Annotated in this window: 58 protein-coding genes, 1 tRNA gene and 1 other RNA gene (1 of these 60 cut by a window edge); 41 read left to right on the top strand and 19 right to left on the bottom strand. The window is 71.1% G+C overall.

What is annotated here, in order from left to right:
* Positions 1 to 764, bottom strand: the 5' portion of a protein-coding gene (locus VHU88_01510; protein HEX3610340.1) for a tryptophan 2,3-dioxygenase family protein. It extends 46 nt beyond the left edge of the window; the window shows 764 of its 810 coding nt (coding positions 1-764); the start codon lies at positions 762 to 764; its stop codon lies off the left edge, out of view.
* A 39-nt stretch (positions 765 to 803) separates the two neighbouring features.
* On the opposite strand from VHU88_01510, the gene prfB reads away from it, so the two are divergent.
* From prfB to smpB, 5 genes are all read left to right on the top strand, one after another.
* Positions 804 to 1,907: a peptide chain release factor 2 gene (prfB, locus tag VHU88_01505; protein ID HEX3610339.1), complete on the top strand. Its 1,104-nt coding sequence runs from the start codon at positions 804 to 806 to the stop codon at positions 1,905 to 1,907.
* A 104-nt stretch (positions 1,908 to 2,011) separates the two neighbouring features.
* On the top strand, positions 2,012 to 2,701 hold the full coding sequence (gene ftsE, locus VHU88_01500) for a cell division ATP-binding protein FtsE (protein HEX3610338.1): 690 nt from the start codon (positions 2,012 to 2,014) through the stop codon (positions 2,699 to 2,701).
* Entirely contained in the window at positions 2,698 to 3,606 is a 909-nt protein-coding gene (gene ftsX / locus VHU88_01495; protein HEX3610337.1) for a permease-like cell division protein FtsX, read from the top strand. Before ftsE ends, ftsX begins: the two co-directional genes overlap by 4 nt.
* A gap of 104 nt (positions 3,607 to 3,710) precedes the next feature.
* Entirely contained in the window at positions 3,711 to 4,970 is a 1,260-nt protein-coding gene (locus VHU88_01490) for a M23 family metallopeptidase (GenBank protein HEX3610336.1), read from the top strand.
* Between the two features lie 102 nt (positions 4,971 to 5,072).
* The gene (gene smpB, locus VHU88_01485; protein HEX3610335.1) at positions 5,073 to 5,549 is read left to right on the top strand and encodes an SsrA-binding protein SmpB; all 477 of its coding nucleotides are present in this window, start codon (positions 5,073 to 5,075) and stop codon (positions 5,547 to 5,549) included.
* Here smpB and VHU88_01480 read toward each other — a convergent pair.
* On the bottom strand, positions 5,540 to 6,403 hold the full coding sequence (locus VHU88_01480) for a glycerophosphodiester phosphodiesterase family protein (GenBank protein ID HEX3610334.1): 864 nt from the start codon (positions 6,401 to 6,403) through the stop codon (positions 5,540 to 5,542). The two genes, smpB and VHU88_01480, sit on opposite strands and share 10 nt — an antisense overlap.
* A gap of 187 nt (positions 6,404 to 6,590) precedes the next feature.
* Here VHU88_01480 and ssrA point away from each other — a divergent pair.
* Together ssrA and VHU88_01470 are read left to right on the top strand one after the other, a co-directional pair.
* Positions 6,591 to 6,972, top strand: a transfer-messenger RNA (tmRNA) gene (ssrA, locus tag VHU88_01475).
* A gap of 860 nt (positions 6,973 to 7,832) precedes the next feature.
* The gene (locus VHU88_01470; GenBank protein HEX3610333.1) at positions 7,833 to 8,249 is read left to right on the top strand and encodes a DJ-1/PfpI family protein; all 417 of its coding nucleotides are present in this window, start codon (positions 7,833 to 7,835) and stop codon (positions 8,247 to 8,249) included.
* 89 nt (positions 8,250 to 8,338) lie between these two features.
* Here VHU88_01470 and VHU88_01465 read toward each other — a convergent pair whose 3' ends face one another.
* A complete protein-coding gene (locus VHU88_01465; protein HEX3610332.1) occupies positions 8,339 to 9,229 on the bottom strand; it encodes a cellulose-binding protein in 891 nt (296 codons plus the stop codon).
* Positions 9,230 to 9,531: 302 nt separating this feature from the next.
* On the bottom strand, positions 9,532 to 9,948 hold the full coding sequence (locus tag VHU88_01460; protein ID HEX3610331.1) for a hypothetical protein: 417 nt from the start codon (positions 9,946 to 9,948) through the stop codon (positions 9,532 to 9,534).
* A 192-nt stretch (positions 9,949 to 10,140) separates the two neighbouring features.
* Between VHU88_01460 and VHU88_01455 the strand changes: the two genes are divergently transcribed.
* The 6 genes from VHU88_01455 to VHU88_01430 are packed head-to-tail and all read left to right on the top strand — an operon-like array spanning position 10,141 to position 16,421.
* Positions 10,141 to 10,824, top strand: coding sequence for an alpha/beta fold hydrolase (locus VHU88_01455; protein HEX3610330.1), 684 nt, complete (start codon positions 10,141 to 10,143; stop codon positions 10,822 to 10,824).
* A 40-nt stretch (positions 10,825 to 10,864) separates the two neighbouring features.
* Positions 10,865 to 12,142 carry an FAD-dependent oxidoreductase gene (locus tag VHU88_01450; protein HEX3610329.1) on the top strand — a complete coding sequence of 426 codons (1,278 nt, stop codon included), beginning with the start codon at positions 10,865 to 10,867 and terminating at the stop codon, positions 12,140 to 12,142.
* Between the two features lie 8 nt (positions 12,143 to 12,150).
* Entirely contained in the window at positions 12,151 to 12,954 is an 804-nt protein-coding gene (locus VHU88_01445; GenBank protein ID HEX3610328.1) for a DUF1365 domain-containing protein, read from the top strand.
* Positions 12,955 to 12,956: 2 nt separating this feature from the next.
* Positions 12,957 to 14,237, top strand: a complete 1,281-nt coding sequence (locus tag VHU88_01440) for a cyclopropane-fatty-acyl-phospholipid synthase family protein (protein HEX3610327.1) — start codon at positions 12,957 to 12,959, stop codon at positions 14,235 to 14,237.
* A complete protein-coding gene (locus VHU88_01435; protein ID HEX3610326.1) occupies positions 14,234 to 15,514 on the top strand; it encodes a cyclopropane-fatty-acyl-phospholipid synthase family protein in 1,281 nt (426 codons plus the stop codon). Before VHU88_01440 ends, VHU88_01435 begins: the two co-directional genes overlap by 4 nt.
* Positions 15,515 to 15,518: 4 nt before the next feature.
* The gene (locus tag VHU88_01430; protein HEX3610325.1) at positions 15,519 to 16,421 is read left to right on the top strand and encodes a DUF1295 domain-containing protein; all 903 of its coding nucleotides are present in this window, start codon (positions 15,519 to 15,521) and stop codon (positions 16,419 to 16,421) included.
* Positions 16,422 to 16,428: 7 nt separating this feature from the next.
* Here the strand turns inward: VHU88_01430 and VHU88_01425 are convergent, their stop codons facing one another.
* Genes VHU88_01425 through VHU88_01415 form a run of 3 tightly spaced genes read right to left on the bottom strand, consistent with a single transcriptional unit; the run spans position 16,429 to position 19,567 of the window.
* Positions 16,429 to 17,952, bottom strand: a complete 1,524-nt coding sequence (locus VHU88_01425; GenBank protein HEX3610324.1) for a GMC oxidoreductase — start codon at positions 17,950 to 17,952, stop codon at positions 16,429 to 16,431.
* Positions 17,953 to 18,008: 56 nt separating this feature from the next.
* On the bottom strand, positions 18,009 to 18,761 hold the full coding sequence (locus tag VHU88_01420) for a CoA-transferase (GenBank protein ID HEX3610323.1): 753 nt from the start codon (positions 18,759 to 18,761) through the stop codon (positions 18,009 to 18,011).
* Positions 18,758 to 19,567, bottom strand: a complete 810-nt coding sequence (locus VHU88_01415) for a CoA-transferase (protein HEX3610322.1) — start codon at positions 19,565 to 19,567, stop codon at positions 18,758 to 18,760. Before VHU88_01415 ends, VHU88_01420 begins: the two co-directional genes overlap by 4 nt.
* Positions 19,568 to 19,659: 92 nt before the next feature.
* Between VHU88_01415 and VHU88_01410 the strand changes: the two genes are divergently transcribed.
* The 8 genes from VHU88_01410 to VHU88_01375 all read left to right on the top strand — a co-directional run bounded on the left by VHU88_01410 (position 19,660) and on the right by VHU88_01375 (position 27,571).
* On the top strand, positions 19,660 to 20,247 hold the full coding sequence (locus VHU88_01410; protein ID HEX3610321.1) for an adenylate kinase: 588 nt from the start codon (positions 19,660 to 19,662) through the stop codon (positions 20,245 to 20,247).
* Positions 20,248 to 20,352: 105 nt separating this feature from the next.
* The gene (locus VHU88_01405) at positions 20,353 to 21,228 is read left to right on the top strand and encodes a diguanylate cyclase (GenBank protein HEX3610320.1); all 876 of its coding nucleotides are present in this window, start codon (positions 20,353 to 20,355) and stop codon (positions 21,226 to 21,228) included.
* Positions 21,229 to 21,277: 49 nt separating this feature from the next.
* Positions 21,278 to 21,847 (top strand): YqgE/AlgH family protein, encoded by a 570-nt coding sequence (locus VHU88_01400; protein HEX3610319.1) that lies wholly within the window; start codon positions 21,278 to 21,280, stop codon positions 21,845 to 21,847.
* A gap of 52 nt (positions 21,848 to 21,899) precedes the next feature.
* Positions 21,900 to 22,178 carry a DUF3039 domain-containing protein gene (locus VHU88_01395; protein ID HEX3610318.1) on the top strand — a complete coding sequence of 93 codons (279 nt, stop codon included), beginning with the start codon at positions 21,900 to 21,902 and terminating at the stop codon, positions 22,176 to 22,178.
* A 65-nt stretch (positions 22,179 to 22,243) separates the two neighbouring features.
* Positions 22,244 to 22,978, top strand: coding sequence for an FAD binding domain-containing protein (locus tag VHU88_01390; protein ID HEX3610317.1), 735 nt, complete (start codon positions 22,244 to 22,246; stop codon positions 22,976 to 22,978).
* Positions 22,975 to 23,481, top strand: coding sequence for a 2Fe-2S iron-sulfur cluster-binding protein (locus tag VHU88_01385; protein ID HEX3610316.1), 507 nt, complete (start codon positions 22,975 to 22,977; stop codon positions 23,479 to 23,481). Before VHU88_01390 ends, VHU88_01385 begins: the two co-directional genes overlap by 4 nt.
* Positions 23,482 to 23,546: 65 nt before the next feature.
* A complete protein-coding gene (locus VHU88_01380) occupies positions 23,547 to 25,802 on the top strand; it encodes a molybdopterin cofactor-binding domain-containing protein (GenBank protein ID HEX3610315.1) in 2,256 nt (751 codons plus the stop codon).
* On the top strand, positions 25,799 to 27,571 hold the full coding sequence (locus VHU88_01375; GenBank protein HEX3610314.1) for a DEAD/DEAH box helicase: 1,773 nt from the start codon (positions 25,799 to 25,801) through the stop codon (positions 27,569 to 27,571). The genes VHU88_01380 and VHU88_01375 overlap by 4 nt, the downstream gene beginning before the upstream one ends.
* Before the next feature lie 38 nt (positions 27,572 to 27,609).
* Here VHU88_01375 and VHU88_01370 read toward each other — a convergent pair whose 3' ends face one another.
* A complete protein-coding gene (locus tag VHU88_01370) occupies positions 27,610 to 28,095 on the bottom strand; it encodes an Lrp/AsnC family transcriptional regulator (GenBank protein ID HEX3610313.1) in 486 nt (161 codons plus the stop codon).
* Positions 28,096 to 28,261: 166 nt separating this feature from the next.
* On the opposite strand from VHU88_01370, the gene hppD reads away from it, so the two are divergent.
* Positions 28,262 to 29,413, top strand: a complete 1,152-nt coding sequence (gene hppD, locus VHU88_01365; GenBank protein HEX3610312.1) for a 4-hydroxyphenylpyruvate dioxygenase — start codon at positions 28,262 to 28,264, stop codon at positions 29,411 to 29,413.
* A gap of 84 nt (positions 29,414 to 29,497) precedes the next feature.
* Here hppD and VHU88_01360 read toward each other — a convergent pair whose 3' ends face one another.
* Both VHU88_01360 and VHU88_01355 read right to left on the bottom strand, forming a co-directional pair.
* A complete protein-coding gene (locus VHU88_01360; protein HEX3610311.1) occupies positions 29,498 to 32,470 on the bottom strand; it encodes an AAA family ATPase in 2,973 nt (990 codons plus the stop codon).
* A complete protein-coding gene (locus VHU88_01355; protein ID HEX3610310.1) occupies positions 32,467 to 33,642 on the bottom strand; it encodes an exonuclease SbcCD subunit D in 1,176 nt (391 codons plus the stop codon). The genes VHU88_01360 and VHU88_01355 overlap by 4 nt, the downstream gene beginning before the upstream one ends.
* Before the next feature lie 175 nt (positions 33,643 to 33,817).
* Here VHU88_01355 and clpS point away from each other — a divergent pair, with 175 nt between their 5' ends.
* From clpS to VHU88_01290, 13 genes are all read left to right on the top strand, one after another.
* On the top strand, positions 33,818 to 34,108 hold the full coding sequence (gene clpS, locus VHU88_01350) for an ATP-dependent Clp protease adapter ClpS (GenBank protein ID HEX3610309.1): 291 nt from the start codon (positions 33,818 to 33,820) through the stop codon (positions 34,106 to 34,108).
* A gap of 25 nt (positions 34,109 to 34,133) precedes the next feature.
* On the top strand, positions 34,134 to 34,697 hold the full coding sequence (locus VHU88_01345) for a DUF2017 domain-containing protein (protein ID HEX3610308.1): 564 nt from the start codon (positions 34,134 to 34,136) through the stop codon (positions 34,695 to 34,697).
* Positions 34,698 to 34,799: 102 nt separating this feature from the next.
* On the top strand, positions 34,800 to 35,240 hold the full coding sequence (locus VHU88_01340; GenBank protein ID HEX3610307.1) for a M67 family metallopeptidase: 441 nt from the start codon (positions 34,800 to 34,802) through the stop codon (positions 35,238 to 35,240).
* Between the two features lie 43 nt (positions 35,241 to 35,283).
* Positions 35,284 to 35,619 carry a MoaD/ThiS family protein gene (locus tag VHU88_01335; protein ID HEX3610306.1) on the top strand — a complete coding sequence of 112 codons (336 nt, stop codon included), beginning with the start codon at positions 35,284 to 35,286 and terminating at the stop codon, positions 35,617 to 35,619.
* Positions 35,585 to 36,580 (top strand): cysteine synthase, encoded by a 996-nt coding sequence (locus VHU88_01330; GenBank protein ID HEX3610305.1) that lies wholly within the window; start codon positions 35,585 to 35,587, stop codon positions 36,578 to 36,580. Before VHU88_01335 ends, VHU88_01330 begins: the two co-directional genes overlap by 35 nt.
* A gap of 11 nt (positions 36,581 to 36,591) precedes the next feature.
* Positions 36,592 to 37,473, top strand: coding sequence for an alpha/beta hydrolase (locus VHU88_01325; protein ID HEX3610304.1), 882 nt, complete (start codon positions 36,592 to 36,594; stop codon positions 37,471 to 37,473).
* Positions 37,474 to 37,484: 11 nt separating this feature from the next.
* Entirely contained in the window at positions 37,485 to 37,976 is a 492-nt protein-coding gene (locus VHU88_01320; GenBank protein HEX3610303.1) for a polyketide cyclase, read from the top strand.
* A gap of 43 nt (positions 37,977 to 38,019) precedes the next feature.
* Complete coding sequence (gene murI / locus VHU88_01315; protein HEX3610302.1) at positions 38,020 to 38,862, top strand: glutamate racemase; 843 nt, start codon at positions 38,020 to 38,022, stop codon at positions 38,860 to 38,862.
* A 73-nt stretch (positions 38,863 to 38,935) separates the two neighbouring features.
* Positions 38,936 to 39,682 (top strand): MBL fold metallo-hydrolase, encoded by a 747-nt coding sequence (locus tag VHU88_01310; GenBank protein ID HEX3610301.1) that lies wholly within the window; start codon positions 38,936 to 38,938, stop codon positions 39,680 to 39,682.
* A 96-nt stretch (positions 39,683 to 39,778) separates the two neighbouring features.
* A complete protein-coding gene (rph, locus tag VHU88_01305; GenBank protein ID HEX3610300.1) occupies positions 39,779 to 40,510 on the top strand; it encodes a ribonuclease PH in 732 nt (243 codons plus the stop codon).
* On the top strand, positions 40,507 to 41,118 hold the full coding sequence (gene rdgB / locus VHU88_01300) for an RdgB/HAM1 family non-canonical purine NTP pyrophosphatase (protein HEX3610299.1): 612 nt from the start codon (positions 40,507 to 40,509) through the stop codon (positions 41,116 to 41,118). Before rph ends, rdgB begins: the two co-directional genes overlap by 4 nt.
* A gap of 44 nt (positions 41,119 to 41,162) precedes the next feature.
* Positions 41,163 to 41,870 (top strand): transglycosylase SLT domain-containing protein, encoded by a 708-nt coding sequence (locus VHU88_01295; protein HEX3610298.1) that lies wholly within the window; start codon positions 41,163 to 41,165, stop codon positions 41,868 to 41,870.
* 15 nt (positions 41,871 to 41,885) lie between these two features.
* The gene (locus tag VHU88_01290) at positions 41,886 to 42,599 is read left to right on the top strand and encodes a maleylpyruvate isomerase family mycothiol-dependent enzyme (GenBank protein ID HEX3610297.1); all 714 of its coding nucleotides are present in this window, start codon (positions 41,886 to 41,888) and stop codon (positions 42,597 to 42,599) included.
* 10 nt (positions 42,600 to 42,609) lie between these two features.
* Here VHU88_01290 and VHU88_01285 read toward each other — a convergent pair whose 3' ends face one another.
* The 4 genes from VHU88_01285 to bcp form a co-directional block, all read right to left on the bottom strand.
* A complete protein-coding gene (locus tag VHU88_01285) occupies positions 42,610 to 43,449 on the bottom strand; it encodes an SGNH/GDSL hydrolase family protein (GenBank protein ID HEX3610296.1) in 840 nt (279 codons plus the stop codon).
* 256 nt (positions 43,450 to 43,705) lie between these two features.
* Positions 43,706 to 44,935, bottom strand: coding sequence for an FAD-dependent oxidoreductase (locus VHU88_01280; GenBank protein HEX3610295.1), 1,230 nt, complete (start codon positions 44,933 to 44,935; stop codon positions 43,706 to 43,708).
* A gap of 68 nt (positions 44,936 to 45,003) precedes the next feature.
* Positions 45,004 to 45,085: transfer RNA gene (locus tag VHU88_01275), tRNA-Leu, on the bottom strand.
* Positions 45,086 to 45,214: 129 nt separating this feature from the next.
* Positions 45,215 to 45,688: a thioredoxin-dependent thiol peroxidase gene (gene bcp / locus VHU88_01270; protein HEX3610294.1), complete on the bottom strand. Its 474-nt coding sequence runs from the start codon at positions 45,686 to 45,688 to the stop codon at positions 45,215 to 45,217.
* Between the two features lie 132 nt (positions 45,689 to 45,820).
* Here bcp and VHU88_01265 point away from each other — a divergent pair, with 132 nt between their 5' ends.
* The 6 genes from VHU88_01265 to idi all read left to right on the top strand — a co-directional run bounded on the left by VHU88_01265 (position 45,821) and on the right by idi (position 51,117).
* A complete protein-coding gene (locus tag VHU88_01265; GenBank protein ID HEX3610293.1) occupies positions 45,821 to 46,105 on the top strand; it encodes a DUF3618 domain-containing protein in 285 nt (94 codons plus the stop codon).
* Positions 46,106 to 46,354: 249 nt separating this feature from the next.
* Positions 46,355 to 47,188, top strand: a complete 834-nt coding sequence (locus tag VHU88_01260; GenBank protein ID HEX3610292.1) for a hypothetical protein — start codon at positions 46,355 to 46,357, stop codon at positions 47,186 to 47,188.
* Positions 47,189 to 47,279: 91 nt separating this feature from the next.
* Positions 47,280 to 47,633 (top strand): co-chaperone GroES, encoded by a 354-nt coding sequence (locus tag VHU88_01255; protein HEX3610291.1) that lies wholly within the window; start codon positions 47,280 to 47,282, stop codon positions 47,631 to 47,633.
* A gap of 164 nt (positions 47,634 to 47,797) precedes the next feature.
* Positions 47,798 to 48,805, top strand: a complete 1,008-nt coding sequence (locus VHU88_01250; protein HEX3610290.1) for a sigma-70 family RNA polymerase sigma factor — start codon at positions 47,798 to 47,800, stop codon at positions 48,803 to 48,805.
* 93 nt (positions 48,806 to 48,898) lie between these two features.
* Complete coding sequence (gene pgm, locus VHU88_01245) at positions 48,899 to 50,545, top strand: phosphoglucomutase (alpha-D-glucose-1,6-bisphosphate-dependent) (GenBank protein ID HEX3610289.1); 1,647 nt, start codon at positions 48,899 to 48,901, stop codon at positions 50,543 to 50,545.
* The gene (gene idi, locus VHU88_01240) at positions 50,542 to 51,117 is read left to right on the top strand and encodes an isopentenyl-diphosphate Delta-isomerase (GenBank protein ID HEX3610288.1); all 576 of its coding nucleotides are present in this window, start codon (positions 50,542 to 50,544) and stop codon (positions 51,115 to 51,117) included. The genes pgm and idi overlap by 4 nt, the downstream gene beginning before the upstream one ends.
* 161 nt (positions 51,118 to 51,278) lie before the next feature.
* On the opposite strand, the gene VHU88_01235 is transcribed toward idi, so the two are convergent.
* From VHU88_01235 to VHU88_01215, 5 genes are all read right to left on the bottom strand, one after another.
* Positions 51,279 to 51,956, bottom strand: a complete 678-nt coding sequence (locus VHU88_01235; protein ID HEX3610287.1) for a response regulator — start codon at positions 51,954 to 51,956, stop codon at positions 51,279 to 51,281.
* Positions 51,953 to 52,996: an ATP-binding protein gene (locus VHU88_01230; GenBank protein HEX3610286.1), complete on the bottom strand. Its 1,044-nt coding sequence runs from the start codon at positions 52,994 to 52,996 to the stop codon at positions 51,953 to 51,955. The genes VHU88_01235 and VHU88_01230 overlap by 4 nt, the downstream gene beginning before the upstream one ends.
* A gap of 103 nt (positions 52,997 to 53,099) precedes the next feature.
* Positions 53,100 to 53,795 carry an ABC transporter ATP-binding protein gene (locus VHU88_01225; protein ID HEX3610285.1) on the bottom strand — a complete coding sequence of 232 codons (696 nt, stop codon included), beginning with the start codon at positions 53,793 to 53,795 and terminating at the stop codon, positions 53,100 to 53,102.
* A gap of 12 nt (positions 53,796 to 53,807) precedes the next feature.
* Positions 53,808 to 55,346: an ABC transporter substrate-binding protein gene (locus VHU88_01220; protein HEX3610284.1), complete on the bottom strand. Its 1,539-nt coding sequence runs from the start codon at positions 55,344 to 55,346 to the stop codon at positions 53,808 to 53,810.
* A gap of 20 nt (positions 55,347 to 55,366) precedes the next feature.
* The coding region (locus VHU88_01215) for a branched-chain amino acid ABC transporter permease (GenBank protein ID HEX3610283.1) at positions 55,367 to 56,092 on the bottom strand (726 nt) is incomplete at its 5' end.

The following is a 56,092-nucleotide window of genomic DNA, read 5'->3' as shown; positions in this document are numbered from 1 at the left end:
GGCAGCCGGCTGCGCAGGTACGGCCCACCGGAGGAGCCGCCGGTCCCCGAGCGGGTGCCGATCTGTCGTTCGACCATCACCACATGCCGGGAGCGCCACAGCCAGGCGTTCGCATCGTGCTCGAGCAGGGCCTCGGCCAGGTCCCACTCGGCGCCGTAGGAGTCGCGGTCGCCGGCGACGGTCAGCAGCGACTCGACGATCGCCGCCCGCCCGTCGGGCGTGCTGCCCTCGGTCGCCAGACCGCGGGCGGCGAGCACGTGCCGATAGCCGTCCCAGAGCGTGGGCTCGGCCAGGCGCCGTTCCAGCCGCTGCTTCTCGGCGTCGGTCAGCCCGACGAAGCGTTCCAGGAACTCCGGGTCCTTGGCCCCGGACAGAAACTCGATCTCCCGGAACTGCGCGGACTGGAAGCCGCTGGCCGGTGCGAGCCGGGAGCGGAACACCCCGAAGTCCTGCGGGGTCATCGTCTCCAGCACGTCGACCTGGCCGATCAGCACCTTCTCGATCGTCGCGACCCGGGACAGCAGGTGCCGTGCCCGCCACAGCCGATCACCGAACATGGCCGCCCGGACCGCCTCGAGCTCGTGCAGGACTTCCTGGAACCACAGCTCGTAGACCTGATGAATGGTGATGAACAACAGTTCATCGTGGGCCGGGGGGTCGGCGAGCGTGCGTTGCTGACCCAGCACTTCGGGCAACCGCAGGTACGACCCGTAGGTCAGCCGCGCACCGTCCTCGCCGAACGATGTGGGCGTCGCATCGGGCACACGGCGACCCTACGGGGTGCCGCCGCGTAGGGTCGGACGGTGGCCGGTCCCGATTTCACTGATTCGCTCAAGGCGCTCGAGACGACGCTGTCCTCCGTCGAGCACGTCGTCGACCTCGACAAGCTGCGGCGCGAGCACGCCGACCTGGAGGAGCAGGCCGGGGCGCCGAACCTCTGGGACGATCAGGAGCGGGCGCAGAAGGTGACCAGCCGGATGTCGGTGGTCGCCTCCGAGATCGGTCGAGTCGACTCGGTCCGGCGTCGGCTGGACGATCTGGGCGTGCTCTGGGAGATGGCCGAGGAGGCCGACGACGCCGACACCCGGGCCGAGGCCGAGGTCGAGTTGGCGTCGCTGACCAAGGACATCGGCGATCTCGAGGTCCGCACGCTCTTGTCGGGCGAGTACGACGACCGTGACGCCCTGGTGACGATCCGCTCCGAGGCCGGTGGCGTCGACGCCGCCGACTTCGCCGAGATGCTGATGCGGATGTACCTGCGCTGGGCGGAGCGGCACAACTACAAGACCGAGGTCTACGACACCTCCTACGCCGAGGAGGCCGGCATCAAGTCGGCCACGTTCGTGGTCCACGCCCCGCACGCCTACGGGACGCTGTCGGTCGAGCAGGGCACCCACCGGCTGGTCCGGATCTCGCCGTTCGACAACCAGGGCCGCCGGCAGACCTCGTTCGCCGCGGTCGAGGTCGTCCCGGTCACCGAGCACACCGACCACGTCGAGATCCCCGAGGACGAACTGCGGGTCGACGTCTACCGCTCCTCGGGCCCGGGTGGGCAGGGCGTCAACACCACCGACTCGGCGGTCCGGCTGACGCACATCCCGACCAACATCGTCGTGTCCTGCCAGAACGAGCGCTCGCAGCTGCAGAACAAGGCCCGGGCCATGGAGGTCCTGCAGGCCAAGCTGCTCGAGGTCCGCCGCCGCGAGGAGCAGGCCAAGATCAACGCGCTCAAGGACGACTCGTCCGGGTCCTGGGGGAACCAGATGCGGTCCTACGTCATCCATCCGTACCAGATGGTCAAGGACCTGCGCACCGAGCACGAGGTCGGCAACCCGACGGCCGTGTTCAACGGCGAGATCGACGACTTCATCGAGGCCGGGATCCGCTGGCGACGCTCCGGCGACTGAGCCCCGACACCGGGCGGGATCGGGGGCGCCCGTTTCGTCTCGGCGCCTAATATCGAGGTGTCGGGCACGCCGGCACATCGCCCGGGGAGAGCGATACCAGTCCCATGATCCGTCTGGAGAACGTCACCAAGATCTACCCGAGCCAGGATCAGCCTGCGCTGCGGGAGGTCTCCCTCGAGGTGGCCAAGGGCGAGTTCGTGTTCCTGGTCGGGGCTTCCGGATCGGGCAAGTCGACGATGTTGCGGCTGATCCTCAAGGAGGAGCGGCCCTCGCAGGGTGCCATCCACGTGCTCGGCAAGGACCTGTCCCGGCTGTCGAACTGGAAGGTCCCGGCGCTGCGGCGCCAGATCGGGGCGGTGTTCCAGGACTTCCGGTTGCTGCCGAACAAGACCGTGCAGGAGAACGTCGCGTTCGCCCTGGAGGTGCTGGGCAAGTCGCGCGGGCTGACCCGCAAGGTCGTCCCCGAGGTGCTCGATCTGGTCGGCCTGGCAGACAAGGCCGACCGCATGCCCGACGAGCTGTCCGGCGGCGAGCAGCAGCGGGTGGCGATCGCCCGGGCCTTCGTCAACCGGCCCCTGATCCTGATCGCCGACGAGCCGACCGGGAACCTCGACCCCAACACCTCGGTCGGGATCATGAAGCTGCTGGACCGGATCAACCGGACCGGCACCACGGTGGTGATGGCCACCCACGACCAGGCGATCGTCGATCAGATGCGCAAGCGGGTCGTCGAGCTCGACAACGGGCGCATGGTCCGCGACCAGGACCGCGGCGTGTACGGGTACACGGCGTGAGGTTCTCGTTCGTCACCGCGGAGATCATCGCGGGGCTGCGACGCAACCTGACGATGACGATCGCCGTGGTGATCACAACCGCGGTGGCGTTGTCGCTGTTCGGGCTGGCGTTGTTGACCGGCAAGCAGGTCAACACGATGAAGGGCTACTGGTACGACAAGGTCGAGGTCTCGCTGTTCCTCTGCCTGCCCGACTCGACGACCGCGAGTTGCCACGGCGGGGCGGTCACCGACGCCCAGAAGGCGGAGATCCAGTCCGACCTGACCAAGCTCAAGCCGCTGGTCTCGCAGGTGTACTACGAGTCCAAGACCGAGGCCTATCAGCGATTCAAGACGCAGTTCTCCGGCTCGGCGATCGCCGACAACATCACCCCGGACCAGATGCCGGAGTCGTTCCGGGTCAGGCTGTCCGACCCCACCAAGTACGACATCATCTACAGCGCCTTCAACGGCCGCCCGGGCATCGAGCAGGTGCAGGACGAGCGCAAGGTGCTCGAGCCGTTCTTCCGGGTGCTGCGCGCGGTGTCGGTCGGGGCACTCCTGCTGGCCGGGATCATCCTGGCCGCCGCTCTGCTGCTGATCATCAACACGATCCGCATCTCGGCATTCAGCCGACGGCGGGAGACCGGGATCAAACGCCTGGTCGGCGCCTCGAACTTCTCGATCCGGCTGCCGTTCATCCTGGAGGGCGCGGTCGCCGGGGGAGTCGGGGCGTGCCTGGCCACCGTGCTGGTCTCGTTGGCCAAGTGGGGCGGGGTCGACCACTACCTGAGGCCGAACTTCCAGTTCACGAACTTCATCGGCTGGGGCGCCGTCGCGGCGACCGTGCCGTGGCTGTTCCTGCTCGGCGTCGGGGTCTCCTCGCTGGTCTCGGCCGTCACGCTGCGGCGCTACCTGCGCGTCTGAGCGCTGGGGTGGATGACCCGTTGGGTCCGGCGTGGCCCGCCCGCCTCTTCACGGCTGACCCTGATACTGGTGATACAGGTGGGGTCTTTGGGGTGGTGGTTGTCGTGCGTCTGGGGCGGGTTGTCACTACGGCGCTCGCGGTCACGACCCTGGTCGGGGCAGTCGTTCCGGCAGCGGTCGCGGGCGACGACCCCCGGACCAAGAAGAAGGCAGTCGACGCCAAGGTCGCGGCGCTGAAGAGCGCGGTGCAGGTCAGCGCCGCGCAGGTGGTGGCCGCGACCACTGCCCTGGACTCGGCGAACGCCAAACTGCCGGTCGCCCAGGCCCGACTGGCCTCCGCCCGCCAGGCGCTGGCCGGGGCGAAGGACGCCGAAGCCGCCGCCACTACGCGGCTGGCCCAGACGTCGATCGAGGGCGTGCGGACCGCGATGACCGCCGATCACGTCACCGAGGACATGCTCGCCCACCGCTCCGCCGTCGGGGCGCTGGCGCGGCAGGTCTACATCGGCGGTGACCTGGCCCGGTTGGGGGTGGCGTTGGGGGCCCGCAGCCCGCAGGACTTCATTTCGGCGCTGCAGTTCGCCCGGGTGGTCACCCGCTCCGAGCGCGCGACCCTCGACAACCTCGACGCGGAACGGCGCTCGCTGGCCTTTCAGCAGGCCCGTCTGGTCGCGCTGCGGGAGCAGCAGCGCATCGACACGCAGGCCGCGCACGACGCCGTCGAGCGCGGTGGGCAGGCTGCGGCCGACGCCGACGACGCCAACACCGACGTCGAGAACCTGATCGCCCTACGCGGCAAGGCACTGGGCGACGCGGAGAAACTGAAGGCCGCGGTCGAGGCGACGTTCGCCGCCGAGGAGGCCGAGTCCAATCGGCTGGCCAAGGAGATCGCCGAACGGGCCGCCGCCGCCCGGCGCGCGCACCGCGGTCTGCCCGTCCCGCTCGGCGACGGCATCCTGAGCTTCCCGGTGATCGGCCCGATCACCTCACCGTTCGGCATGCGGTACCACCCGATCCTGCACCGCTGGAAGCTGCACACCGGTACCGACTTCGGGGTGCCCTCCGGAACCGCGGTCCGCGCCGCGGCCGACGGGGTCGTGCTCGAGGACCTGCACAACGTCGCCTACGGAAATCGGGTCATCATCGACCACGGCCTGGTCGGCGGCGTCTACCTGGTGACCACCTACAACCACCTCAGTCGATGGGTGGTCCACAAGGGCCAGCAGGTCAAGCGCGGTCAGGTGGTTGCCTACTCCGGGAACACCGGCTGGACGACCGGACCGCACCTGCATTTCGAGGTGCTGGTCGACGGGAAGTTCGTCAACCCGATGAGCTGGCTGCGCGCGCTGCGGGACGCCTCATGATCCCTGCGGACAACAGACTTCAATCGGCTCGGGAGCCCGAACAGGCTCGCAAGCTCGCTTGTTCGGCTCCGCTCGCCTCAATCGTTTGTAAGCTCTCCCGCCATGGGCAAGGAGCCGGGCCGCAAGTTCGTGGCGCAGAACAAGAAGGCGCGGCACGACTACTTCATCGAGGACACCTACGAGGCCGGGCTGGTGCTGACCGGTACCGAGGTGAAATCGCTGCGCGCCGGTCGGGCGTCGTTGGTCGACGGGTTCGCGACATTCCGTGACGGGGAGATGTACCTGCACGCGGTCCACATCCCCGAGTACACCCAGGGCACCTGGACCAACCACGAACCGCGGCGGATCCGCAAGCTGCTGCTGCACCGGGCCGAGATCGAGCGCTGGGCCCAGAAGACCCGGGAGTCCGGGCTGACGATCGTCCCGCTCTCGATGTACTTCTCCGACGGCCGGGCCAAGGTGGAGCTGGCGCTGGCCCGCGGAAAGAAGCAGCACGACAAGCGGGAGGCGCTGGCCGAACGGCAGGCAACCCGGGAGATGGCCCGGGAGATGAGCCGCCGCAACCGTCGCTACGGATGAGCCGCGGCGGCCGCCAACGCCCGTAGGGCGGCCCGGACCTTGTCGGCCAGGAACGCGTTCGGGTGCAGGCGGGCCACCTGCGCCAGCGTCGTGGGGTGGTCCTCGACGACGATCACGAAGTGTCCGCGCCGTTGCGCGTCGGTCACCGCAGCGGGGTCGAGCTTCGCGGCCGAGACCACCAGCACCCGGTACGGGGCCTTCCAGCCGGCAGCGTCGGCGAAGACCAGCCCGAGGTCTCGGGCGCCGGTGACGCGCATCTGCGCCAGGACTTGCGCGTCGGAGCTGAGCACTGTGAGCCGCCAGGGGTCGGCCATCCCGTGCACGGTGACGACGTCCATGATCCGGTGCGCCTGGGCCAGGGTGGTGGACGATGCGACGTTCAGGTAGACGTGGGTCGGCGTGGGCGCGATCCGGGCCAGCACCGCGTCCAGCGTCGGGACCGTGCCGCCGCTCCTGAGCCGGCACCTCGTCAGCGCAGCCGCAGTCAGGTGTGCGACGGCGCCGCGGCAGTCGGTGGCCTTCCCGAGGTACTCGTCGGCGAACACCACCGGACGATCGTCGGAGCTCATCCGGACGTCGAACTCGACACCGTCGACCCCGGCCGCGGCAGCCTTGCCGATCGCGCCGACGGTGTCGGCCGCACCCCAGTCCGAGCCGCCACGTTGCCCGATCACCTGGATCCGCGGCGCAGGCGCCGCTGCGGCGACGGTTCGCGCCGCCGGACGTGCGATGGCGTGACTGGTCAACGTTCCCGGGCCCAACGACAGGATGAAGATCGTGGCCGCCGCGCAGGCCACGGTCATCAGCACGGGGCCGCGTTCGCGGGCACCGCGGACAATCGCGTCGAGTTTCATCTTCGGCCCCCGAAAGTGCGCCGATCCCAGTGCAGATGCTCGACCCGGAGCGCCGCCCTCGAATACGTCGTGGGCCGTTCGGGTGAACCCGCCCCCTGGCGATCGGCCCAGCCAACCGTCGGTCCCAGGCGCTATCCTGGAGACGTCCCGGCAGGCCACGAGCCGACCCGGGGCGCACAACTCAACAGGGGGTGATCGGTTTCGACTGCGGATGTCGGTGCAGGAGAAGCGGGCCGAGGATGCGGGGACGATCTCGTTAACCATGCCTCGCAAAAAAAATAAGCGCCAAGGTTAATAACCAGCGCGACCTCGCTCTCGCCGCCTGACGGTAGAGCACTAGGAGGTCTGTCAGCCCGGGGAGTGCCTTCGACCCGGTGTCTGGCATCAGCTAGAGGGCTTACCCTCCGACCCGGTCACGGGGACGGTTGGGACATCAAACAGTGACTGAGCCTGTCGGGGAGCTTGCCTGTGTGACTCCTCGGGGCTGAGAAAATCAACAGCAGGCTGCGCCCGGAGAAGACCTGGATCGGTGCCGTAGGACGCGGGTTCAATTCCCGCCACCTCCACGAGTCGAGAGGTGAGGTGTGCCCGCGGAAAGCGCGGGCCACCTCGCCTCGTCATTTCATTGCGTCGCGTCGCGTCGCGCTTCGCCGTGCTCGCTGCGCTCGCCGGCTCCGCCCCTGGGTGGGGCGTCCGCGCCGTGCTCGCTATCGCTCGCCGGCTCCAGCCACTTGGTGGGGGCGGGTTCAGCCGTGCTCGCTGCGCTCGCCGGCTCCGCCCCTGGGTGGGGCGTCCGCGCCGTGCCGTATCGCTCGCCGGCTCCAGCCACTTGGTGGGGGCGCGTTCAGCTCTGCACACCTTTCGCGGGCGCGAGGCCCTTTCGGGCTGGGCCCCCTGGGCATGTTTCGGATTGCCGGTGGCAGGTTGCCGAACCTGGGGGAAGCTTGCGATCGCTTGCCGCGACCCGGTGATAACTGGGCCCCCGTTCGGTGGAGTGGGCTTTCCGGAGCCGGGGTGAAAGGCGCCAATTGGCACCACCTCGGAAACGGACACAGAGGACCAATCCCGGCGAATTGAATCCGGGAGAACGACCTGGCCGACTTCACCAAGTCCGGCGAATGCTCGGACTGGGCGCCGGTTCTGCCCGGTCTGTGCAACGTCGGATTCGGGTGGCGCACGCCGCCGCCCTACAACGTGACGATCCAGGTCCGCATCCAGCGGAGGCACCACGAGTTCTACAAGGTGTTCAACCGCGAGGGCGTCGTCAGCACCTGGGTCGCTCCCGGCGAGAAGGCCTTGGTGCTTCTTCGCCCGGGCCTGACGCCTCGTCATTTCCCTCGGTCGACCCGGTGCCGGTCGATCGCGGGTAGCCTGCGACTTCCGTTGGACGGGAGGAACGCGGGCGTCGTCGTTCACCATCGGTCTGCTGGTGTTCCGCGATGTCGAGGAGCTGGACTTCGTCGGGCCCTGGGAGGTGTTCACCGCCTCGGCGGCGCTGCGGGAACAGCCCGGCGAAGCGCCGGACCGGGCAGTGCTCGTGGCCGCCGGCTCGCAGCCGATTCGGTGCAGCAAGGGCCTGCGGATCATCCCGGAGACGACTTTCGACAGCCATCCGCCGTTGGACTTCGTCCTGGTGCCCGGTGGCCTGGGCATCCGCCGTGAGGCGGAGAACCCGCAATTGCTCGCGTGGCTGGCGAAGGTGGCCGAGCCGGCGGACTGGGTGACGAGCGTGTGCACCGGCATCGACAGGAGGGCCACTGTTGGGCAACGTTGCAACGGGAGCGGTTGGGAGGCGGCGGGAAACGCCTCCCGAGTTGCAACTCTGCCCAGCAGTGGTGGGGCCTGAAGAGTGGTGGGGCCTGAGGAGATAGGCCTGGGAAAACACGAGGGGGCGGCACCCGAGTGGGTGCCGCCCCCTGGTGGGGTTCGCAGGGACTACTTGCCGTTGGCCCGGGTCAGGGCGGCCAGGGCGGCGGAGCCGGACAGGCTGGCCAGGGTCTCCCGGACGGTCGAGAGCTGGGCCTGGATGCTGTCGCGACGGTGGGTCAGGGCGGCAACCTCGCGCTCGGCCTCCTGGCCCAGGCGGGCGGCGCGCTCGGAGGTCTCCTCGACCAGCTCGCGGGCGGCGGCACGGGCGGCCTCGATGAGGGCCTGGGCGGCGCGCTGCGAGTCCTCGGTCATCTGGGTGGACTCGGCCTTCATCTGGGCGGCCAGCTGAGCGGTCTCGGAAAGACGACGCTCCGCGGTCTCCTGCCGGGCAACGACGTCGCGCTCGAACTGCTCGCGCTGGGTGGTCATCCGGGTCTCGGTGTCGGTGGCGAGCTGGGCGCCGTGGGCGCGGGCAGCCTCGACGACCTCACCGGCACCGCCGGCAATGCGGGCGGCCTTGTCGTCGCCCTGCTGGCGGATCATCTGCGCTTCCTGCTGGGCCTGCGCGATCATCTGCATCTGCGCCTCGCGGGCGGCGGCCTCGGCGTTGCCGGCCTCCTCGTTCATCCGTGCGCGCATCGAGTCCGCGGCAGCCTGAGCCATCTCACGGTCGCGGCGACCGACGGCGGCGGCTTCCTGGGTGATGCGGTTGCCGTCGTCGTCGGCGGACTTCAGGATGCTCTCGAGCTGGCGGGAAACGGTCACGTAGTAGGGCGAGTTGTCGTCGGGGCGGCCCATCGTGCCGTTCATCCGGGAGATCTCGCGCTGGAGCTCGGCAGCCCGACGCTCGAAGGCAGCCCGCTCGGCGGAAAGAGCGGAGACCTTGGCGTCGACGGCGGTCCGGTCGTAACCGCGCATCGCGGTGTCGAAGGACGGCGCGGTGGGGTTCATGGTCATGGGTGTCACAGATCCTTCGTCAGCACGGACGTGAAGTTTTGTCTTGTGCGGTGGCGTCGGTGGGCGGGCCCCCGGTCTTTCGCCTTGATCCAAAGAGTTGCAGGGTTGTGGCCGTTCCGCCGGACAAGACGAAATTTGCCGGGCGGAGACGGCAATTTTTTACATTCGAAGAGGGCGGAAGATCACCGATGGTCCATATCGGAAATTGCTCCGAATTGCGGGGATCACGACTTTCCACCGGAAATGTCCGAATTGCGCCCACGCGCCGTGTTCGAACGCCCACCGGCCGCGCTCGTCCATGATCACCGCAACCAGATCCGCAGGCCGAGGTAGGCAAGCGCCCCGACCACCCAGAGCAGCCACCAGTTGCAGGCCCGCCGGAACCCCGCGGCCACCGGTCCGCGGGGGTCGGCCCGCCAGGTGACGGTGGCCACCAGATCAGTGGTCGGCTGCGGCCCGCGTGCGGCGAGCAGAGCAGTGCGTTGGGCCCGCGCGCGCAGGCCGCCGCGGACAGCGAGCACCGCTCCGACAACCGCCAGCACTGGGCTCAGCGCCGGTGGCATCACCCGCGGAATCGCGCTCAGCGCCACCAAGGCCGTCAGCACGACCCACTGGACCTGATGCACGTGCAGGCGGCGGCGGGCGGCCCGGGCGTGCTCCTGCGCCCCCGGGGCCACCGGCCCCGGGTCGGGCAACGGGAGCGTCCTGTTCTCGGACACGGTCGATCCGTTCGGGCTGCCTGGTACGGCCGGTGACTGCTTCCAGCAAAACACGTCCGCTGTCCGCGCGTGAGCGTTCTCCGCGACCGGTCCGGCCGGTTGTTCCGGACCGATCGCGGTTCGCCGCCAACCCGGCTCGGGTCGCTCACCGAATAACTGGGCAGAAGAACCGATCGCGGGGAGCGGCAGCACATGGGGCGAACACCGGGGCTGTCGGTCCGCCCGGCCCGGGACACGACGCGACTGGTTGTCCTTGTGCTGCCCGGTGGCCGGGCGCAGAGCAGTTCGCCGGTCCGCCCGTGGAACCTCTCCTACCTGCGGATGGTGCCGTTCTGCCGGACGGCACGGCACGGCCCGGTCGGTCGGTCGGTGGCCACCGCCCTGCTCCGGTACCGGGTCCGCGGCTGGAACGGAGCGCAGCCGGCCCCGGTGCGCGACGCCCGCTGGGCGCTGGACGAGCTGCGTCGGCAGTTCCCCGGCGTGCCCGTCGTGCTGCTGGGCCATTCGATGGGCGGCCGCACCGCCTTGGCACTGCTCGCCGAGCCGGACGTGGTCGCCACCATCGCCCTGGCCCCGTGGCTGCCGCCGGGCGAGTCCCAGGTCCCGCTGGGTACCGGTCGCCTGCTGGTGATGCACGGCACCGCCGACCGCTGGACCGACCCCGCCGCCTCACGGGAGTACATCGAGCGGGTCGCTGCCGCGCGTGGGGACGCGACCTGGGTGCCGGTCCCCGGGGTCGGGCACTTCATGCTGCGGCGCCGGCGGCGCCGGCGTCGGGCGGTGACCGCGTTCCTGGCGCAGGTGCTCGCCGCCGACGGGCAAGCCGCCGGCACCGTCGCGTCGAACCTGGCAGGTGACGATGCCGACCTCGGGTGAGCCGACGTCGGTCGATCCGGAAGCCGGGAGGGTCGAAGCGGTGCAGGTCAGTTCGGGGGCGCCGCGTCGCCGGATCGCGGTCGTGGGCGCGGGGGTCTCCGGCCTGACCGCCGCCTGGGTCCTGCAGCGCAGCGCCGACGTCACCCTCTACGAGGCGGACAACCGCCTGGGCGGTCACGCCCACACCCATGACGTCATCCACCGCGCTGCCACGATCGGGGTGGACAGCGGGTTCATCGTCCACAACGAGAGGACGTATCCGACGCTGTTGCGCCTGTTCGCCGCGCTCGGGGTGGCCACCCGCGACTCGGACATGTCGATGTCGGTCCGGTGCGACGGGTGCGGTCTGGAGTACGCCGGGGCCCGCGGGGTACGCGGCCTGTTCCCGCAGCGCAGCAACCTGCGCCCGGCCTACCTGCGGATGCTGACCGAGGTGCCGCGGTTCCACCGCGACGCACGCGCGCTGCTGCGTCGCCCGGCCGTCGGCGCCGAGCCGACCCTGGGCGAGTTCGTCGCCGCTCGCGGCTACTCGACCTATTTCCGGTCGCACTTCCTCGTCCCGGTCGTCGCCGCGGTCTGGTCATGCGCCCCGGGCAGCGTGCTGGACTACCCGGCGCGCTACCTGTTCGAGTTCCTGGAGAACCACGGGATGCTCCGGGTCACCGGTGCGCCGCGCTGGCGGACCGTGGTCGGCGGGTCGCGCAGCTACGTCGAGGCGGTCGCGAAGGAACTGTCCGCCGTCGCCACCGCCACCCCGGTGCGGGTGCTGAGCCGGACGGCCGACGGGGTCGAGATCCGCGACGACGCCGACTCACTCGCCTGCTTCGACGCCGCCGTCGTGGCCACCCACCCGGACCAGGCATTGCGTCTGCTGGCCGCGCCCACCACCGCGGAGCGCGACGTGCTCGGCGCGTTCCCCTACTCGGCGAACCACACCGTCCTGCACACCGACCCCGAGCCGCTGCCGCGGTCGGCCGGCGCGCAGGCGTCCTGGAACTACCGGCTGGCCGACTGCACGGCCGCCCCGGACCGGGTGCGGGTCAGCTACGACATGAACCGCCTGCAGGGCCTTCCCGGCCCGGACCGCTATGTGGTCACCCTCAACGACCCGGACAGCGTCGACCCCGCTCGGGTCATCGCCCGGATGCTCTACGAGCACCCCGTCTACACGCCGAAGTCGGTGGCCGCTCAGCGCCGGCTGCCGGACCTGGCCGACGACCGGGTCGCGTTCGCCGGGGCCTACCACGGCTGGGGCTTCCACGAGGACGGCGCGGCCTCCGGGTTGCGCGCCGCGCTCCGATTGGGCGGCCGGTGGTGACCGCGGACGTGACGGAGCGTCAGAAGGCCTCGGTGGCGACAGATCCCACCGATCGGTGGGGTGGCGCGGCGATCTACGACACCGTGGTCGCGCACGCCCGGCGGACGCCGGTCGAGAACTCGTTCCGCTACCGCAGCTACAGCTGGCTGGTCGACCTGGACCGGTTGCCGCGCCTGCCTCGCCCGGTGCGCAAGCTCGCGGAGTTCCGGGCTGCCGACCACCTCGGCCGGCCGGACCGGTCGCTGCGCGCCAACCTCGACGCCTACCTGGCGACCGAGGGCGTCGAGCTGGCCGGCGGCCGGATCCTCATGCTGGCCAACGCCCGCGTCCTCGGACACGTGTTCAACCCGTTGTCCGTCTACTGGTGCCACGACCCGGACGGTGGACTGGTGTGCGTGGTCGCCGAGGTCCACAACACCTACGGCCAACGGCACCGTTACCTGCTGCGCCCGGACCTCGACGGCTGCGCCGAATTCGCGAAGGAGTTCTACGTCTCGCCGTTCTACCCGGTCGACGGGAACTACCGGATGCGGCTGCCGATCCCGGGGGAGCGGTTGGCGCTGAGCATCGAACTGCTGCGCGGGCAGGACCGGCCGTTCGTGGCCGCGCTGCGCGGCTGTCGGCGCCCGGCCGGTACCGCGAACCTGCTGCGCGCGGTGGCCCGGGTGCCGCTGGTCACCCTGACCGTCGCCGCCCAGATCCGTTACCAGGGCGTGCGTTTGTGGCTGCGTCGCCTGCCTGTCGCCCCACGTCCGCCGCACGCCGCACAGCAGGAGGTCGCCATGAACGAGCGCAGCGAGGTCGAAGCGTGAGCATGACGACGCCCCGGCGCGGTTCTTACCGCACGGAGGTCGACGCGGCGCGATGGCCCGACGTCGCGACGCTGCCGCCCGGCGGCCTGCGTACCCGCGTCGCGCAGGGGTTGTTCGAACGCGTTGCCGCGCGCCTCCCGCTGCGGATCCTGCTGCCGGACGGCCGCAACATCGGCGCCGGGGACGCGGCCGATCCGGTGATGTTGCTGATCCGGCCGTGGGCGCTCTACCGCCGCCTCGGCGCCGGCGGGCTGATCGGCTTCGGCGAGGCCTACCTGGCCGAGGACTGGACCGCCACCGACCTGCCCGCGGTGCTCACCGTGTTCTGCCGGCGCATGGCCAGCCTGATCCCGCCGCCGCTGCAGCGCCTGCGCGACATCGCCGTGCACCGGCACCCGCGCGGCGACCGCGGCACGATCAGCAACGCCCGCAACAACATCTCCCGGCACTACGACCTGTCCAACGATCTTTTCACGCTCTTCCTCGACGAGTCGATGACCTACTCCTCGGCGCTGTTCGGCCCAGGCGACGGGTCGGTGGAGATCGCGGCTCGCGCCGGGTTCGGCGACCTCCCGGAGGCACAACGGCACAAGATCGACCGACTGCTCGACGCCGCCGGGGTCGGGCCGGGCTCGCGAGTACTGGAGATCGGCACCGGCTGGGGCGAGCTCGCGCTGCGCGCTGGTGCCCGCGGCGCCACCGTCCGCTCCATCACCTTGTCCGAGGAGCAGCGCACGCTGGCGTTGCGGCGGATCGCCGCCGCCGGGCTGTCCGACCGGGTCGACGTCGAGCTGTGCGACTACCGCGCCGTGCAGGGCAGCTACGACGCCGTGGTCTCGGTGGAGATGATCGAGGCGGTCGGCTTCGAGTTCTGGCCGCAGTACTTCGCGACGCTGGACCGGGTGCTCGCCCCCGGCGGCCGGGTCGGGCTGCAGGCAATCACCATGCCCCACGACCGGATGCTCGCCTCCCGGGACACCTACACCTGGATCCACAAGTACGTGTTCCCCGGCGGTCTGATCCCCTCGGTCACCTCGGTGGAGGAGTCGTCGTCCGCGGCCGGCTTGCGGGTCGTTTCCCGGCACGGCTTCGGTCTGCACTACGCCGAGACGCTACGGATCTGGCGCGAGGGGTTCACCGAGCGGGCCGGTCAGGTCGACGCGCTCGGCTTCGACGACACGTTCCGTCGGATGTGGACCTTCTATCTGGCCTACTCGGAGGCCGGCTTCCGGTCGCGGTATCTCGACGTCTACCAATTCGTGCTGGCCAAGGGGGAACTGTGAAGCAAAGCGTGGCGCACCGACTCGCCGCGTTGCTCGAGCCGCTGTTCGGGGGGAGCCTGCCGATCCGGATTCGGGCCTGGGACGGCAGTGAGGTCGGTCCGGTCGACGCGCCCGGGGTGCTGGTGCGTTCGCGCCGAGCCTTGCGTCGCTTGCTCTGGCAGCCGGGCGAGCTCGGGCTCGCGCAGGCGTACATCACTGGCGAGATCGACGCCGAGGGTGACCTCACCGAGGGTCTCCAGCTGATCTGGGCGGCCATCCGGGAGCGTGAGCTGGTCGCTCCGAAGCTGACAGCACGTCAGATCGCTGCCGCGGCAGGGACTGCGGCCCGCCTGGGCGCGATCGGCCCGCGGCCGAAGGCGCCGGCCTCGCAGGCCAAGCTGACCGGCGTCCTGCACTCGCGGCTGCGCGACCGGGCCGCGATCTCCCACCACTACGACCTGTCCAACGACTTCTACGCCCTGCTGCTGGACGAACACATGGCCTACTCCTGCGCGTACTTCACTTCGACGGACCCGGGCTACACGCTGGCCGACGCGCAACGGGACAAGCTCGACCTGATCTGCCGCAAACTCGATGTGGCGCCGGGATCTCGGCTGTTGGACATCGGCTGCGGTTGGGGTTCGCTGTCCCTGCACGCTGCCGAGCACTACGGGGCGCAGGTCATCGGCGTCACACTGTCGCGGGAGCAGCAGGACTTCGTGCTGGCCCGGGTCGCGGAGCGTGGCCTGGCCGACCGGGTCGAGATCCGCCTGCAGGACTACCGCGAGATCCCGGAGTCGGGGTTCGATGCGGTCACCTCGATCGAGATGGGGGAACACGTCGGCGCCGCGAACTACCCGGCCTTCGCCGGCGTTCTGCACCGCTGCGTCCGGGAGGGGGGCCGGGTTCTGGTTCAGCAGATGTCGCGGCGCGACCGACCCGGCGGCGGCGCGTTCATCGAGTGCTACATCGCTCCGGACATGCACATGCGTCCGGTTGGCGAGGCGGTCGGTCTGCTCGAGGACGCGGGCCTGGAGGTCCGCGACGTCCACGCCTTGCGCGAGCACTACGTGTGGACCGTGCGAGCCTGGCTGGAGACGCTGGAGAAGAATTGGGTGGCCGTCGTCGACCTGGTCGGCGAGGAGGTCGCCCGGGTCTGGCGGCTCTACCTGGTCGGCGGGGCACTGGTGTTCGAGGAGGGCCGTATGGGCGTGGACCAGATCCTGTGCGTCAAGCGCTCCGCCGCCGGGGTGTCCGGCATGCCGCCGGTGCGCGACGACGGGTTCGGGACAAGCTGAGGTCGTGCGCCGCTACGACTGCTTCGACTTCTCCGGGGCCCGCTTCGCTGCCGGACTAGGCGCATCCGCGGTCGCGCTGGTGGTCCTGTTCGGGCTGACGTTCGTACTGGCTCGGAAACTGGGCAAGCACAGCGTGGTCGACGTGGCTTGGGGTCTTGGTTTCGTGACGGTCGCGGCAGTCACATTCCTGGTCTCGCACGACGCGGGCAACGCGTCGCGGCGGTGGCTGATCACCTTGATGGTTCTCCTCTGGGGCGGTCGGCTGGCCTGGCACATCGGCCGCCGCAACGCCGGGCACGGCGAGGATCCGCGATACGAGGCGTTGCTCAGCAAGGTCCCGCAGGCGACGCGGAATTCCTACGCGCTGCGGATGATCTACGGCTCGCAGGCGTTGCTGATCCTGTTCATCTCGCTGCCGGTGCAGGTTGCGCAGTACTACCGGCATTTCGAGTCGGGCCCGATCTACCCCTGCCTGGGCCCGCCCGGCTCACGCTGCAACGGCTTCGGCGTTTCGTCTTACGAGCAAGGCCTGGGACGAATCGCCCTTCTCGGGCTGGTGATCTGGGCAATCGGTCTGTTCTTCGAGGCCGTCGGCGACTGGCAGTTGAAGCAGTTCAAGGCCGACCCGCCGAACCAGGGCAGGATCATGGACCGCGGCCTGTGGCGGTACACGCGGCACCCGAACTACTTCGGCGACGCGTGCGTGTGGTGGGGGATCTGGCTGGTCGCTGCCGATTCGGGGAAATGGGGGGCACTCACGGTGCTGTCCCCGGTGGTGATGACGCTGTTCCTCACCAAGGGCAGCGGCGCCGCGTTGACCGAGAAGCGAATGGCGGGCAGGCCCGGATTCGCCGAGTACGTCGCCCGCACCTCTGCCTTCGTCCCCTTGCCGCCCCGCCGCAAGTGACACCGGGTCAGAAGTCTCGCGGGACGATCTCGTCCATTGCGCGCTCCACCACGGCGGCGATCGTCAGCGACGGGTTGCATGCCGCGGTGCTGCCCGGGATCAACGCGCCGTCCAGCACGTAGAGCCCGGGGTGGCCGTGGACCCGGCCGGCCAGGTCGCACACCGAGCCCATCGGTGCCCCGCCCAACGGGTGCCAGGTCGTGGTGTCCAACGCCGTGGTGTCGACCAGCACGCCGGTCGCCCCGGCGATCGCGCGGACGCGACGGTCGATGTGCCGTTGCACCGTCGCGTCGTTCTCGTGCGGCCACCGTAGGACCGCCTCGTCCCTCCCGTCGTCCCACACGAAATGCCCGCGGCCGGCGCTGACTCCGTAGCCGACGAGGATCGTCGAGCGCCGGTTGACCGGCAGCGGCGGCAACGACGCCTGGATCACGGTGTTCGCGGTCGCCGGGTCGACCCAGGCCTTGCTGTCGTAGATCACCGGACCGCCCTGCGGGTAACCGAATTCCTCGCCGAGGTCGGTCCACAGGTAGATCCGGTCGGCGTTCGAGCCCCACTCGGTGCCCAGTCCGTCCGGCAGATTCGGGACCGTGCGGTGCGCCGCCGCGCGCATCAGCAACCGGGTGGTGTTCGCGCTGCCCGCGGCCAGCAGCACGGCGTCGGCGGTGATCAGCTTGACCTGCCGCACGGCGCCGGAGGTGTCGATCACCTCGACACGTAGCTCCCACTCGCGGTTCTGACCAAGCGTCAGATCGGTGACGTTGTGCAGTGTCGCGACCTCGACCCGACCGGTCCGTTCGGCAGCGGCCAGGTAGGTGACGTCCACGGTGTGCTTGCCACCGTTGTTCACGCCCAGCGTGCAGTCGCCGTTGGTGTAGGACGGCGCCATCTCTCCGCGCAGCTCCCGAAGTGCGAAGCTCCAGTCGATCGGCATCGGGCACTTCTCCGTCGCGTACCCGGCGGCCTGGGCCTTGCTCGCGAACAACCGGGAGGCGCGGTAGTTCGGGCTCGCGATCAGTTCGTCCGGTGCGGTGGCCAGTTGCAGCATCCGCGTCACGCGCGGGTAGTGGACGCGGTCCAGCCGGGCGTAGTCCAGTTGTTCGGGCAGCACCTGGTGGAACACCTCAGCGCTCGGCTGCAGGCTCATGCCCTGGTACACCAACGAGCCGCCGCCGACCCCGGCCGCGCACATGATGTCCATGCCGGACCCGGCGACGCGTTGCAGCAGGCCGGTGAAGCGCGGCCCGTCGGGCAGGGCGACCGGCAGGAACGTCGGCGACCCCAGCCACGAGGTGCGCTGGTCGAGGTGCGCGACGTCGGGGAAGGTGTGCGCGTTCGGCCCGGTGGGCCAGCGGATGCCGCGTTCGAGCACCAGCACCGGGACGCCGGCCTGGGCCAGTCGCAGCGCGCTGACGCCGCCGCCGAACCCGGACCCGACCACCACGACCCGACGGCGTTCCCGGGTGACCCGCACCCTGGTGCCGAGGCCGACGACCAGCGCACCGGCCAGGAACGAGCGCCTGCTCAACATGACTTACATCGTAAGTCGCGGCTGAGGGTCTGTGAACCGGTACCGGAAATCCCCGGTCAGCCTCTGGCGAAGCCGCGCAGGGTCTCCAGCTCCACGGCCGTCGGGGGAGCACTGGTCACCAGGTCGGCGGCGAAGCGGATGTCCCACCCGGTGGCCGCCCGCACCTGATCCCGCGTGGCGCCCGGGTGCAGTGCGGTCATCGTCAGCTCGCAGGTGTCCGGGTCCGGTTCGAGGATGCCGAGATCGGTGATCACCTGACGCGGTCCGCGGCCGCGCAGCCCCAGGCGTTCCCGGCAGCCCGGGCCGTCGCCGAAGCCGAACGAGGTCACGAAGTCGACCCTTTCCACGAACGCGCGCGCCGCGTGCTCGACGATCACCAGCACCTCACCGCAGGCGGCCGCGATCTCCGGGGCCCCGCCCGGTCCCGGCAGTCGGGTGACGGGGGAGTCGTAGTCGCCGATCACGGTGGTGTTGATGTTGGCGAAGCGGTCGATCTGCGCGGCGCCGAGGAAACCCACCTCGAAGCGCCCGGGCTGCAGCCACTGGTTGAACATCTCCGCGACCGGCACGACGAAGTCCGCCGTGGTGGCCAGTTCCCCGTCGCCGATCGAGAGCGGGATCCGGGTCGGCTTGGCCCCGATCGGGCCGGACTCGTAGATCAGCACCAGGTCCGGGGCGTGCAGCCGGCGGGCCAGGTTCGCGGCCAGCGAGGGCTTACCGATGCCGACGAAGCACGTCCCACCGCGCAGCGCCCGCGCGGCGGCCACCGTCATCATCTCCGCCGCGGACCACTGCAACATTTCAATCATCGATGATCGCAGAGCAGCTCGTCGAGCCAGCGCGTGAAGGCCTCACGGGTGCGGCTGTGTTCCGGCCAGGCGCGGTAGGCCTCGTTGTCGCGTTCGTAGTAACCGGCGGCGTAGGACGGCGCGGCCCCGCCCGGGACCTCGGCCACGGCGGTCACCACCCAGCTCGGCAGGATCAGGTCGCCGGGCCGGCGGTCCAGGTGCTCGACCACCTCCTCGACGGTCACGATCGAGCGCCGCGAGGCCAGCACCACCTCCTTCTGGGCGCCGACGATTCCCCAGAACTGGACGTTGCCGGCGCGGTCGGCGCGTTGCGCGTGGATGATCCCGACGTCCGGGTTCAACGCGGCGACCGCCGTCAACGTCTCGCCGGTGAACGGGCACACCACGTCGGCGATCGAGTCGGAGTGGGCCGGGATGTCGGTGCCCCGGTAGCCACGCAGCACCCCGAACGGCAGCCCGCAGGAGCCCGCCAGGAACCGGTTCACCAGCCCGGCGTGGCTGTTCTCGTCGATCTCCAGCGGGCGCGGCCAGTCGTTGAGGAACGCGTCGCGGAACCGGTGGAGCGCCCCGACGCCGGCGTTGCCGGCCCAGCCGAACGTCAGCTTCCGGACGCACCCGGCGCCGATCAACCGGTCGGCCACGATGTCCGGGGTCATCTTGATCAGGTGCAGTTCCCGACGACCGGCCCGGATGATCGCGTCGCCGGCCGCGGTGGGGATCAGGTGTGTGAACCCCTCGAGAGCGACCTGGTCGCCGTCCTGCACGAACGTCGACACCGCCTCGGCGATGCTCATCAACGTGGCCACCGGCCAAGCGTGCCGGCCTGCGCCGCTGCCCGTTACGGTGTCCGGGTCGGACCCGGCATCAGGCCGATCCCCGAAGTGGAGGATGCGTGGGCATGCGGCTGCTGATGATCGGCGCACCCGGGGCCGGAAAGGGCACCCAGGCCGTCCGGATCGCGCAGCACTTCCGCGTCACCCACATCTCCTCCGGCGACCTCCTGCGCAAGCACGTCACCGAGCAGACCTCGATCGGGAAGCAAATCAGCCGCTACATGGAGGCCGGCGACCTGGTCCCGGACTCGGTGGTCATGGACCTGCTGCGCAAGCCGATTGTCTCGGCCAACGCCGCCGGCGGCTACGTGCTCGACGGGTTCCCGCGCACCCTGGAGCAGGCCCAGGCCGCGTACAAGGTGGCCGTCGATCTCGGGGTCGCGGTGCAGGTCGTGGTGCACCTGGTCGTGCCGCACGACGAACTGGTCCGGCGCCTGCTCGAGCGCGGGGCGGACAGCGGCCGCAGCGACGACAACCTCGAGACCATCGAGCACCGGTTGCAGGTCTACGACGCCAAGACGCTGCCGATGCTGGACTACTACGCGGAGCGCGAACAGTTGATCACCGTCGACGGTGCGCGGGCGGTCGACGAGGTCAGCCAGGGGGTCACCACCGCGCTGGAGGACCTCCGCGGGATGACCGCCGAGAGCTGAGCCGAGCCGGCCGCGAGCCACGGGAACGGCTCTACGGACTCGACGCCGCGGGCCGCGCGATTCACAATCTCTGCGGCGACCGGTGCGGCTAGGCGGGAGGTGGGTGTGTCCGACGTCCCGCCCGCGTTCTACGAGACCGCGTTCGAGACCGCGCCGGTCGGGATGGCGCTGCTCGACCTGTTCGGCCGCTGGTTCCGGGTGAACCCGGCGCTGGCCCGGACACTCGGGCGGACCGTCCCGGACCTGCTGGTCACGGACCCGTCGGCGCTGCGCGACCCCGACGACCTCGCGATCGACGCCGCCGCGTTCGCGGAGGTCGCGGCCGGTGCGGAGGCGGCCACCGTCGACCAGCGTTACCGGCACCGGGCCGGGCACGTTGTCTGGCTGCGGCGCCGGACCAGTCTGGTCCGCGGCGCCGCCGGGCTGCCCGAGTACGTGGTCGCCGTCTACGAGGACGTCGGCGCCCGCCGGGAGGAGGACGCCCGGCTGATTCACCTCGCCCTGCACGACCCACTGACCGGGCTGGCCAACCGGGCCCTGCTCGACGACCGACTGGCGCAGGCCGTCGCCGCCCGCGACCGCGACGGTGGGGCGGTGGTGGTGCTCTTCTGCGACGTCGACGGGCTGAAGTCGCTCAACGACCGGCACGGGCACACTTTCGGCGACCAGGTGCTGATCGCGGTCGCCGAACGGCTGGTCAGTCAGGTCCGGTCCGGCGACACCGTGGCCCGCTTCGGCGGCGACGAATTCGTGGTCGTGTGCCACCTGCGGGCCGGGCTCGACGAGTCGCGGATGGCCGAGCGGCTGACCGTGGGCGTGGAGGGTGGTCCGCCGCTGATCGCCCCGGACGGTTCCTCGGTGCCCGTCCGGATCAGCGTCGGGCAGGAAGTTGCCCGGGTCGGCGAGCTCGACGTGCACCAGCTGCTGCGCGACGCCGACCGGTCCATGTACACGGCCAAGCGCAGCCGCGACACCGGGTGATCGGCGGGTCCGGCAGCGAGCGATGCCCTCGGCTGCGAGAATCCCGCGCATGCGTGCACCGCCCGCGGCCGGGCGACTGTTGGTTGCCTCGGCCGTGCTGACCGATCCGAACTTCAGCCGGACCGTCGTCCTGCTGCTCGACCACGGCACGGACGGCACCCTCGGCGTGGTCCTCAACCGGCCCACCGACCTGACCGTGGCCCAGGCACTGCCCGCCTGGTCCGATGTGGCCGGCGACCCGGGCCTGATCTTCCGCGGCGGTCCGGTCAGCACCGAGGCGGCGCTGGCGCTGGGCGTGGCCGTCGAGCCGGCCGACGAGAAGCGCGCGTCGGCGGGCTGGCGGGCGGTCATCGGTCGGATCGGCCTGGTCGACCTCGACGCGCTGCCGGATGCGATGGACCCGGCGCTGTCGAGCCTGCGGGTCTATGCCGGGCATGCCGGCTGGGCCTCGGGGCAGTTGGACTGCGAGTTGGCGGCCGGGGCCTGGATGGTCGTCGAGTCGAGGCCGGGCGACCTGTTCAGTACGGCACCGGAGCGATTGTGGTCCGACGTGGTCCGCCGGTTGCCCGGCGAGGCGGCGTTCCTGGCCACCCGTCCGGACGACCCGAACCTCAACTGAGCTTCGTTAGACTCGGGGTTCACGTCTGTCGCACCCGGTGAGGAGAGGAACCATGTCGCTCACTCCGGAGGAGCCTGTCGGCGGCCTGAGCACGCTCGTCGAGGAGCGCACCGCGACCTCCACCGGCGACGGGGACCACGATCGCTTCTCGCACTATGTGGTTCGCAACAAGCTCACCGAGGCGATGGTCGAGGGCACGCCGCTGCGGGCGTTGTGCGGCAAGGTCTGGGTGCCCAGCCGCGACCCGAAGAAGTACCCGGTGTGCCCGGAGTGCAAGGAGATCTACGAGGGGATCCCGAAGGGCGACGACGGCCCCGAAGGCAACTCCTGACGTCTCCCTCGCCCGACCGGTAAACGCGCGCCGACGGCGGCACCCGCACCAGAACAGGACGACCGTTGACGCTCGCCATCGAGGCGCCGAACTCGGTCGCCGAGGCTCTCGCGCTGCTCGCGCGGGAACCCGACCGCCTGGTCGTGGCCGGCGGCACCGACGTCGTCCCCGCACTGACCGCCGGCCGGCTCGCGCCGCGGCCGATCCTGGCTCTGGGCCGGCTCGCCGAACTCGACACCGCCGGGCACACCGGTGAGGGCGGTCTGTTCCTCGGCGCCCGGCTGACCTTGACCCGGCTCGCCCAGCTGAGCGGCCTGGTACCGGTGCTGAGCGCGGCGGCCGGGTTCGGCCCGCCCGGGGTGCTCACCGCGGCGACCGTCGCGGGCAATGTGCTGACCGACGGGGACCTCGCCGTCGTGCTCGCTGCCCTCGACGCGACCGTGGAGATCGACTCGACCGCCGCGCGTCGCTCGATCCCGATCGGGGACTTCCTGGCCGACCGTTCCGGTTCGCGCCTGCTGCCCGGCGAGTTGGTCGTCGGGGTGGTGATCCCGGATCTGAGCGGCGCCGCCGAACTCGAACGGGTGGTGCTGCCCGGTCACGGCACCCGGTCCGTCCTGACGATCGCGATGGCTCGAGGATCGACGGGTCAGCGCGTGGCGCTGCGCGCTGCCGACAGCATCCCGTGTCCGGTCCCGACGGCGGATGCCGTTGCCGAGTACTGCGGAACGGACGACTACCTGCGGCACGCCGCCGGGGTGTGTGCTCGCCGACTGCTCAACCGGCTGGGGCAGCGATGACCGGCGATCTGACCCTTCCTGCCTACCGCCTCGACGTCGACGGGCGTGGGCAGGACGTCGCCGGGGCCGGCGTGGCGGAGAACCTCGCTTTTGTGCTGCGCGAACGGCTCGGGATCACCTCGGTCAAGGACGGCTGCGGCACCGGCGAGTGCGGCGCGTGCGCGGTCCTGCTGGACGGCACTTTGCGGCTGTCCTGCCTGACGCTCGCGATCGAGGCCAGCGGCCGAACCGTGCTCACCGCGGCAGGGGTCGGGCGCGGCGGCACCTCGGAGATCACCGAGGCCTTCGCCCGCATCGGCGCGGTCCAGTGCGGGTTCTGCATCCCGGGCGCCGTGGTCGCCGCGCACGCCCTGCTCGACGTCGACCCGGACCCGTCCGACTCGGCCATCCGCGAGGGGCTGTCCGGGGTGGTCTGTCGGTGCGGTGCATACGGCCGCCTTTACGCAGGTGTCCGGGCGGCTGCCCGGGCCCGCGCGGAGGCCGCCAACGGCGGGGCGCCATGAGCGAGCTCATCAAAGGGCACAGCGGGACCGAGCCTCATCGGCGTGCCGAGGAACGAGGCACGTCGATGAGCGGGGGCATCGTCCCCGGCGGGGTCGGCGACACGGTCATGCGGCCGGACGGGTTGGCCAAGGCGCTCGGCGTCCTGCCCTACGCCGCCGATCTCGGCACCGAGGGCCTGCTGCACGCGGTGCTGATCCGCTCGCCGCACCCGCACGCCGAACTGCTCTCGCTGGATGTGTCCGCGGTGGTCGGGATGCCTGGGGTGCTGGCCGTTCTCGGTGCCGACGACCTGCCCGGGGTGCCCACCTACGGCCCGGCGTTGGCCGACCGTCCGGTGCTGGCGGCCGGGGTGGTGCGGCACATCGGTGAACCCGTCGCCGTGGTCGTGGCAACCGATCGGCGGACCGCGCTGCGGGCGGCGGCGGCCGTGGTCGTCGGGTACCGGCCGCTGCCCGCGATCCGCGACCTCGACCACGTACGCGAGGGTTCGGACATCCACCTGGACAGCGATGTCATAAGGGAACTGACGGTGCATCAGGGTGAGCCGGAGCCCGCCGACTGGGCCGGTCCTGCGGTGCCGGTCGCCGGTGCCGCGGTGGTCGTCGAGGGGGACTACTCGATCGGCCGGCGGGCAGCCCGGGCCGGGGAGGTGGCCGCGTTCGCGCGTCCGGCCGGCTCCGGCGTCGAGGTGACGACGTCCTCCGGGTGGTGGCAGGCCGACCGCGACCTGATCGCCCAGTGCCTGGATCTGACGCCGGATCAGTTGCGTCTGGTGCCTGCGACCGCGGCCGGTCCGCCGGACGGCGAGTTGACCGTCCCGGTGCTGGCCGCCGCGGCCGCGATGCGGTTGCGGCGTCCGGTGCGGCTGGTCGACCCCGGCCTGCGGACCGCGCCCGGCGCGGGCCCGGCGGTGCGGTTGCGGTACCGGCACCATGCCGACCCCGAAGGCAATCTGGTCTGCGTGCAGGCGCGGATCCGGCTCGACGCCGGGGCCTACGCCACGACCGCCGGCTCCGACCTGGCCCGCCTGTGCGCGAGTGCCGTCGGTCCGTACCGGGTCGGCACGGTCGAGGTGGCCGCCCGGGCGGTGCGCACGAACAACCCGCCGGTCTTCGAGACCCGCGGGGCCGGCAGCGCCCCGACGTGCGTCGCCGTGGAGGCCCAACTCGACCGCCTGGCCGCCGAACTCGGCCTGGACCCGGTGGAGCTCCGCGAGCGCAACCACCTCGGCCCGGCCGACCCGCTGCCCACCGGGCAACTGGTCGAGGGCGGTTCCCCGGGTGCTGCGCTGCTGGCGGCTGTCGCGGCCGCGCCGATGCCCGGGCGGCGGCGGGCCGGTGCCGACCGGCCGGGCAGCCTGCCGGTGCGCCGCGGCGTCGGGTACGGGTTGGGGATGACTCCGCTGCTGACCGGGGAGGGCGTCGACCACCCGGCCACCGCGACTGTCCGCTACCGCGCCGGGCAGGCCGTGATCTCCTGCCCGGGCGCGGAATTCGGGCAGGGATTCGTGACCGTCGCGATGCAGATCGTGCGCGAGGTGCTCGGCGCCGAGCAGCTCGAACTGGTCGCCGCCGACGCGGACGCCCCGTCGGCCGGCCCGGCCGAGGCCTCCCGGCTGACCTGGGTGGCCGGTGGCGCGGTGCATGCCGCAGCCAAGGCCATCGCCGACGAGTTGTGCGCCGAGGCCGGCATTGCCCAGGGCATCTCGGCGGGGCTGCTGACCGCTCGCGGCGGACGGATCCGCTCCTACGACGGGCTGCTCGACCTCGCCCTGGCCGACGTGGCCGGCGACCGCACTTTCGAGCAGACGGTGACTTTCCAGCCCCCGGCCACCGAGACGCTGGACCCGGCCGGGCAGGGCGCGGCCTACGCCGGCTTCGGCTTCGCCGCCCACCGGGCGATCGTCGAGGTGGACCTGGAGCTGGGCCTGGTCCGGTTGGTCGAACTGGTCACGGCCGCCGACGTCGGCCGGGTCGTGAACCTGACCCAGTTGCTCGGAGTGCTGGACGGCGGATCCACCGACGGCGTGCGGTTGGCGATCGGCGTGGACCTGTCCGAGCTGCCGGCCGGGGCGCACCCGGTCGTCGCCCACCTTCGTCCCACCGACGTCCCGGGCACCGCCGTGGCCGACCTGCTGGAGATCCCGCAACCGGGTTCGTGGGCCGGGGTCAAGGGCGTGTGGGACACCCCGGTCGGCCCGGCCGCCGCGGCGGTGCTGGCCGCCGTACGTCAGGCGAGCGGGGCGCAGCTGACCGCCGTGCCGGTGCGGCCCGCCGAACTCGCGAATCTGACTGGACGTCAGTCCGGCGGTGGGGCTTGAGTTTCCGCTCCACGAACCACAATCTCTCGCCGGCTTTCCCGGGCCGGGCCCCGTGGGGGACGGCCGAGAAGCTCCGGGCCTGGCAGACCGAGGCCTTGGCCTTGTACCAGGAGAAAAGTGCCCGCGACTTCCTCGCCGTCGCCACCCCCGGCGCCGGGAAGACGACCTTCGCGCTACGCGTCGCTCGCGACCTGCTCGACGCACACATCGTGCGCGCGGTGACCATCGTCGCCCCGACCGAGCATCTGAAGGTGCAGTGGGCGCAGGCGGCGCAACGGGTCGGCATCCACATCGACCCGGAGTTCCGCAACGCCGACGGCAAGACCGCCCGGGGGTTCGGTGGGGTCGCCGTCACCTACGCCGGCGTCTCCGCGCACCCGATCCTGCACCGCAACCGGACGCAGGCCCGTCCGACGCTGGTGATCCTCGACGAGGTGCACCACGCCGGCGACAGCCGCAGTTGGGGTGAGGCGCTGGTCGAGGCGTTCGAGCCTGCCCGGCGTCGGCTCTCGCTGACCGGGACCCCGTTCCGGTCAGATGTGAACCCGATCCCGTTCGTCACCTACGCACCCGGCCCCGACGGGATTCCGCGCAGCGTGGCCGACCACACCTATGGCTATGGCGAGGCACTGGCCGACGCCGTGGTGCGCCCGGTGGTCTTCCTCGCCTACGCCGGGCAGATGCGCTGGCGCACCCGGGCCGGCGACGAACTGGCGGCGACCCTCGGCGAGCCGTTGACCAACGACCTGACAAACCAGGCGTGGCGCACCGCGTTGGACGCGGGCGGCGATTGGATCCCGGCGGTTCTGCAGGCCGCGGATCGCCGGCTCACCGAGGTGCGTCGGCACATCCCGGACGCCGGCGCGATGGTGATCGCCACGGACCAGAACGCGGCCCGCGCATACGCGCGGTTGCTGCACGAGCAGACCGGCAGCCCGCCGACCGTCGTGCTGTCCGACGACGCCGGGGCCGGCGCGCGCATCACCGCGTTCGCGGAGGGCGATCAACGGTGGCTGGTCGCGGTACGGATGGTGTCCGAGGGCGTGGACATCCCGCGCCTCGCGGTCGGGGTCTACGCCACCAACGCGTCCACGCCGCTGTTCTTCGCGCAGGCCGTCGGCCGGTTCGTCCGTGCCCGCCGGCGTGGTGAGATCGCGTCGGTGTTCGTGCCGACGGTCGCGCCGTTGTTGTCGCTGGCGGCCGAGTTGGAACGGACGCGCGACCACGTGCTGGGCAAGCCGGCCGCGGCCGAGGGCGAGGATCTGTTCGCCCCGGAGGAGGCGTTGCTGGCCGAGGCGAACGCGGCGAAGGACTCCGCGGACCTGATGGGGGAGTTCACCGCCCTGGGGTCGGCGGCGACCTTCGACCGGGTGATGTACGGCGGCGCCGAGTTCGGGCTGCCGGCCGAGGTTGGCAGCCGCGAGGAGCAGGACTACCTGGGGCTGCCCGGGTTGCTGGACGCCGACCAGATCACCGAGCTGCTCCGGCGGCGGCAGGCGAGCCAGTTGCGCTCGGCCTCCCGTCGGGCCAAGGGGGCACCGGTGCCCGAGCCTGCCGAGCGGCGGCCGGTGGCCACCCACGCCCAACGCTCCGCGCTGCGCCGCGAGCTGCACACGCTGGTGGGGGCGCTGGCGCACAAGTCGGGCGCCTCGCACGCGACGATCCACATGGAGCTGCGCCGCGAGACCGGCGGGCCGGCCACCGCCGCCGCCGGCGTCGACGACCTGAGGCGCCGCGTCGACTCCCTGCGCCGCAGGCTGAGCTCCTGAGGGCCCGCCCCTCCGACGATGAGCCTTGGGGCCCGGCGTCAGGGGACGGGGGCCTTCGTGGTGGCCGCGGCGTGCAGCAACGGCAGGACCCGGTGCGGGATGCGCCGCGACAGCGCGATGGTGGTCGAGCTGCGTCGGATCGAGCGGTCGGCCACGACGAGGTCCAGCACCCGTTGCAGGTCGGCGTTGGAGCGGGCGACGACGCGGCACATCATGTCGGCCTCGCCGGAGATCGTCAGCGCCTCGAGGACCTCCGGGATCCGGGCCAGGTGCTCGGCCACCGCGTCGTGCCCGGCGCCCTGGACGATCTGCAGGGTCACGAACGCCGTCACCGGGTAGCCGAGGGCGACCGGGTCGAGATCCGGGCCGAACCCGGTGACCACGCCGTCGCGGCTGAGCCGGTCGAGGCGGGCCTGCACCGTGCCGCGGGCGACGCGCAGCCGCCGCGAGCACTCCAGGACCCCCATCCGCGGATTCGATGCGAGCAGATCGAGCAGACGCGCGTCCAGGAGGTCGACCGACATGGTTCGACACCTCCGACTACGGACCGGACAGGCTGTACAGAAGCCGAGCGGGATGCCCGAGTTGATCGTACAAGGTGACCAGCCAACCCGGAATCTATTGACCGGATAGCCAGGCCGTTCGATGCTTTGGTGATCGATCCGTGCAAGTTCACGAAGGTCGGTCGCGATGACCACGAGCAGCACCCGCCCCCGTGCGATCGGTGCGCCCCGTCCCGCCGCCGAGCGGGCCACGTTCGCGCTGCTCGGCCTCGACCACCTGCGCTTCGAGGTGGGCAACGCCAGGCAGGCCGCGCACTACTACTCGACCGCCTTCGGCATGAAGGTCGTGGCCTACCGAGGGCCCGAGCAGGGCCACCGCGACGCCGCAGAGTACGTGCTCGAGTCGGGCACCGCTCGCTTCGTGATCGCCGGTGCCACCCGTCCGGGCACCGACCTGGCTCGTCACGTCGCCGCGCACGGAGACGGGGTGCGGGACATCGCCCTGGCGGTTCCGGACGTCGCGCGCGCCTACTCGCTGGCCTGCAGCCGGGGCGCGGTCGGACTGCGTGGGCCGCGCGCCTTCTCCGACCAGCGTGGCGAAATCGTCAGCGCGGTGATCGGGACGTACGGCGAGACCCGGCACACCCTCATCGACCGGTCGCACTACGACGGCCCGTTCCTGCCCGGCTTCGTGGAGCGCCACCTGACGGGCGAGGCCGGTCCGGCAGTCTTCGACGGCATCGACCATGTCGTCGGCAACGTCGAACTCGGCCGCATGGACGAGTGGGTCGGCTTCTACCAGCGGGTCATGGGCTTCACGAACATGGCGGAGTTCGTCGGTGAGGACATCGCCACCGAGTACTCCGCGCTGATGTCGAAGGTGGTCGCCGACGGCAGTCGCAAGGTCAAGTTCCCGCTGAACGAGCCCGCGCTGGGCAAGCGGCGCTCCCAGATCGACGAGTTCCTCGACTTCTACGGCGGCCCGGGCGTGCAGCACATCGCGCTGAGCACTTCCGACATTCTCGGCTCCGTCGACGCGATGCGAGCCCGGGGCGTCGAGTTCCTGTCAACCCCGGACAGCTACTACGACGACCCGGCGCTGCGCGCCCGGATCGGCGAGGTGCGGGTGCCGGTGGAGGAGCTGAAGTCGCGCGGGATTCTGGTCGACCGCGACGAGGACGGCTACCTGCTGCAGATCTTCACCCGGCCGGCCCAGGACCGCCCGACCGTGTTCTTCGAGATGATCGAACGCCACGGTTCGGCCGGGTTCGGCAAGGGCAACTTCCGGGCGCTGTTCGAGGCCATCGAGCGCGAGCAGGAGTTGCGCGGCAACCTCTGAGGCGACGTCGCTCTGCGTATGAGAGAACAACGCTCCAATCATCGATGATCGGACGCATCTGCACCTGACGGTGCGTCAGACCGCTCAGGCGGTCAGGTCGAGGGTGCTTCCGCTCTCGTGCTTGCGGACGTGGATCCGGGTCGGGATGCGCTGGCGCAGCTCTGCCACGTGGCTGACGATCCCGACCACGCGCCCGCCCTCGCGCAGGCTGTCCAGGACGTCCATCACCTCGTCCAGGGTCGACTCGTCGAGGCTGCCGAAGCCCTCGTCGACGAACAGCGACTCCAGGCGGGTCCCGCCGGCGTCGGAGCAGACGACGTCGGCCAGCGCGAGCGCCAATGCCAGGCTCGCCAGGAAGGTCTCGCCACCGGACAGGGTCGCTGTGTCGCGGTCGATCCCCGTCCAGTTGTCGCGCGCCAGCAGCCCGAGCCCGGACCGGCGCCCGCCCCGACCCGCGTCGGTGTGCACCAGGGAGTAGCGGCCTCCGCTCATCCGCAGCAACCGCTGCCCGGCCACCGCCGCGATCTCCTCCAGCCGGGCAGCGAGCACGAACGCCGACAGGGTCATCCGGCGCGAGTTCGCCCCCTGACCGGCAGTCAGATCGGCCAGGCCGCGAATGGTGGCCGCGCGCTCCTCCAGCTCCGGCAGCCGCTCCAGCAGGGCGGTGAGAACCGGCACCCGGCGGTCGAGTTCGGTGACCTGCTTACGCGCATGGGCCAGCAGGCCGACCGTCCGCTCGTGCTCCCGCGCGGCCGACTCGGCGGCCGCCTCGGCTGCCGCGACGTCGACCACGGGCTCGTCCGCGGCGACCGGGTCGAGTTCGGCCAGCAGCGCAGCGGTCCCGGCCACGGCCTCGCGGTGCACCCGGATCCGGGCCTCGGTCGCAACTCGCCACGACTCGGCACGGACGGCTTCGGCCGCAACGACCATGTCGGCGAAGCCCGCCGACGCCGCGGCCGCGGCCGCCCCGGACGCAGTCCGATCCCGGTCCGCCACGGCTCGCAGGAGATCGGCCCGGGCGTCGGCGGCCGCGGTGCAGGCCGCCGCGAGTCCTTCGGCCGCCGCCAGGGCGGCGTCGAGATCGGGCGCTCCACCGAGTTGCGCCACCAACTTCCCCCGCGCGGCGGCCGCGCGCGCCGCGCAACCCTCCGCCTCCCTGATCAGCGCGGCGGCGACCTGCTCGGCCGCCGACCGGGCAGACCCCGCAGCAACCAGTGCCTCGTCCAACTCGGCGAGCGCGGCTTCCAGACCGCTCAACCGGTCGGCCCGGGAGAGCAACTCGTCGCATTCGGCGGAGGCGGAGGTTGCCGCCTCGGGCAGCTTGTCGCCGACGGGCAGCGGTGCCGCCAGAACGGTCTCTACGTCGGCCAGCTGCGCCTGCAAGGCGGTCGAGGTCGCTGTGGCCGCAGCCGATTCGTTGCCGACCTGCTCGGCCCGCGCGCGCGCCGACTCGGCCGACTGCAGCGCGCGCTCCTCGTCCTCGACCCCGACCCGCCGGATCGAGAGCTGCGCCGGATCGGGATGCTCAGTGGCCCCGCAGACGGGACAGGGCGCGTCGTCGGTGAGGCGGGCCGACAGCTCGGCGACCATCGAGTCGAACCGCGCCCGGCGGATCTCGTGATGAGCGCCGGCCAGGTCCTGGGCATGTTCGCGGGCTTCGAGGTGGGAAACCCGGAGCCGTGCCGCCGCCGCATCTGCCGCAACGGACTGCCGGTGGATCGCGATCGCGCCGGTGAACAACTCGGCCCGACGCTGCGCCCCAGCGAGTGCGGATGCCGCCGCGGCGGCATCCGTGCGCTCTACGGCACGCGCCGCGCGCTGCTCGGTCAGCCCGGCGATGCGGCGCACCTCGGCCTGAGCCAGCCCGGACTCCGTCGCGGCTCGGTCGGCGGCGTCGCGGCCGGCCGCCTCGTCGGCGAGCGCAGTGTCCAGCAGGTCGCGAAGTTCCAGCAGGCTCCCGTGGCGGCGTTCTTGCGCTCCGGCGGCCGCACGCAACGCGTCGAGGGACTCCGACACCTCACCGCCGCACGCGGTCACGGCGGCATCGGCGGCGTCCACCGCCGTGCATGCCCGCTGCGCTGCCACCTCGGCCTGGCCGCACGCGTGCAGCAAAGGTGCGACCCCGACCGCCGCCGCGGCGCGCTGCGACTCCAGCGCCAACGCCTCGATCGTCGGCGCCTCGGTCGCCAGTACGTCGGCCTGGGCCTGCGCCTCGGTCCGTCGCTCCCTCCTGGCCGCCCGGGCCCGGGCAACCTCGGCGACTTCCCGCGTACCGGTCGCGGCGGTTGCCGCAGCCGCCAGGATCCGTTCCGCGTTCTCCACCCCGGCCCGGTGCTGGCAGAGCAGGTCGGTGGCCCAGATCAGCTCGGGCACCTGATCGGGCGGTTCGATCTCGGCGATCTGCGCGACCCGGGCCGCCTCGACCGCGACCTCGTCGCGGTGCCGGTCGAGCGAGTGATTGGCCTCCCGTCGCCGGCCCGCCAGCCAGTCCTCGACCGCCCCGAACCGCCCGGCGCCGAACAGCCGCTCCAAGAGGTCGGCGCGCTCCTCGGAGGGCGCCCGCAGGAACCGGGCGAACTCCCCCTGAGGGAGCAGGATCACCTGGAAGAACTGATCCGCGGACATTCCCATCAGGTCGGCGATCTCCTGGTCGGCCTCACCGGCCCGGGTCGACAGGGCGGTCCAACCCGTCGGGTCCCACTGCTCGAGCAGCACCTTGGCCTGTTCCTTGGTCTCGCCGGCGCCGCGCTTCTTGGCCCGGGTCTGCTCCGGCGAGCGGGTCACCCGGATCCGGCGTCCGCCGACGGTCGCCTCCAACGCGACCTCGGTACGTGCCCCGGCCGACGCATGGTCCGACCGCAACCGGCGCGCGGTTCCGCGCTCACCGGGCACGCGGCCGTAGAGCGCGAAGCCGATCGCGTCGAGCAGCGTCGACTTGCCTGCCCCGGTCTGCCCGTGCAGCAGGAACAGGCCGCTGCCGGCCAGGGCGTCGAAGTCGACCTCGACCGTCGCGGCGAACGCCCCGAAAGCGCTGACCCGCAGCAGATGCGGCCTCATGCCACGGCTCCGCGCACCTCGGGACGACGCTCATCGGCGGCGGCCGCGGCCAACCGCACGGCCTCGAAGGCCTGCTCCAGCAGGTGGGCCTCGGCCGGCTGGGCCGGTGTCCCGCGGGTGTGCGAGACGAACTCGACCGCCAGGTCCAGATCGCTGCGGCCGGACAGCCGCTCCCGGTACGAACGCGGATCGGCCGCGACGTCGGCAGGCTCCCAGGCCAGCACCAACGTGTACGGGAAACGGGTTCGCAGCCGGTCCATCGCCGCCTCCGGCCGCGCCGGGTCGGTCAGTGACACCGAGACGAAGTCGTCCTCGTGCGCACCGTGGCGCGGGTCGGTCAGCAGTTCGCTGAGCGTGCCCTGCAGACGGGTCAGCCGGCGATGCACCGGCGCCGGGACGGCCTCGACCCGACGCGCGCCGCGGGCGCCGAGCTCGACCAGCCAACTGCTCTTGACCTGCCGCGCCTCGGTGAACGAGTACGGCAACGGCGAACCGCTGTAGCGCAGGTGCTCGGCCAGGGTCTGCGGGCCGTGCAGGTGGCCGAGCGCCACGTAGTCGAAACCGTCGAACAACCCGGCCGGGACCACCCCCACCCCACCGATCGAGATGTCGCGCTCGGACTCGCAGCCCTGACCGCCCGCGACCCAGGCGTGGGCCAGCACCACTGAACGCACCCCCGCCCGGCAGGCCAGATCGGCGCGGGCGGCCCCGAGCGCGGCCGTGAGCACGGCCTGGTGGCTGCGTCCCGCCGGCTCCGCGGCGACCGCGGCGGGCTCCAGGTACGGCACCGGGTACAGCGCCACGGGGCCGTGCTCGTCGTCGAGCAGCACCGGCGGGACCGCCGCGTCGGGCCGGGTGCGCAGGAACACTCCCGCGCGGTCCAGCAGCCGGGACGCCACGCCCAGGCGCCGCGCAGAATCGTGGTTTCCGCTGATCAGCATCACCCGGGCCCCGGCCGCGGTGATCCGGTGCAACGCCTCGTCGAAGAGCTCCACGGCCTCCACGGGCGGCAGCGCGCGGTCGTACACGTCGCCGGAGACCAGCACGACGTCGACCCGCTCGGCGCGCACGGTCTCGACCAGGTGGTCGACGAAAGCGGCCTGGGCGCCGGACAAATCGGCCCGGTGCAGCATCCGGCCCAGGTGCCAGTCGGAGGTGTGCAGCAATCGCATGTCCGCGACGTTAGGCGCCGGGTCCGACAGTTCTTCCCCGCCGCGCCGCCGAGCGGCCGCGGCGCCCGGCCGGATTCGGAAGACCCGCAACGCCCGCCTCAGCCGCCCCGTCGGTCCCGGCTGTCCGGCCTGCCTGCCCGCACCTCGTGCGCAGCTTGATGAAACGATGGGAGCCATGTCCGTGGCACCCGTCGAGGTCGAGCGTCCCGAGGGCGAACTCCTCCTGCAGCCCGACTTCCCGTGGGTGACCATCGTCTGGAACGACCCGGTCAACCTGATGTCCTACGTGACCTACGTATTCCAGAGCTACTTCGGGTACAGCAAGGAGCACGCGACCAAATTGATGCTGGACGTGCACAACGCAGGCCGGGCCGTGGTCTCCAACGGCAGTCGCGAGGAGATGGAGCGAGACGTCGGGGCGATGCACAACTACGGTCTGTGGGCCACGCTCCAGCAGGACAAGTGACGACGCGTCGGACGGGACGGCTCAATTGAGTTCCCGCATCAAACGCGAGCGCGACGGGGTGGTCGTCCTGACGCTCGGCGCGACCGAGATCGAGGTCGTCCGCGGTGCCTTCAGCGACCTGCTCGAGCTGTTCGACTCCCACCAGGCGGAGTCCGGCCCGGTCGCGGAGATCGCCCCGGGCATCCCCGACCCGTTCGGTTCGCCCGGCACGGGCAGGCTCCCGGACGACCCGGCGCTGGCCCGACTGCTGCCCGACGCCTACGCCTCCGACGCCGACGCGGCGACCGAGTACCGGCGGTTCACCGAGAACGACCTGTTGGCTGCCAAGCGCGCGAACGCCGGAGTGGTGCTGGCCGGGCTGGCCGAGGCCGAGCGCCACGGCGCGATCCGGCTCGACGGCGAGACCGTCAACTTCTGGCTGATGGCGCTCAACGACCTGCGGCTGGTGCTGGGCAACCGGCTGGACGTCCAGGAGGACTACGAGGCGCTGATCGAGCAGCTGGAGCCGGACGACCCCCGGCTGCCCGGGTTCGCGCTCTACGAGTGGCTGACGGCGTTGCAGGAGACCCTGCTTCAGCACGCGCTCTGAGCGCGCCGGAGAATCGAAGCTCGCGCACCGATGATCGCCGCCCTGGTGAGAGGCGTTTCACGCCGGCCGGGAACCGCGCCACGCATTGGTAACCTGGCGCCCGTGCTGCGCATCGACCCCGCAATCCGGGACGCCATCGTCGCGCACGCCCGTGCCGACCATCCGGACGAGGCGTGCGGCGTCGTCGCGGGCCCCGTCGGCTCCGACCACCCGACGCGGTTCATCCCGATGGCGAACGCGGCCCGCTCGACGACGTTCTACGAGTTCGACTCGATGGACCTGCTGAAGCTCTATCGCGAGCTGGACGACCGCGACGAGGTCCCGGTGATCGTCTACCACTCGCACACCGCGACCGAGGCGTATCCCTCGCGCACCGACGTCTCGTACGCCTCGGAGCCGCAGGCCCACTACGTGCTGGTCTCGACCCGCGACCCGGACACCGTGGAGTTCCGGTCCTTCCGGATCGTCGACGGGATGATCAGCGAGGAACCGGTGAGCGTGGAGCCCGAGCGAAATGCGCAGGGAATGTCCGTACTTTCGTAGCGGTTGACCGCTAAAACCGTCCGAGCACAGGAGCCCCAACGACATGGCCATCGAGGTCCGCATCCCGACGATCCTGCGTCAGTACACCGACGGCGCGAAAGCAGTCGACGGTGCCGGCGGCACGCTGGACGAACTCTTCGACGACCTGGAGAGCCGTCATGCCGGCCTGCGCGCCCGGTTGGTCGACGACAACGGCCTGCGCCGCTTCGTCAACGTCTACCTGAACGACGAGGACGTGCGCTTCCTCGGGGGCCTGAAGACCGAGCTGAAGGACGGGGACAGTGTCACTGTCCTGCCGGCCGTGGCGGGTGGCAGTGGTGCCCTGCCGAAGGGCGGCAGGCCGGATGTCACTGTCCTGCCGGCAGTCGCCGGCGGCTGACCTCCCGACGACTGTGCGCTTCGACAACCTCCTGGACTCCGTGGGCAGGACCCCGTTGGTCGGTCTGCCGCGGCTGTCGCCGTCCGACGACGTCCGGTTGTGGGCGAAGCTCGAGGACCACAACCCGACCGGTTCGATCAAGGACCGGGCGGCGTTGCGCATGGTGGTCGAGGCGGAGAAGGACGGTTGGCTGCGGCCGGGCTGCACGATCCTGGAACCGACCAGTGGCAACACCGGTATCTCCTTGGCGATGGCCGCGAAGCTGCGGGGCTACCGCATCGTGTGTGTGATGCCGGAGAACACCTCCGAGGAACGCCGGCAGATCCTCGGCATGTGGGGTGCCGAGATCGTGTCCTCGCCGGCCGCGGGTGGCTCCAACGAGGCGGTGCGGGTGGCCAAGCGCTTGGCCGAGGAACACCCGGACTGGGTGATGCTCTACCAGTACGGCAACCCGGCCAACGCCCAGGCGCACTTCGAGGGCACCGGGCCGGAGCTGCTCGAGGACCTGCCTTCGATCACCCACTTCGTCGCCGGGCTGGGCACCACGGGCACCTTGATGGGCGTCGGGCGATTCTTCCGTCAGCACAAGCCTGACGTGGCCATCGTCGCCGCGGAGCCCCGTTACGGTGAGTTGGTCTACGGCCTGCGCAACATGGACGAGGGCTTCGTCCCGGAGCTCTACGACCCCTCACTCATCGATGCCCGGTTCTCCGTCGGCCCGCGGGACGCGGTGCGCCGCACGCGGCAGCTGATCGAGGAGGAGGGCATCTTCGCGGGCATCTCCACCGGCGCGATCCTGCACGCCGCGCTCGGTCAGGCTGCCAAGTCGGTGGCTGCCGGGGAGAGCGCGGACATCGCGTTCGTGGTTGCCGACGGCGGCTGGAAGTACCTCTCGACCGGCGCCTACACCGGCACCGTCGCCGAGGCCGAGGAACGTCTCGAAGGCCAACTCTGGGCGTAGCGAGGTAACAAGTGACGGACTGGGCCAACTTCAAGTCGACGCGGATCGCGGTGCCCGGCGTCGAGATCGCGGTGCGCACGGCCGGCGCCGGCCCGCCGCTGCTGCTGCTCCACGGCTACCCGCAGACCTCGGCGATGTGGTCCCGGATCGCGCCCGCCTTGGCCCGTCGGTACACCGTGGTCGCCCCGGATCTGCGCGGCTACGGGGCCAGCGGCAAGCCGCCCGGCAGCGCCTCGCACATCGAGTACGCCAAGCGCACGATGGCCGCCGATCAGGTCGCCGTGATGGGAGCGCTCGGCTTCGAGGAGTTCGCCGTGGTCGGCCACGACCGCGGCGGGCGGGTCGGGCACCGCATGGCGTTGGACCATCCCGAGCGGGTGCAGCGACTGGCGGTGCTCGACATCGTCCCGACCCACGAGGTCTTCCGGACCACCGACGAGATGCTGGCCCGGGTCTACTGGCACTGGTTTTTCCTGTCCCAGCCCTACGACCTCCCGGAGCGGCTGATAGGCGCCGACCCGGAGTACCTCCTGCGCTTTGCGTTGCGGGCCTGGAGCTCCGACGGGACGGTGTTCGACGAGGCCGCCGTCGCCGAGTACGCCGCGGCGTTCCGCGACCCGGCCACCGTCCACGCGACCTGTGAGGACTACCGCGCCGCGGCGAGCATCGACCTGGAGCACGACGAGGCCGACCTGGACCGTCGCGTCACCTGTCCGGTGCTGGTGCTGTGGGGTGCCCGCGGATTCGTCGGACGCCGCTACGACGTGCTCGAGTGCTGGGGCCGTCGGGCGCAGCAGGTGTCCGGGACCGCCGTGGACAGCGGCCACTTCCTGCCCGAGGAGGCGCCGGCGGAGACCCTGGCGGCTCTGGAGGAATTCCTGGCCGCAGTGTAGATATTCGGGGCATGACTGATCGTCACGAGGTGACCCGCACGATCCCGGCCGACCCGACCACGATCTTCGCCGTGCTGTGCGACCCGCAGGGCCACGTCTCGATCGACTCCTCGGGGATGTTGATGTCGGCCTCCGGCAAGCCCGCCGGGGCCGTCGGCGACACCTTCGACATCAAGATGCACCGCGAGGCTCTCAACGACTTCCCGCTGGGCGCCTACGAGGTGACGATCCGCATCACCGAGTTCGTGCCGGACGCCGAGATTGCCTGGACCGTGCTCAGCCCGATCGCGGACCCGCCGATCGGGCACGTGTACGGCTACTCGCTGCGGTCGGTCGACGGCGGAACCGCGGTCACCTCGTACTGCGACTGGTCAGCCATCGACCCGATCTGGCGCGATCGGGAGATTCCTGGGATCGGCACGGTCACCTGGCCGGTCGTCCCGGTCACGGCCCTGCGGGCGACTCTCGGGATTCTGGAACGCACCGTCACCCGAGCCGGCTGACTGCCGCCCACCTGAGTCTTGCGGGCGCTAACGTCGGTTCGACATGTCTGAGGAAACAGCGCGCTCGCTCGACGCGCCCATCGGGATCTTCGACAGCGGCGTCGGCGGGTTGACCGTCGCGCGCGCCGTGCTGGACCTGCTGCCCGCCGAACCGGTTCTCTACGTCGGCGACACCCGCAACGCCCCCTACGGGCCGCGGCCGATCGCGCAGGTCCGCGCGCTGGCGCTGAACGTGCTCGACCACCTCGTCGACGAGGGCGTCAAGACGTTGGTGATCGCCTGCAACACCGCCTCGGCCGCGGTTCTGCGTGACGCCCGGGAGCGGTACCAGGTGCCGGTCGTCGAGGTGATCCGACCGGCCGTGCGGCGGGCCGTGGCGGCCACCCGCAACAACCGGGTCGGTGTGATCTGCACCCAGGCGACGAAGACCTCGCAGGCCTACGAGGATGCGTTCGCCGCCGCCCACGATCTGACCCTGACTGTCGCGGCCTGCCCCCGGTTCGTCGAGTTCGCCGAGCGCGGGCAGACCTCCGGGCCCGAGGTGCTCGCGGTCGCCAAGGATTACCTGGCGCCGATGATCGAGGCGGGCGTCGACACGGTCGTGCTCGGCTGCACCCACTACCCGCTGCTGGCCGGCCCGATCGCCCACGTGCTCGGCGAGGAAGTCACGCTGGTCTCCAGCGCGGAGGAGACGGCCAAGGACGTGTACAAGGTCCTCGTCGACTCGGGCCTGGCCCGCCCGGAAGACCGGCCTGCGCCGCGGCACCGGTTCCTGGCCACCGGCGACCGCCAACCGTTCGCGGCCGTCGGCCGTCGATTCCTGGGGCCCGACCTCGGCGTGGTCGAGGCCCTGGGCGCCGTCGAGGTCATGGGAGCAATTGCGTGAGCGAGCTTGCGAACGAACCAGTGTCACAGTGCACGGCATCTCCTGGCCCGCGCGGGCGGGCAGAGGCACGCCGGTGAGATTGACCGTTGTCGGCTGCTCCGGCTCGTTCCCCGGTCCGACCTCGCCGGCGTCGTGCTATCTGGTGGAGGCCGACGGGTTCCGCGTTCTGCTCGACCTCGGCGCCGGCGCACTCGGCGCGTTGGCCACCCACGTCGACGTCGGCAGTATCGACGCGGTCGTGCTCTCCCACCTGCACCCGGACCACTGCATCGACATGTGCGGCTACTACGTGGCCCGCAAGTACCGCCCGGACGGCGCCCTGCCGCGGATCCCGGTCCACGGGCCGGCGGATACCCCGAGCCGGATGGCCGCGGCCTACGGGTTGCCCGAGGACCCCGGGATGACCGAGCAGTTCGACTTCCGCAAGCTGACCGCCGGGGAGCCGTTCGAGATCGGGCCGTTCCGCTTCCACACCGACCGCACCGTGCACCCGATCGAGGCCTACGCGATCCGGGTGGAGCACGGCGGCAAGGCGCTGGTGTACTCCGGGGACTCCGGGGTCTGCGACGAGTTGGTGCGGCTGGCCACCGGCGCGGACCTGTTCCTGTGCGAGGCCTCGTTCCACGACGGCCGCGACGTGGCCCCGGACGTCCATCTGACCGGCAGCCAGGCCGCCGAGCACGCCACCCGGGCCGGGGTGCCCCGGCTGCTGCTCACGCACATCCCGCCGTGGAACGACCCGGCCCGCACGCTGTCCGAGGCCGCTGACTTCGAGGGCCGCGTCGACCTGGCCTGCCCCGGCGCCACCTACGAGATCTGAACGCGCGTGCCCGTAGGCTCGCTGGCATGTTGCGGTCGGGTCGGGTGGCGCACGCGCCCCCCCAGCCCCGACCGGCGTACCCATAGGCTCGCGGGCATGTCGCGACCAGGGGGGCGCAAGCCCGACGAACTTCGCCCGGTGACCATCACCCGCCGCTGGCTGGACCACGCCGAGGGGTCGGTGCTGGTCGAGTTCGGCAAGACCCGCGTGCTCTGCGCGGCCAGCGTCACCGAAGGTGTGCCGCGCTGGCGCCGGGGCAGCGGCCAGGGCTGGGTGACCGCCGAGTACGCCATGCTGCCGCGCGCCACCCACACCCGCGGCGACCGCGAGTCGGTCAGGGGACGTATCGGCGGCCGCACCCACGAGATCTCCCGGCTCGTCGGCCGCAGCCTGCGGGCGGTGATCGACTACAAGGCGCTGGGGGAGAACACGATCGTGCTCGACTGCGACGTGCTCCAGGCCGACGGCGGTACCCGCACCGCGGCGATCACCGGGGCCTACGTCGCCCTGGCCGATGCCGTCGAATACCTGCGCGGGCGGAACGCGCTGGCCGGCGAGCCCTTGACCGGCAGCGTCGCCGCGGTCAGCGTCGGCATCTGCGGCGGGCAGCCGTGCCTGGACCTGGAGTACGTCGAGGACGTCGCGGCGGCCACCGACATGAACGTGGTGTGCACCGGCGACGGGCGGTTCGTCGAGGTGCAGGGCACGGCCGAGGGCGCACCGTTCGACCGGGCGCTGCTCGACTCGCTCCTCGACCTCGCGGTCGGTGGCTGCGCGGATCTGACGCTCATTCAGAAGGCTGCCCTGGCAGTGAATCCGGGCGTATGACCGGCACCCTCGTGCTGGCGACGCGCAACGCCGCGAAGCTCGTCGAGCTCAACCGCATTCTCGCCGAGGCAGCGTTGTCGCCGCGGCTGTGCGGTGTGGACGAGTTCACCGGCGTGCCCGAGGTCGCCGAGACCGGCGCCACGTTCGCGCAGAACGCGGCGCTGAAGGCGGTGGCCGTGGCCGCGGCCACCGGTCTCCCGGCGGTCGCCGACGACTCCGGGCTGTGCGTCGACGCGCTGAACGGGATGCCCGGGATCTTCTCGGCCCGGTGGGCGGGCAAGCACGGCGCCGACGACGCGAATCTCGACCTGGTGCTGGCCCAGATCAGCGACATCCCGGACGAGCGTCGGGGCGCGCACTTCGCGTGCGCCGCCGCGCTGGCCCTGCCCGGTGGGGTGGTCGAGGTGGTCGAGGGCCGCATCTTCGGGCGCCTGCTGCGTGCCCGACGCGGCGAGCAGGGATTCGGCTACGACCCGATCTTCCTGCCCGGCGGCCACGACCGGACGACCGCCGAGATGTCCGCGGTCGAGAAGGACGCCATCAGCCACCGAGGCCAGGCGCTGCGGGCGCTGTTGCCCGCGCTGCGGAGGACCTTGACCGGAACGTGACGACGATTCCGGCCGGGGTACGCGGTTTGCGCGACAATTGGCTCGTGCGGTGGCGACTCGTGTCGGGGGCGGTGGTGCTGCTCGGCCTGACGCTGGCCGGGTGCGCGCCGGTCGCGCAGTCGCGCGTGGCTGCGGCTCCGGTCTCGCCATCCCCGGACACCTTGTCCCCGGACACCCCGATCCAGCCGCAGGACAACGCCGACGTCCCCGAGGCCGACGTTTCCGCGCAGTACGCGGCGGCTGTGGTCCGCGAGGCCAAGCCCGCCGGCATCAATCCGCAACTGCTGATGGCGATCGTCTACAACGAGTCGTACAAGCCGCACGACGCGGCCAGCCAGCGGCTGTGGCAGGCGCTGAACCCGGGCGCGTCATTCGGCATCGTGAACATGCACCAGGCCGCGTTCGACCAGGCCCGGCGTGGGCGCCCGTTCGCCGGCCGCAGCTTCCAGGAGTTGCCCGACGACCCGGAGCTCGCACTGCAGGCCGCGGCCTGGTACCTGCACGACCTCTCGCACTCGCTGCCCGCGCACCCGGCCACCACGTTGACCCACGACCAACTGCTCGCCTTGGGCTACAACACCGGCCCCGGCAACATGCGGCTGTTCGCCCGCGGGGTCGCCCCCGGCCCGATGGCGGAGACGTACCTGAGCGAGCTGAAGTCCAACTGGGACAAGGCCGCCGCCGCGCTGACCAAGGCCGGCGACCCGACCCCGGGCACACCGCGAGCGCAGCCGACGCCTCCCCTGGCCTGAGTTAGCCTCGCGCGTATGGATTCCCTGGAGCAGCAGGCCACGGTCGTGGACCTCGGCGCGGTCTACGCCGAGCAGCGGCGCCGCATCGCGGAACTGGTCCGGGCGCTGCCCGCGGCCGACCTGCTGGTCCGGTGCCCGACCTGCCCGGACTGGACGGTGCGCGACGTTGTCGGCCACCTGACCGGCCTGATGTCCGACGTCCGGACGCGGAACCTGGCCGGACTGGGCACCACGGAATGGACCCAGGCCCAGGTGGACGCGTTCGCGGCGTACAGCCTCGAGGCGGTGCTCGAGGCCTGGACCGCGCTCGCCGAGCCCGCCGAGCGCGATTTCGCCGGAGTCGTCGGGGCGCCCGGGATGCGGTTGATCTCCGACGCGTTCACCCACGAGCACGACATCCGCGGTGCGGTGCGGCGCCCCGGCGGCCGGGAGTCCGCCGCGATGGCGGTCGCGCTGCGCGTGCAGCTGGACGCGCTGGCGACCCGGTTGGGCGACGCCGCTCTGCCCGGGCTGGAGCTGCGGTGCGCCGACGGCGGCTCGTTCCTCGTCGGCCCGGGAGAGCCTGCCGGGGTCGTGGAGTTCCCCACCACCTGGGACATGCTCCGCACGATGTGTGCCCGGCGCAGCCAGGCCCAGTTGCGGGCCTGCTCCTGGCAGGGCGTCGCCGCCGAGGACTACCTGGACGCGTTCTTCCGCTTCGCCCCGCCGGTGGCCGACGTCGCCGAGTGACCCGCTCGGGTCACGGGGACTGCGTGAGCCCCGGGTCGAGCGGCGAGGACGAACCCTGCTCGGCCGGGTGCATCATGTCGGCCAGCGCCTGGGCGATGACCGCGTGGCCCTTGGCCGAGAGGTGGTCGCCGTCGGCGGCGAGCAGCTCCGTCGTGTCGCCCCGGCCCTGGAACAGCCGCAGCGTCGACAAGTACTGGACGTGGCCGTTCTCGGCCGCGTGCCACAAGGCCTCGTTGGTGAGCCTCGTGGCCTCGGCGGCGGCGCGGCGCTTGTTCGCCGAGTACTTGCGCTGGGCGACCGCGCCGTCCTTGAAGTCGTTCCAGTAGCCGCAGACCACGACCTTGGCGTCGCTGTTCAGCCGGTGGATCTCGTCGATCGCGTTCGAGATGTTGTGCTGGAGGCGGGCGGCGATCGGGCCGTACTGCTTCTGCGGCGAGGCCCCGTCGGTGACCCGCTGGAACGCGTTGCTGAAGTCGTTGGCGCCGGCGAAGATGACCACGAGGTCGACGTTGCGGATCTCGCTCTGGACGGTTCCGTCGTGCAGCACCTTCATCAGGTCGCCGCTGGTCGAGGAACCGTGGGCCTCGTTCTGGACGCGGATGCGCTCCTGGACGCGGTCGGCGACCAGGCCTGCGTAGTCGACCAGCAGGCCGGGGCAGTGACAGCGATCCAACGCCGTCAGCACCGAGTCGCCGAGGCCGATCACGCGCAGCCCGACGTCGGAGGCCGAATCCGGCTTGCTCGGTGCGCTGTGGGCGCCGGCCGCCGATGCGCCGCTGAAAGCGACGGAAACTCCCAGGAGACTCGCGAGCGCGACCGATGCGGTGCGCTTCCAACGGCTGCGGTTCACCGCTGCCCCTTTCCCCCAACGCCCACACGCCGACGGCTCAGATCCACTGCCCACCGGGCGGTCAGTCAATCACCGCCCACGCGTCGAAAAGGTGGCCATCGGACGGCACTTCACCTGTTCGGCGCATCCCGTGGGGGAGCCTACGACGGCTGATTTGGGCGGGGAGTGGTCTTTGTCGGGTTGAGTACAGGAGTTGAAGTTGATTGCAGAGTGCACCTAGAGACGAGTGTTTCTCACGATTCGTGAGGTTCGGAATTCACGTCCCGTCGCGCGGGACGAGATCGGCCAACGGCACCTCGGGATCGACCAGTCGCGCCGGGTCGATCGGTTGCGCAGACCGCACCATCGCCTCGAGTGGGTCCCCGACGTCGCAGACGTTGACGTTCATGGCTGCCAGCACCCGGCTCTCGGCGTCGAGCCAGAACGCGATGAACTCGCGCTTGCCGCGGTCGCCGCGGTAGACCACGTCGGAGAAGCTGCCGGGTTCCAGCCACCCCCAGCACTCCAGGTCCAGGTCGTACTGCGTGGAGAAGAAGTACGGCACGCGGTCGTAGGGCTCACCCAGGCCGAGCATGGACAGTGCGGCGGCCGCGCCGCCGACCAGGGCGGTGTCCCAGTGCTCGACGCGGATCGGCCGGGCGTAGAGCGGGTGGTCGGCCCGGACGCAGGTCCCGGCGGCGTAGATGTCGGGGTCGGAGGTCTGCATCCGGGTGGTGATGCGGATGCCGTCGTCGACCTCCAGCCCGGCGGCCTCGGCCAGCGCGGTCGCGGGGCGGTGGCCGACGCCGATCACGACCGCGTCCCCGCTGATCTCCTCCCCGGTGCTGGTCACCACCACCGGTCCGGGGCGGACCTCCGGCAGGCCCAGGCCGATGCGGACGTCAACCCCGTGGTCGCGGTGCAGCTGGACGAACATGTCACCGATTCCCGGCCCGAACCGCCGACTGAGCGGCGCCGCGTCCGGTTCGACCATCACGACCTCGCAGCCGTGGTGCCGGGCCGCGGCGGCGACCTCCAGTCCGATCCAACCGCCGCCGACCACGATCACTCGGGCCTGTCCGGACAGGCTCTCCCGCAGCTGGTCGAAGTCGCCGAGTCGGCGCAGGTAGAAGACGCCGGGGTGATCGGTGTTCGGGATCCGGCGGGCTGTCGATCCGGTGGCGAGCAGGAGCTTGTCGTAGTGCTGCCGGGAACCGTCGGCCAGCCCGACCTCGTGCGAATTCCGATGGATCACGGCGACCGGAGTGCCCAGTCGCAGCTCGACGTCGTGTTCCGCGTACCAGTCCACGGTGTGGACGTAGATCTGCTCCAGGGTCTCGATGCCCTTCAGGTACCCCTTCGACAACGGCAGCCGCACGTAGGGCCGGTGGGCCTCCTCGCCGATCAGGACGACCCGGCCCTCGAAGCCGGCCTCGCGCAGCGCCTCCGCGGCCTTCGCGCCGGCCAACGAGGCGCCGACGATGACGAAGGTCCGCGGATCAGGCACACGCGAACGTTAGCTGCCCGGACGCCCGGGTGATTGTCCGCACCGATGCGGCCCGGCGTTGTCGCCGGTGCGCGAGGGGGGACTTGAACCCCCACGTCCGAGGACACCAGATCCTAAGTCTGGCGCGTCTGCCAATTCCGCCACTCGCGCTGGTGGGGGTCGCGACCCCCGGGTCAGAAGGTACCTGGGCTCACCTCGGGACGGACGGGACGAGTTGCAACCGGCGAGGTGATTTCCGGCCCGCGGTCGTCACTCCGGTTGCGACTCTGCCCGTGCGCGTCAGACTTCGAGCGCCCGCAACAACCGGTCGACGTGCCCGGTGGCCTTGACCCCGTACTGCGCCAGCTCGATGTTGCCCTCGGCGTCGATCACGAAGGTCGAGCGGATCACGCCCTCGACGATCCGGCCGTACATCGACTTCTGGCCGTAGGCACCGTAGGCGCGCAGCACGCTCTTGTCCGGGTCGGACAAGAGCGGGAAGGGCACCGAGTCGCGGTCGCGGAACTTCGCCAGTTTCGCCGGGGAGTCCGGCGACAGCCCGAGCACCGTGTAGCCGGCACCGGTGACCCGGGCGATGTTGTCGCGGAAGTCGCAGGCCTGCTTGGTGCAGCCGGGGGTCATCGCCGCCGGGTAGGCGTAGAGGATCACCCGGCGCCCGCGCAGCTCCGCCAGCACCACCTTGTTGCCGTCGGCGTCGGGCAGCGTGAAATCGGGCGCGGGATCCCCGGGGGACAGATGCACGTTCTCGGCCACGAATACCTCCTCCTGTCAATTCTCGCCGCCCATCCTTCCCCTAGCACCGCGCGGCGCGTAATCCGGTGCCCGCGCTGCCAGGCACCCGGCTGTGCTGGAAGGATGTCCCGATCCCGACGGGTCCCGCCCGTCGTGACTGGTCCGAAGAAGGGCGGCAGCGTGGGCAGGACCGGTAACTCCGCGAGCGATCCGGCGGAGTTGGAGGCACAGATCGCGGCTGCCCGCGACCGCCTCGCCGTCTCGATCGACCAGATCTCCGCCCGAGTTGCGCCGAGTGCGATCGCCGACGCCGCGAAGTCCCGCGTCCGCGCGATCGTGATCAATCCAGATGGCAGTATTAAGAAGGACAAGGCTGCTATTGTCGGCGGCGTCGGTTTCACGATCGTTTTGTGGGTCGCCTGGCGACACTTTCATTAGCAGCGTTTGACTAATGTCACGCCGCGTCGCTGTACAGATACCGGTGGCGCACAGAATTGCCCGGATTGTCCGACATAACCGATGAATGCGCAGTTCAGCGGGGCTGTACCACCTTGAATTACTTGATGTGCCGCACGCTTACGCAGTCGGTCAAGGTATGTCCGGGCGCGTATCGCCGGCCCCCATCTCGTCCCTACTCTCAAACGGAAGTCCTTCAGGTGGACTCCGATTTCCAGGGGTGGGGAATCAATGGCTGACATCGCATTCAAGCCGGGCGTTCTGGTCCGGAAGGGGACGGCCAAGAAGGCCGTCGCCGACAAGAAGGCCGTGGCCGGACGCAAGCACCGTGGCGACCACCAGGCCGCCGTCAAGGTAGCCGGCCAGACCGCGGCCGTCGCCGGACTGTCGGGCGTTCTGCTGCTCGCGCTGAAGGCCATGGTGCTCGTGGCGCCGTCGGTCCTGCCGCACGGCAACGGCCTGGACTCGCTGGGTCGGCCGATCCCGAGCGCCGGGATCGCCGACAACAGCACCGCGCCGGCCTCGATGGGCACCGCGCTGAACTCGGCTCCGGCGAGCACGTCCGACGCCGGCACGACCCCGCGCTCCAGCGGTGGCTCGACGATCAACCTCGGCGGCAACACCGGCTCCAACGCGGGCGGGAACACCGGTGGCAACACCGGCGGTACCACGACCCCGGGCTCGGGCAGCGCTGGTGGGGGAAGCACCAGCACGTCCACCGGAACGCTCTCCGGCGTCGCAACGACGTTGGGCAACACCGTGAACAGTGTTCTGCCGGGTGTCGGCAGCACGGTCACCAAGGTCCTCACGCCGGTCACCAGCACGGTCGACTCCACGCTGAGCCCGGTCGAGAACACGCTGAAGCCGGTCACCTCGACGGTCGGTTCGGTGGTTCAGGGCACTGGCCTCGGCGACACCGTCGGCCAGGTCGCCTCGACCGTCGGGCTGGAGGGGACCACCGACCAGCTCGGGCTCACGTCCTCGAACAGCTCCTCCGGCTCGGGCGGCCTGCTGGGCGGCGTGCTCGGCGGCTCCGGTGGCGGCCTGCTCGGTGGTCTCGGCTAGTAGCGCCAAGTTCCTCGCAGATGCCCCGGGGCCGTGGCCCCGGGGCATCCGTGCGTCCGGGCTCGATGCACCCGCCGTACGCTGTGCGGACATGAGTGGTAGTCGGCGTTCCGAGGCAGCGAACCTGGGGGAGAAGCTGCCGATCCGGCTGCTGCACGACCGGGTGCTGGTCCGGGCCGACGGGCCCGAGGGCGAGCGCCGGTCGACGTCGGGCATCTTGATCCCGGCGACCGCGCAGATGGGCAAGCGGCTGAATTGGGCCGAGGTCGTCGCCGTCGGGCAGAACGTCCGGACCGTCGAGGCCGGCGACCGCGTGCTGTTCGACCCCGAGGACCGCTCCGAGGTCGAGGTACGCGGCACCGACTACATCCTGCTGCGGGAGCGCGACGTGCACGCCGTCGCGGCGGAGCGCCTCAACGACGGGTCGCCCGGCCTCTACCTGTGAGTCCTCCTCACGAGCTGTGACCCCCTGTGACTGTCCGCTCACGGGAACACCGTGGATCGTTCGCGAGTTGGGGTAGACAACGCGTCGTAGGCAGTCGACGACCCAGGGGCGGGCGTCCACGACGCGAGCCGCGCTGAAGGCGTGGTGAGGAGGCCGTACCAATTATGCCGCGTCAGGACGTCACCGAGGAGAAGCAGGCCGGCACCACCCGAGTCATCGGGCGCCCGCGGCGCGCCGAACGCGCCGCAGGTCAGGATCCGGACCTGGTTCGTTTCTACCTGGACGAGATCGGGAGCACCGCACTGCTCACGGCCGAGCAGGAGGTCGATCTTGCCAAGCGCATCGAGGCCGGCGTCTTCGCACGTCAGCTGCTCGACGAGGCCGCCGAGAACAAGACCCGGCTGGGTCCGCGGCGGCGGAGGGAGCTGCTCGACCTCGCGGCCGACGGCGAGGCGGCGCGCGACCACATGGTCCGCGCGAACCTGCGGCTGGTGGTCTCGGTGGCGCGCAAGTTTGCCGGCCGCGACGTGCCGTTCCTGGACATCGTCCAGGAGGGCAACCTCGGCCTGATCCGCGCAGTGGAGAAGTTCGACTACGCGCGCGGCTACAAGTTCTCCACCTACGCGACCTGGTGGATCCGCCAGGCCATCCAGCGCGGACTGGGGGAGCTCAGCCGCACGGTGCGGCTGCCGGTTCACGTCGTCGAGGAGTTGTCGCGGCTGAACCGGTTGGAGCGGACCCTCGGCACCGCGTTGGGGCGCGAACCCACCGTCGCCGAGTTGGCCGCCGAGCTGGAATTGCCCGAGGAGCGGATCGTCGATCTGCGCCGCCAGAACCGGACCCCGGTCAGCCTGGACTCGGCCGTCGGTTCCGACGGGGAGACCCCGATCGCCGACCTGATCCGCGACGACGACGCGATGGCCGCCGCCGAGATCGCCGAGCACAACGCGATGATCACCCAGTTGCGCTCGTTGGTCGCTGCGCTGCCGGAGCGGCAGGCTGCGGTTCTGACGATGCGTTTCGGACTGCGCGACGGTGTCCCGAAGACGCTGGCCGAGATCGCCGCGCCGATGGGCCTGACGCGGGAGCGGGTGCGGCAGTTGGAGAAGGACGCGCTGGCGACCCTGCGCGACCCGGAGACCGGCGCCGCGCTGATCGCGTGGACTGCCTGATCGGATGTCGTAACGGTCGACGAGCGTGGACGGGTTGGCCAACGTGAGGCGGCCAACCGGGGCAGGACGGTTTGGCTGGGGCAGACTGGTCCCGTGAGCCGAAACCCGAAAGCAGGCCTGCCTGCCCAGCCCGCAGATCTCGTCGACGTTGCTCGGCTGGTCACGGCCTACTACGCCGAGCACCCCGATCCGGCCGACCCGGCACAGCGCGTCGCGTTCGGCACCTCGGGGCACCGCGGCAGTGCGTTCTCCGCGAGCTTCAACGAGGACCACATCGCCGCGATCACCCAGGCAATCTGCGAGCACCGCGCAGCGGCCGGCATCGACGGGCCGGTGTTCCTGGCCAAGGACACCCACGCGTTGTCCGAGCCGGCCACGGTGACGGCCGTCGAGGTGTTGGCCGCGAACGGTGTCCGCGTGCTGTTGGACAGCCGCGACGGCTGGACGCCGACGCCCTCGCTGTCCCGGGCGGTGCTCCAGCACAATGCGCTGCCCGGCCGCGGCATCGCCGACGGCATCGTGGTGACGCCCAGTCACAATCCGCCGACCGACGGAGGCTTCAAGTACAACCCGCCGAACGGCGGACCGGCAGACACCGATGTGACCGGTGCGGTCGCGAAGCGTGCCAACGAACTGTTGGACAACAGGTTGCGCGGGGTGCGGCGCATCCCGTGGCCACGGGCTCGCGCGGCCGACACCACCGGCACCTACGACTTTCTCGGCAAGTACATCGCCGACCTGCCGCTGGCACTCGACCTCGACGCGATCGCCGCCTCCGGGGTACGCATCGGCGCCGATCCACTGGGCGGGGCCAGCGTGCGCTACTGGGCCGAGATCGCCGACCGTTTCGGGTTGGCGCTCGAGGTCGTGAACCCGCTCGTGGATGCCACGTTCCGGTTCATGACCTGCGACTGGGACGGCAAGATCCGGATGGACTGCTCCTCGCCGGACGCGATGGCCTCGCTGATCGCCCGGCGGTCGTCCTACGATTTGGCCACCGGCAACGACACCGACGCCGACCGGCATGGGATCGTCACCCCCGACGCCGGGCTGATGAACCCGAACCACTACCTGGCGGTGGCGATCAACCACCTGATCGGCACTCGCGACGGGTGGTCCGCGCAGGCCGCGATCGGCAAGACGCTGGTGTCCTCCTCGATGATCGACCGGGTCGCCGAGAGCCTCGGCCGGCGGGTGCTGGAAGTCCCGGTCGGATTCAAGTGGTTCGTGCCCGGCCTGATGGACGGCTCATTGGCCTTCGGCGGCGAGGAGAGCGCCGGAGCATCGTTCCTGTGCCGCGACGGCAGCGTGTGGACGACCGACAAGGACGGCATCCTGTTGTGCCTGCTGGCGGCTGAGATTCGCGCCACCACCGGACGTTCGCCCAGTGAGCACTACGCCGAACTGGTCGCCAAGTTCGGCGACCCCACCTACGCCCGCATCGACGCCCCGGCCACCCGGGAGCAGAAGGCGGTGCTGGCGAAACTGACGCCGGATCAGGTGACGGCCACTCAATTGGCCGGCGAGCCGATCCGGCAGCGGTTGACCACGGCACCGGGCAACGGCGCCCCGATCGGCGGCCTGAAGGTGACCACCGACTCCGGGTGGTTCGCCGCCCGGCCGTCGGGCACCGAGGACGTCTACAAGATCTACGCGGAGAGCTTCGCCGGGCCCGAGCATCTGGCCCGGATCCAGGAAGAGGCCCGCGAGGTCGTGACCGCCGCGCTGGCCGGAGCGTGACCGCGAGTGTGGAGCAGGTGGTCCTGCTCGACCCGGACGGCCGGCCGTGCGGGGTCGCCGACAAGGCGACCGTGCACGGCTCGACCACCCCGTACCACCTGGCGTTCTCCTGCTACCTCTTCGACAACGCCGGCCGGTTCCTGGTCACCCAGCGCGCGCACACCAAGCTGACCTGGCCGGGGATCTGGACCAACAGTTGCTGCGGCCACCCCGGCCCCGACGAGCAACCGCGCGACGCCGTGGTGCGCCGACTGCAGCAGGAACTCGGGATCGTGGCCGACAGCCTCGTGCTGGCCCTGCCGGAATTCGCCTACCGGGCAAGCTTTCTGGGCGTCGAGGAGTACGAACTGTGCCCGGTGTTCCTGGCCCGCGCCGACGCGGAGCCTGCCCCGGACCCGGCCGAGGTCGCCGCGACCGACTGGTGGCGCTGGCCGGACTTCGTGGCCGAGGCACTGGCCGCCGACAGCCGGATCTCGCCCTGGGCCCAGGAACAGGTGCGCCAACTCGACTCCGGCGGCCACGTGGAGCGATTCCTGGCGGCGGCACAGCACTCGTCGCCCTGCAACCGGTAGCCGCTCAACCCTGGGCTCCCGAAGCTCAACCCTGGGCTCCCGAAGCTCAACCTGGGCTCCCGAAGGCTGCCGAACATGGCGGAGACCGCGGTGGCTCTCGCTGCGGCGCGTCGCGCCCCTGGTGTTGCGATGTTGTTCGGCAGCCGACGGGGTTGTGGTGGTCAGTCCGCCTGGAACCGGTAGCCCATGCCTGGTTCGGTGAGCAGCCACTTGGGTCGGACCGGGTCCGGTTCGAGCTTGCGTCGCAGCTGCCACAGGTAGGCGTGCAGGTAGTTGGTCTCGGTGGCGTAGGCCGGGCCCCACACCGTCTGCAGCAACTGACGGCTCGTCACAAGCCTGCCCCGGTTGCGACACAGGGTCTCCAGGATCAGCCATTCGGTCGGGGTCAGGTGCACGTCGGCACCGCCGCGGACCACCCGTCGGGCCGCCAGGTCGACGGTGAAGTCATCGGTGGCGACCACCGGTTCCTCCTCGCCGGGGTTCGCCCGGCGCCCGGCGGCCCGCAGTCGTGCCAGGAACTCGTTCATCCCGAACGGCTTGGTGACGTAGTCGTCGGCGCCGGCATCCAGCGCGGCGACTTTCTGCGCCTCCTGATCGCGGGCCGACAGCACGATGATCGGCACGTTCGACCAACCGCGGATCCCGCGGATCACCTCGACGCCGTCCATGTCCGGCAGACCCAGGTCGAGCACGACGATGTCCGGTCGCTCACGGGCCATCGCGGCCAGTCCGGAAGCGCCGTCCGAGGCCGTCACCACGATGTGCTGACGGGCCGTCAGGTTGATGCGCAGGGCGCGCACCAGGGCCGGTTCGTCATCGACCACCAGCACGCTGGTCATGGCGTCGCCCGGGTCGTCGGCAGGTCCAGGTGCATGGTCAGCCCGCCGCCCGGAGTGGTGCGGGCGACCAGCCGCCCACCGAGCGTCTCGGTGAAGCCGCGGGCCACCGCCAGCCCGAGGCCGAGTCCGGACCCGTTCGGGGCATCGCCGAGTTGCTGGAACGGCGCGAACACCCGCTCCCGGTCCGCGGCCGGGATGCCGGGGCCGTGGTCGATCACCGAGATCCGCAGCATGTTGCCGTCGGCCCGTGCGCTCAACGTCGGCGGGCGGTCGGGCGGGGAGTACCGCAGGGCGTTGGTGACCAGGTTCGCCAGCGCCCGTTCCAGCAGGCCGGGGTCGGTCTGCAGTTCGGGCAGATCGGGTGGGATGTCCAGCCGCAGACCGGCGGCCTGCTCGGCGTCGAGGCTGCGCAGCAGTCGGGGAGTGAGGTCGGCCAACGCGGTCGGCTGCAGCAGCGGACGCACGATGCCGCCGTGCAGCCGGCTCATGTCGAGCAGGTTCGCGATCAGGTCGGTCAGCCGGTCGGCGCCGTCCTCGATGGTCTCCAGCAGCTCGGCCTGATCGGACGCGGACCAGATCACGTCGTCCTGCCGCAACGTGGACACCGCGGCCTTGACCGAGGCCAACGGCGTTCGCAGGTCGTGCCCGACCGCGGCCAGCAACGCCGTCCGGGTCTGGTTCTCCGCAGCCAACGTGGCTCGGCGGGCGTCCAGGTGCACCACGCCGCTGACGCTGACCGCGATCAGCACGAACAGCCCCAGCGCGAAGGCGTTGGCCGGGGCCTGGATCGTCCAGTCGTGCACCGGCGGGGTGAAGTACCAGTTCAGCAGCAGGCCCGAGGCGACGGCGGCCCCGACGGCCGGCCACACCCCGCCGAGCACGGTGACCGCGATCACCGCGACGAGGTACAGCAGCAGGTCGTCGACCAACGGCAGGTGCGCCCAGTCGGCGTCCAGCACAGCGGTCAGCGCCGGCAGTAGCCCGACGGCCAGCGCGAAGCCTGCCAGCATCCGGGTGCGGCCGATCCCGCTGTGCGTCACGGAGGCAGTCTGACACCGGCGCCCCCGATCGCCACTTCTGCTGCCTGTCGCACCTATCAGGGCACCCCGATAGGTGCGACAGGCAGCAGAAGTGCGGGTGTGGTTAGGCGCTGTGCCCCAGGTAACGGGCGAACAGGTCCTCGCCGTCCAGCTCACCGGGCTCGCCGACGAAGGCCACCTCGCCGCGATGCAGCAGGTAGACGTAGTCGGCCAACGCGAGCGCCTTGGTCACGTACTGCTCGACCAGCAGCAGGCTGGCGCCGCCGGCCGCGATCTGGTGCAGGAAGTCGAAGATCTCATCGACGATCCGCGGGGCCAGGCCCATGCTGACCTCGTCGAGCAGGACCACGGACGGGCTCTGCACGTACGCGCGGGCCAACGCGAGCATCTGCTGCTCGCCGCCGGACAGCGTCCCGGCCACCTGACCGAGTCGCCTGCCGAGCACGGGGAAGGCCGACGCGGCCTGCTGGATCGCGCGCTCGTGCTGTCCCGGCGGGGCCTGCACGACGATGTTCTCCCGCACGGTCAGCGACGGGAACACTCCGCGGCCCTCGGGGATGTGGCAGACCCCGCGCCTCATCAGCTTGTACGGCGGCTGACCGGTGACGTCCTGGTTGTCGATCACCAACTTCCCGCTCTCCGGGCGCAGCAGACCCGCGGCGACCCGCAGCAAGGTGGTCTTGCCCGCGCCGTTCGCGCCGAGCAGGGCCACCACCGCGCCGTCCGGGACGCAGAGCGTCACGTCGCGCAGCACGCGGCTCGTGCCGTACCCGGCGACGACCTGGCGCAGCTCAAGCATTCTGAGGCTCCGTCACTTGGTGCACTGGGGCTTGCTGCCCGACGACGTAGTCCAGCCCTTGTCGCTGAGCAGCTCGAAGTACACGCAGGTGATCAGCGGGGCCGCCTTCTGTCCGGGGCTGAACGTCATCGGCGGGGTCAGCCCACCGAGGGTCTCGTTGTGGATGGTCCCCAGGCCGGTCATCAGGTCGCCCGTGGTGATCGGTGCCGTCCGGGCCTTGGCGCCCAGGCCGTGCACGGCCGCCTCGACGAGCTTCCCGGCCGCCCAGGCGTAGATCGAGTCCGCGTCCGGGGTCAGACCGGGAGCGAACTTGGCGAGCCCGGCGTGGTACTCCTTCTGCCCCTCCGTGTCGTCGAGCGTCCACGGTGCCACCGCGCTGGCCGAGGCCAGGGTGTTGCGGCGGATGTCCGGGTCGTTCGCGTTCTGCGGGCTGAGCACCAGGCCGTTGGTGATGAACTCCGGGTGGTAGCTGATCGCCGCGCAGGACCGGGCGACCCGGCCGATCGAGGCACCGTCCATCGCCATCCCCATGGCCTGCACGCCCGCGTTCTTGGCGCTCTGGCACTGGGCCGTGAAGTCCGGCTGGGTCAGCGAGATCGCCGAGGAGTACGTGAGCTTGGCCCCGGCCTTCTTGGTCTCGTCCTCGATGATCTTCTGGCCGTTGGTGCAGACGCTGGCCTCGACGCAGTACAGCAGGCCGAGGTTGGTCTTGCCGGCCGCGACCGTCTGTTGCAGCGCGCCGCGGATGGCGCCGAGCAGACCGGCGCCGGTCGGGAACAGGTACGGGTTCTGGTTCCACGCGAAGTCGATGCCGTCGCCGCCGATGACCGGGATCTTGGCCTTCTCGGCGCCGGACAGGATGCCGGGGAACCCGATCGGGTCGAACACCCCGACGAGAGCCTGCACGCCCTTGTTCGAGACGAGGTCCTGGACCGCCGCCGCCGCCCGGGCCGGGTCGGCGCCGTCGTCGACCGCGTAGACCACGATCGGGTGGCAGGCGATCCCGCCGTGGGCGTTGACGTACTGGACCCAGGTCGCCAGGCCGTTGCGGGCATCCGCGGTCACCGGGCCCTCGACGCCGGAGAAGCCGCCGACCTGGCCCAGCTTCAGCGGGGCGCCGGACGCGGTGCACGGGGCGTCGGCGGCCGTTGCGGCGGCCGGGGCAGCGGCGGCGGTACCACCACCGGGCTTGGCCGCGGCCGCGGTCGCACCGGTCTTGCCCGCCCTGGCCCCGGCGGCCGGGACGGTGCCGGACACCAGCGGCGCCGGTGCCGGCGCCCCGCCGGTGCTCGTGCCGGTCTTGGTTGTCGAAGTCGCCGCGGCCGGCGCGTTCGCGGCCGTCCGGGTGGTGGTCGCGGCGGCCGGGGCCGCCGCGGCTGCGCTGCCCGCGGCGGTCTTCAGCGCCTGGATCGAGGCGTTGTCGAGGGACACCGTCGTGCCGCCGGCGCCGGCGACCACGTCGGAGTGGCTGACGCGGGTGCCGCACCCGGCGAGCACGAGCAGCGCGGCCGTCGCCAGGATCGCGAGCCGGCGGTCGGTTCGGCGGTTCATCGGTTCTCCTCTTAGGGAATTCATCGAGCGCCCTCGGTGACCACGGTCGCCGGAGTCGGTGGCCGTCCGGCCCGGGCCGCCGTGGTGCTGTCCCGACGGTAGGAGTCGCGCTCGGTCCAGCGCGTGAACGGAATCTGCGGGCGGACGGCGAAGACCGCGGCCAGGATCGCGCCGAGGCCGAACAGCACCTGGAAGCCGTCGCTGAACGAGGTGAGGTAGGCCGGGCCGACGAACATTGCGATCGGGCCGAGCACGGCGGCAGTGACCGTGGTGCGGCCGGCGATCGAGAGCACCGCCAGCAGCACCAGGGAGTAGACGTAGTTGAAGCTGGTGCCGGACACCGAACCGAACTGGCCCGCGAACAATGCACCGCTGATGCCGGCCAGGAACGCCGACAGGCAGAACACGAGCACCCGGGTCACGTCGACGGAGGCGCCGAGGGTCTGCAATGCGGTGGGGGAGTCGCCCAGGCCGCGCAGCAGGCGGCCCAGTCGGGTGCGCTCGATTGCGATGACCATGCCGATGCCGGCCAGCGCGAACGCCAGCAGCAGGTAGTAGTAGCCCCTGTCGGTGTCGAGGCTCAGCACGTGCGGGCGTCCGGTGTGCAGGTTCGACAGGCCGAACATGTAGCTCTTCACGTAGAAGAACTGGGCGATGAAGATGCCGAAGCCGAGCGTGGCCAGGGCCAGGAACAGCCCGGACAGTCGGATCGCGGGGATCGCCACCACAGCGCCGACCGGCACCGC

The organism is Sporichthyaceae bacterium, assembly GCA_036269075.1.
Taxonomy (GTDB): Bacteria; Actinomycetota; Actinomycetes; order Sporichthyales; family Sporichthyaceae; genus DASQPJ01.
This window is presented reverse-complemented; position numbering and strand designations above follow the sequence as displayed.

Bases quoted from the DNA above. Each gene is read 5' to 3' on its own strand.
- murI (HEX3610302.1), top strand. From the start codon at position 38,020: ATGTCTGAGGAAACAGCGCGCTCGCTCGACGCGCCCATCGGGATCTTC.
- VHU88_01220 (HEX3610284.1), bottom strand. From the start codon at position 55,346: ATGAACCGCCGAACCGACCGCCGGCTCGCGATCCTGGCGACGGCCGCG.
- VHU88_01290 (HEX3610297.1), top strand. From the start codon at position 41,886: ATGGATTCCCTGGAGCAGCAGGCCACGGTCGTGGACCTCGGCGCGGTC.
- VHU88_01410 (HEX3610321.1), top strand. From the start codon at position 19,660: ATGCGGCTGCTGATGATCGGCGCACCCGGGGCCGGAAAGGGCACCCAG.
- VHU88_01360 (HEX3610311.1), bottom strand. From the start codon at position 32,470: ATGAGGCCGCATCTGCTGCGGGTCAGCGCTTTCGGGGCGTTCGCCGCG.
- VHU88_01380 (HEX3610315.1), top strand. From the start codon at position 23,547: ATGAGCGGGGGCATCGTCCCCGGCGGGGTCGGCGACACGGTCATGCGG.
- VHU88_01320 (HEX3610303.1), top strand. From the start codon at position 37,485: ATGACTGATCGTCACGAGGTGACCCGCACGATCCCGGCCGACCCGACC.
- rdgB (HEX3610299.1), top strand. From the start codon at position 40,507: ATGACCGGCACCCTCGTGCTGGCGACGCGCAACGCCGCGAAGCTCGTC.
- VHU88_01400 (HEX3610319.1), top strand. From the start codon at position 21,278: ATGCGTGCACCGCCCGCGGCCGGGCGACTGTTGGTTGCCTCGGCCGTG.
- VHU88_01250 (HEX3610290.1), top strand. From the start codon at position 47,798: ATGCCGCGTCAGGACGTCACCGAGGAGAAGCAGGCCGGCACCACCCGA.
- smpB (HEX3610335.1), top strand. From the start codon at position 5,073: ATGGGCAAGGAGCCGGGCCGCAAGTTCGTGGCGCAGAACAAGAAGGCG.
- VHU88_01440 (HEX3610327.1), top strand. From the start codon at position 12,957: ATGACGACGCCCCGGCGCGGTTCTTACCGCACGGAGGTCGACGCGGCG.
- ftsE (HEX3610338.1), top strand. From the start codon at position 2,012: ATGATCCGTCTGGAGAACGTCACCAAGATCTACCCGAGCCAGGATCAG.
- VHU88_01395 (HEX3610318.1), top strand. From the start codon at position 21,900: ATGTCGCTCACTCCGGAGGAGCCTGTCGGCGGCCTGAGCACGCTCGTC.
- VHU88_01370 (HEX3610313.1), bottom strand. From the start codon at position 28,095: ATGTCGGTCGACCTCCTGGACGCGCGTCTGCTCGATCTGCTCGCATCG.
- clpS (HEX3610309.1), top strand. From the start codon at position 33,818: ATGTCCGTGGCACCCGTCGAGGTCGAGCGTCCCGAGGGCGAACTCCTC.
- VHU88_01420 (HEX3610323.1), bottom strand. From the start codon at position 18,761: ATGATTGAAATGTTGCAGTGGTCCGCGGCGGAGATGATGACGGTGGCC.
- rph (HEX3610300.1), top strand. From the start codon at position 39,779: ATGTCGCGACCAGGGGGGCGCAAGCCCGACGAACTTCGCCCGGTGACC.
- VHU88_01455 (HEX3610330.1), top strand. From the start codon at position 10,141: ATGGGGCGAACACCGGGGCTGTCGGTCCGCCCGGCCCGGGACACGACG.
- VHU88_01425 (HEX3610324.1), bottom strand. From the start codon at position 17,952: ATGTTGAGCAGGCGCTCGTTCCTGGCCGGTGCGCTGGTCGTCGGCCTC.
- VHU88_01260 (HEX3610292.1), top strand. From the start codon at position 46,355: ATGGCTGACATCGCATTCAAGCCGGGCGTTCTGGTCCGGAAGGGGACG.
- VHU88_01465 (HEX3610332.1), bottom strand. From the start codon at position 9,229: ATGACCATGAACCCCACCGCGCCGTCCTTCGACACCGCGATGCGCGGT.
- VHU88_01355 (HEX3610310.1), bottom strand. From the start codon at position 33,642: ATGCGATTGCTGCACACCTCCGACTGGCACCTGGGCCGGATGCTGCAC.
- hppD (HEX3610312.1), top strand. From the start codon at position 28,262: ATGACCACGAGCAGCACCCGCCCCCGTGCGATCGGTGCGCCCCGTCCC.
- VHU88_01225 (HEX3610285.1), bottom strand. From the start codon at position 53,795: ATGCTTGAGCTGCGCCAGGTCGTCGCCGGGTACGGCACGAGCCGCGTG.
- VHU88_01335 (HEX3610306.1), top strand. From the start codon at position 35,284: ATGGCCATCGAGGTCCGCATCCCGACGATCCTGCGTCAGTACACCGAC.
- VHU88_01235 (HEX3610287.1), bottom strand. From the start codon at position 51,956: ATGACCAGCGTGCTGGTGGTCGATGACGAACCGGCCCTGGTGCGCGCC.
- VHU88_01330 (HEX3610305.1), top strand. From the start codon at position 35,585: ATGTCACTGTCCTGCCGGCAGTCGCCGGCGGCTGACCTCCCGACGACT.
- VHU88_01255 (HEX3610291.1), top strand. From the start codon at position 47,280: ATGAGTGGTAGTCGGCGTTCCGAGGCAGCGAACCTGGGGGAGAAGCTG.
- VHU88_01480 (HEX3610334.1), bottom strand. From the start codon at position 6,403: ATGAAACTCGACGCGATTGTCCGCGGTGCCCGCGAACGCGGCCCCGTG.
- VHU88_01385 (HEX3610316.1), top strand. From the start codon at position 22,975: ATGACCGGCGATCTGACCCTTCCTGCCTACCGCCTCGACGTCGACGGG.